This window comes from Pedobacter sp. KBW01, from assembly GCF_003852395.1.
Taxonomy (GTDB): domain Bacteria; phylum Bacteroidota; class Bacteroidia; order Sphingobacteriales; family Sphingobacteriaceae; genus Pedobacter.
In genome coordinates this window covers 57672-115342 of record NZ_QAJQ01000002.1, presented here as the reverse complement: position 1 = coordinate 115342, position 57671 = coordinate 57672, and the positions used below count along the sequence as shown (strand labels likewise).

At 39.2% G+C, this 57671-nt stretch carries 53 protein-coding genes, 2 tRNA genes and 1 riboswitch (2 of these 56 cut by a window edge); of the genes, 44 read left to right on the top strand and 11 right to left on the bottom strand.

Features of this window, described 5'->3' with window-relative positions:
- The 5 genes from DBR40_RS01605 to DBR40_RS01590 all read left to right on the top strand — a co-directional run.
- On the top strand, positions 1-2189 hold the 3' portion of the coding sequence (locus DBR40_RS01605) for a PKD domain-containing protein (RefSeq protein ID WP_124558061.1). It extends 1723 nt beyond the left edge of the window; only the last 2189 of its 3912 coding nucleotides appear in the window; its start codon lies beyond the left edge, outside the window; its stop codon occupies positions 2187-2189.
- Between the two features lie 18 nt (positions 2190-2207).
- Positions 2208-5840: a DUF6443 domain-containing protein gene (locus DBR40_RS01600; protein ID WP_124558060.1), complete on the top strand. Its 3633-nt coding sequence runs from the start codon at positions 2208-2210 to the stop codon at positions 5838-5840.
- A complete protein-coding gene (locus DBR40_RS26950) occupies positions 5824-6222 on the top strand; it encodes a hypothetical protein (RefSeq protein WP_233603774.1) in 399 nt (132 codons plus the stop codon). The genes DBR40_RS01600 and DBR40_RS26950 overlap by 17 nt, the downstream gene beginning before the upstream one ends.
- Before the next feature lie 46 nt (positions 6223-6268).
- Positions 6269-6517: a hypothetical protein gene (locus DBR40_RS01595; protein WP_124558059.1), complete on the top strand. Its 249-nt coding sequence runs from the start codon at positions 6269-6271 to the stop codon at positions 6515-6517.
- Positions 6518-6699: 182 nt separating this feature from the next.
- On the top strand, positions 6700-7047 hold the full coding sequence (locus DBR40_RS01590; protein WP_124558058.1) for a DUF4844 domain-containing protein: 348 nt from the start codon (positions 6700-6702) through the stop codon (positions 7045-7047).
- Between the two features lie 425 nt (positions 7048-7472).
- Here the strand turns inward: DBR40_RS01590 and DBR40_RS01585 are convergent.
- Positions 7473-7544, bottom strand: a tRNA-Glu gene (locus DBR40_RS01585).
- A gap of 28 nt (positions 7545-7572) precedes the next feature.
- Positions 7573-7648: transfer RNA gene (locus DBR40_RS01580), tRNA-Met, on the bottom strand.
- Between the two features lie 114 nt (positions 7649-7762).
- On the opposite strand from DBR40_RS01580, the gene era reads away from it, so the two are divergent.
- From era to DBR40_RS01560, 4 genes are all read left to right on the top strand, one after another.
- On the top strand, positions 7763-8659 hold the full coding sequence (era, locus tag DBR40_RS01575) for a GTPase Era (protein ID WP_124558057.1): 897 nt from the start codon (positions 7763-7765) through the stop codon (positions 8657-8659).
- A 15-nt stretch (positions 8660-8674) separates the two neighbouring features.
- Entirely contained in the window at positions 8675-9181 is a 507-nt protein-coding gene (locus DBR40_RS01570) for a TlpA family protein disulfide reductase (protein ID WP_124558056.1), read from the top strand.
- A 155-nt stretch (positions 9182-9336) separates the two neighbouring features.
- Complete coding sequence (der, locus tag DBR40_RS01565; protein ID WP_124558055.1) at positions 9337-10638, top strand: ribosome biogenesis GTPase Der; 1302 nt, start codon at positions 9337-9339, stop codon at positions 10636-10638.
- Between the two features lie 213 nt (positions 10639-10851).
- Positions 10852-11361 carry a GNAT family N-acetyltransferase gene (locus tag DBR40_RS01560; RefSeq protein WP_124558054.1) on the top strand — a complete coding sequence of 170 codons (510 nt, stop codon included), beginning with the start codon at positions 10852-10854 and terminating at the stop codon, positions 11359-11361.
- 3 nt (positions 11362-11364) lie between these two features.
- Here DBR40_RS01560 and DBR40_RS01555 read toward each other — a convergent pair whose 3' ends face one another.
- The 4 genes from DBR40_RS01555 to DBR40_RS01540 form a co-directional block, all read right to left on the bottom strand.
- Positions 11365-11871, bottom strand: coding sequence for a GNAT family N-acetyltransferase (locus tag DBR40_RS01555; protein WP_124558053.1), 507 nt, complete (start codon positions 11869-11871; stop codon positions 11365-11367).
- Between the two features lie 73 nt (positions 11872-11944).
- A complete protein-coding gene (locus tag DBR40_RS01550) occupies positions 11945-12541 on the bottom strand; it encodes a short chain dehydrogenase (RefSeq protein WP_124558052.1) in 597 nt (198 codons plus the stop codon).
- Positions 12542-12620: 79 nt separating this feature from the next.
- Positions 12621-13754 carry a histidine decarboxylase gene (locus DBR40_RS01545; protein WP_124558051.1) on the bottom strand — a complete coding sequence of 378 codons (1134 nt, stop codon included), beginning with the start codon at positions 13752-13754 and terminating at the stop codon, positions 12621-12623.
- 153 nt (positions 13755-13907) lie between these two features.
- On the bottom strand, positions 13908-15515 hold the full coding sequence (locus tag DBR40_RS01540; protein WP_124558050.1) for a S41 family peptidase: 1608 nt from the start codon (positions 15513-15515) through the stop codon (positions 13908-13910).
- Positions 15516-15705: 190 nt separating this feature from the next.
- Here DBR40_RS01540 and murQ point away from each other — a divergent pair, with 190 nt between their 5' ends.
- From murQ to DBR40_RS01500, 8 genes are all read left to right on the top strand, one after another.
- On the top strand, positions 15706-16512 hold the full coding sequence (gene murQ, locus DBR40_RS01535; RefSeq protein ID WP_124558049.1) for an N-acetylmuramic acid 6-phosphate etherase: 807 nt from the start codon (positions 15706-15708) through the stop codon (positions 16510-16512).
- 170 nt (positions 16513-16682) lie between these two features.
- Positions 16683-17249 carry a hypothetical protein gene (locus DBR40_RS01530; protein ID WP_124558048.1) on the top strand — a complete coding sequence of 189 codons (567 nt, stop codon included), beginning with the start codon at positions 16683-16685 and terminating at the stop codon, positions 17247-17249.
- A gap of 39 nt (positions 17250-17288) precedes the next feature.
- Entirely contained in the window at positions 17289-18044 is a 756-nt protein-coding gene (locus tag DBR40_RS01525; protein WP_124558047.1) for a Bax inhibitor-1 family protein, read from the top strand.
- A 116-nt stretch (positions 18045-18160) separates the two neighbouring features.
- A riboswitch (SAM riboswitch) is annotated at positions 18161-18264 on the top strand.
- A 163-nt stretch (positions 18265-18427) separates the two neighbouring features.
- A complete protein-coding gene (gene metH, locus DBR40_RS01520; protein ID WP_124558046.1) occupies positions 18428-22129 on the top strand; it encodes a methionine synthase in 3702 nt (1233 codons plus the stop codon).
- 157 nt (positions 22130-22286) lie between these two features.
- Complete coding sequence (metF, locus tag DBR40_RS01515; protein WP_124558045.1) at positions 22287-23240, top strand: methylenetetrahydrofolate reductase [NAD(P)H]; 954 nt, start codon at positions 22287-22289, stop codon at positions 23238-23240.
- Between the two features lie 78 nt (positions 23241-23318).
- Positions 23319-24710, top strand: coding sequence for a pyridoxal phosphate-dependent decarboxylase family protein (locus tag DBR40_RS01510; RefSeq protein ID WP_124558044.1), 1392 nt, complete (start codon positions 23319-23321; stop codon positions 24708-24710).
- Between the two features lie 45 nt (positions 24711-24755).
- Positions 24756-25058 carry a hypothetical protein gene (locus tag DBR40_RS01505; RefSeq protein WP_124558043.1) on the top strand — a complete coding sequence of 101 codons (303 nt, stop codon included), beginning with the start codon at positions 24756-24758 and terminating at the stop codon, positions 25056-25058.
- A gap of 77 nt (positions 25059-25135) precedes the next feature.
- Complete coding sequence (locus DBR40_RS01500) at positions 25136-25549, top strand: tail fiber domain-containing protein (protein ID WP_124558042.1); 414 nt, start codon at positions 25136-25138, stop codon at positions 25547-25549.
- 141 nt (positions 25550-25690) lie between these two features.
- Here DBR40_RS01500 and thrC read toward each other — a convergent pair whose 3' ends face one another.
- The 4 genes from thrC to thrA form a co-directional block, all read right to left on the bottom strand.
- Positions 25691-26998 carry a threonine synthase gene (gene thrC, locus DBR40_RS01495; protein ID WP_124558041.1) on the bottom strand — a complete coding sequence of 436 codons (1308 nt, stop codon included), beginning with the start codon at positions 26996-26998 and terminating at the stop codon, positions 25691-25693.
- A gap of 88 nt (positions 26999-27086) precedes the next feature.
- Positions 27087-28022 carry a homoserine kinase gene (locus DBR40_RS01490; protein ID WP_124558040.1) on the bottom strand — a complete coding sequence of 312 codons (936 nt, stop codon included), beginning with the start codon at positions 28020-28022 and terminating at the stop codon, positions 27087-27089.
- 22 nt (positions 28023-28044) lie between these two features.
- Entirely contained in the window at positions 28045-28497 is a 453-nt protein-coding gene (locus tag DBR40_RS01485) for a DinB family protein (RefSeq protein WP_124558039.1), read from the bottom strand.
- A gap of 4 nt (positions 28498-28501) precedes the next feature.
- Positions 28502-30955 (bottom strand): bifunctional aspartate kinase/homoserine dehydrogenase I, encoded by a 2454-nt coding sequence (gene thrA, locus DBR40_RS01480; RefSeq protein ID WP_124558038.1) that lies wholly within the window; start codon positions 30953-30955, stop codon positions 28502-28504.
- Between the two features lie 743 nt (positions 30956-31698).
- Here thrA and pckA point away from each other — a divergent pair.
- From pckA to DBR40_RS01340, 27 genes are all read left to right on the top strand, one after another.
- Positions 31699-33294, top strand: coding sequence for a phosphoenolpyruvate carboxykinase (ATP) (gene pckA / locus DBR40_RS01475; RefSeq protein WP_124558037.1), 1596 nt, complete (start codon positions 31699-31701; stop codon positions 33292-33294).
- Between the two features lie 298 nt (positions 33295-33592).
- On the top strand, positions 33593-34423 hold the full coding sequence (locus tag DBR40_RS01470; protein ID WP_124558036.1) for a MotA/TolQ/ExbB proton channel family protein: 831 nt from the start codon (positions 33593-33595) through the stop codon (positions 34421-34423).
- A gap of 77 nt (positions 34424-34500) precedes the next feature.
- Positions 34501-35115, top strand: coding sequence for a biopolymer transporter ExbD (locus tag DBR40_RS01465; RefSeq protein ID WP_124558035.1), 615 nt, complete (start codon positions 34501-34503; stop codon positions 35113-35115).
- A gap of 3 nt (positions 35116-35118) precedes the next feature.
- Positions 35119-35625, top strand: coding sequence for an ExbD/TolR family protein (locus DBR40_RS01460; RefSeq protein ID WP_124558034.1), 507 nt, complete (start codon positions 35119-35121; stop codon positions 35623-35625).
- An 18-nt stretch (positions 35626-35643) separates the two neighbouring features.
- Complete coding sequence (locus DBR40_RS01455; protein WP_124558033.1) at positions 35644-36462, top strand: energy transducer TonB; 819 nt, start codon at positions 35644-35646, stop codon at positions 36460-36462.
- Positions 36463-36703: 241 nt separating this feature from the next.
- The gene (locus DBR40_RS01445; RefSeq protein WP_124558031.1) at positions 36704-37606 is read left to right on the top strand and encodes a PstS family phosphate ABC transporter substrate-binding protein; all 903 of its coding nucleotides are present in this window, start codon (positions 36704-36706) and stop codon (positions 37604-37606) included.
- A gap of 76 nt (positions 37607-37682) precedes the next feature.
- A complete protein-coding gene (locus DBR40_RS01440) occupies positions 37683-39401 on the top strand; it encodes a tetratricopeptide repeat protein (protein WP_124558030.1) in 1719 nt (572 codons plus the stop codon).
- 82 nt (positions 39402-39483) lie between these two features.
- Positions 39484-39855, top strand: a complete 372-nt coding sequence (locus tag DBR40_RS01435; protein WP_113949920.1) for an NADH-quinone oxidoreductase subunit A — start codon at positions 39484-39486, stop codon at positions 39853-39855.
- Between the two features lie 230 nt (positions 39856-40085).
- Complete coding sequence (locus tag DBR40_RS01430) at positions 40086-40628, top strand: NADH-quinone oxidoreductase subunit B (RefSeq protein ID WP_039472971.1); 543 nt, start codon at positions 40086-40088, stop codon at positions 40626-40628.
- On the top strand, positions 40628-41128 hold the full coding sequence (locus DBR40_RS01425; RefSeq protein ID WP_039472972.1) for an NADH-quinone oxidoreductase subunit C: 501 nt from the start codon (positions 40628-40630) through the stop codon (positions 41126-41128). Before DBR40_RS01430 ends, DBR40_RS01425 begins: the two co-directional genes overlap by 1 nt.
- A 4-nt stretch (positions 41129-41132) precedes the next feature.
- A complete protein-coding gene (locus DBR40_RS01420; protein WP_124558029.1) occupies positions 41133-42347 on the top strand; it encodes an NADH-quinone oxidoreductase subunit D in 1215 nt (404 codons plus the stop codon).
- The gene (gene nuoE, locus DBR40_RS01415; RefSeq protein ID WP_124558028.1) at positions 42340-42855 is read left to right on the top strand and encodes a complex I 24 kDa subunit family protein; all 516 of its coding nucleotides are present in this window, start codon (positions 42340-42342) and stop codon (positions 42853-42855) included. Before DBR40_RS01420 ends, nuoE begins: the two co-directional genes overlap by 8 nt.
- A gap of 76 nt (positions 42856-42931) precedes the next feature.
- Complete coding sequence (nuoF, locus tag DBR40_RS01410) at positions 42932-44299, top strand: NADH-quinone oxidoreductase subunit NuoF (RefSeq protein ID WP_124558027.1); 1368 nt, start codon at positions 42932-42934, stop codon at positions 44297-44299.
- 99 nt (positions 44300-44398) lie between these two features.
- Positions 44399-45409 (top strand): 2Fe-2S iron-sulfur cluster-binding protein, encoded by a 1011-nt coding sequence (locus DBR40_RS01405; protein WP_124558026.1) that lies wholly within the window; start codon positions 44399-44401, stop codon positions 45407-45409.
- Positions 45409-46464, top strand: a complete 1056-nt coding sequence (gene nuoH, locus DBR40_RS01400) for an NADH-quinone oxidoreductase subunit NuoH (RefSeq protein WP_124558025.1) — start codon at positions 45409-45411, stop codon at positions 46462-46464. Before DBR40_RS01405 ends, nuoH begins: the two co-directional genes overlap by 1 nt.
- Before the next feature lie 2 nt (positions 46465-46466).
- Complete coding sequence (locus tag DBR40_RS01395; protein WP_124558024.1) at positions 46467-46970, top strand: NuoI/complex I 23 kDa subunit family protein; 504 nt, start codon at positions 46467-46469, stop codon at positions 46968-46970.
- A gap of 85 nt (positions 46971-47055) precedes the next feature.
- Positions 47056-47559 (top strand): NADH-quinone oxidoreductase subunit J, encoded by a 504-nt coding sequence (locus DBR40_RS01390; RefSeq protein ID WP_124558023.1) that lies wholly within the window; start codon positions 47056-47058, stop codon positions 47557-47559.
- Positions 47559-47888, top strand: a complete 330-nt coding sequence (nuoK, locus tag DBR40_RS01385; protein ID WP_039472993.1) for an NADH-quinone oxidoreductase subunit NuoK — start codon at positions 47559-47561, stop codon at positions 47886-47888. The genes DBR40_RS01390 and nuoK overlap by 1 nt, the downstream gene beginning before the upstream one ends.
- A gap of 13 nt (positions 47889-47901) precedes the next feature.
- Entirely contained in the window at positions 47902-49806 is a 1905-nt protein-coding gene (nuoL, locus tag DBR40_RS01380; protein ID WP_370526629.1) for an NADH-quinone oxidoreductase subunit L, read from the top strand.
- 20 nt (positions 49807-49826) lie between these two features.
- Positions 49827-51290, top strand: a complete 1464-nt coding sequence (locus DBR40_RS01375) for a NuoM family protein (protein WP_124558022.1) — start codon at positions 49827-49829, stop codon at positions 51288-51290.
- A 3-nt stretch (positions 51291-51293) separates the two neighbouring features.
- On the top strand, positions 51294-52667 hold the full coding sequence (locus DBR40_RS01370) for an NADH-quinone oxidoreductase subunit N (RefSeq protein WP_124558021.1): 1374 nt from the start codon (positions 51294-51296) through the stop codon (positions 52665-52667).
- A gap of 47 nt (positions 52668-52714) precedes the next feature.
- Positions 52715-53374 (top strand): DedA family protein, encoded by a 660-nt coding sequence (locus DBR40_RS01365; RefSeq protein ID WP_124558020.1) that lies wholly within the window; start codon positions 52715-52717, stop codon positions 53372-53374.
- Positions 53375-53376: 2 nt separating this feature from the next.
- Positions 53377-53928, top strand: coding sequence for an inorganic diphosphatase (locus DBR40_RS01360; protein ID WP_124558019.1), 552 nt, complete (start codon positions 53377-53379; stop codon positions 53926-53928).
- On the top strand, positions 53928-55355 hold the full coding sequence (locus DBR40_RS01355; RefSeq protein ID WP_124558018.1) for a hemolysin family protein: 1428 nt from the start codon (positions 53928-53930) through the stop codon (positions 55353-55355). Before DBR40_RS01360 ends, DBR40_RS01355 begins: the two co-directional genes overlap by 1 nt.
- 8 nt (positions 55356-55363) lie before the next feature.
- On the top strand, positions 55364-56068 hold the full coding sequence (locus tag DBR40_RS01350) for a 16S rRNA (uracil(1498)-N(3))-methyltransferase (protein ID WP_124558017.1): 705 nt from the start codon (positions 55364-55366) through the stop codon (positions 56066-56068).
- A 119-nt stretch (positions 56069-56187) separates the two neighbouring features.
- A complete protein-coding gene (locus DBR40_RS01345) occupies positions 56188-56772 on the top strand; it encodes a DUF4159 domain-containing protein (protein ID WP_233603771.1) in 585 nt (194 codons plus the stop codon).
- A gap of 2 nt (positions 56773-56774) precedes the next feature.
- The gene (locus DBR40_RS01340; protein WP_124558016.1) at positions 56775-57275 is read left to right on the top strand and encodes an acetyl-CoA carboxylase biotin carboxyl carrier protein subunit; all 501 of its coding nucleotides are present in this window, start codon (positions 56775-56777) and stop codon (positions 57273-57275) included.
- A 177-nt stretch (positions 57276-57452) separates the two neighbouring features.
- Here DBR40_RS01340 and DBR40_RS01335 read toward each other — a convergent pair whose 3' ends face one another.
- On the bottom strand, positions 57453-57671 hold the final stretch of the coding sequence (locus DBR40_RS01335; protein WP_124558015.1) for an SUMF1/EgtB/PvdO family nonheme iron enzyme. It continues 1470 nt past the right edge of the window; only the last 219 of its 1689 coding nucleotides appear in the window; the start codon falls outside the window, past its right edge; its stop codon occupies positions 57453-57455.

Below are 57671 nucleotides of genomic sequence, written 5' to 3'. Positions count from 1 at the left end.
AGGAGGATACAGGAATACTTTATAGCCACATAAGGGTTTCAAAACCTGGCGCAGGAAGCTCACTTTATGAATATCTTATTCCTGCTACTAACTGGGACAATAGCTGGGGTAGTGATTGGTCTCCAACGATTAGCAATTTTGGGCGGGCCAGTTGTGTTAGTGGCAGCTATATGACCAATGAGAAGAATACCTACCCATTTGCACCAAATACCAATTATGATTTTGAACGGGGGCTGATTAAAAAGCTTGGCCAGTACGATGAAAACGGGAACAAGGTAAGTGAATCGGTTTATACTTACGCGCGCAGCAATTCACCACTGGTTATTAATGCCTTAAGGTTTGAGGGAAATGCCGGTGCTATGGCTTATTCAAAATATACGTTGTATGCAGGAGTAGGTAATCTGATTGCACAGGAAGATAATACTGTTTTTGATGCACCTTCAGTTATCCAGGCGAACCATATCACTACCAGTTATCTCTATGGCAGCCCCCAACATAAAGAAGTGACCACTAAAACTCAGGTTAAAAGCGACGGAAGTACGGCAAGAACCTATTTTAAGTATATTAAGGATTACGGTGCCTCAACTTCATCAGATCCAATGGTGCAGTCTATTTATAATCTGGCACTTCAAGGTGTTAACATTCCTGTAGAATCTTATAGCCAGCTCGAGCGTAATGGGGTAAACCGTACGGTTTCGGCGTCGCTAATGGATTTTAAGACCTGGGGCTTTAACTATCGTCCTAGCCTGGATCTTCCTTTTCACCAGTTCAATTTTTTAAATGCTGTTGGAGTAAGCGATTTTCAACCTTCTGGTATTACCGGTGGGGTGTTTTCCAAAGATTCGCGCTATGTCGCCAGGGAAACAATACTTGATTATGATAAAAACGCCAACCCAACTACTGTACTGGCGAACGGAATCAATAAAAAGGCGGTAATTACCGATCAGCTTATCTCCAGTCCGGTAGCAATATTCGAACATGCGGGCATTAGTGAGGTTGCCTATGAGAATTTTGAACTACACTATTTGGAAACAGGATTTACATATTCGGTTAATCCTGCTATATCAAGTTTTGTAACTACGGCAAGGTCGGGAAGCCATGCGTTCAGCTTAGATGCTGGAAATACGCTTTCCAGAACAGTAACCAAATTTACAGGAAGGAAGTATTACCTCTTTTCGCTATGGATAAACACCGCTACATCCGGAAATATCAATGTGTCTACTAATGGCGTCAGCCAAACCTTGCCTTATAGTAATACTGGGGGGCAGTGGAAGTATTATCAAGCCAGGATACCTGTTGGCAGCTTCCCTGATTCTTTTGTTATTTCTTTCCAGAGCTCAACAGCTATACTGATTGACGATATTATGTTTTATCCTGCCGATGCCTTAGTGTCAACTTCGGGTTATGATGAGAATTCTTTTGTGAAAACCTCTACTACAAATACAAACGGAAGGGCGGAGTATTATATATACGATAAGTGGCTCCGGTTAAAGAATGTATTGGATGACAATAAAAATATTACCTTAAAAAAGACTTACATTTCTAAAAACGATCAGGATAATTATAAGGCTGAAATCTCGTACGATGCAAATCATGCCAATACCAATTATCCATTATATTTTTCAGATGGCGCACTTTCTAACTGGGACAGTGAAGGGCTTTCTTACACCTGGAATTTTGGAGATGGTAGCTCAACAACCAATAGCTCTGCATTATACGGGCAAATTCTGCATACTTATACTGCACCGGGAAGTTATTCTGTAACCTTAACCAAATCACTTGCCCCTTACGGAACCGTGAGCGACACTAAAACGGTTACAGTAACAAATTCTACTGAAAACGTGAGGGTTTATGGTGGTGGCATGACAATCAGCTTCTATCAGGGAACAACTTTGGCCTATGTTTTCAATGATTCCGATTTTGCCTCTGGCAATGTATTTGTCGGTTCGGGAACTTATAATATTCGCATCAGTGCTCCGGGACAGTATACCTCCAGCAATCCTTACGGCTACCGTTCAATCAGGTACCAAAGTTATACTACACCTACAACTGGTGTGGTCAATGATTGCTTGATCTCGCAGCCTGCCAATAATTATTTTTATTATTTCAATGGTGTAAACTTGTCAGGTAAGCAGCAGATCTCATTTTCCACCTCTACTGAAGAGTGTGTGGTGGAGGAAGTTCAATAACTATTTTAGCCCTCAATCATGAAAATACAATATAAATTCAGCGCCCTTATTTTAGTATTTGGTTTGTATGCAAACGCTGTCTTCGGACAGAATCGAAGTTATGTGCAAGAGGATGTGGTAAAGGTACCGGGAATAACTACAGACGTTCAGGTTTTCGCACTCCCCTTGGCAGACCGGACAACGTCACGGACTTATTTTGATGGTATGGGCAGGCCCATACAGTCTGTTGCAGTTGGAGCGAGCCCTTCAGGAAAAGATATTGTACAGCCGGTGGCCTATGACAACCTTGGAAGACAAGTAGTCGGTTACCTGCCCTATGCTTCTTCAAATGCCAATGGCGCATTCCGGACAAATGCAATATCGGAGCAATCCAGTTTTTACGCAACGAGTGGCCAGAAAACAGCAATTGATGCAAACCCCTATAGTCAGCAGCTCTTTGATAACAGTCCGATGCAACGGATCCTTCAGGCAGGGTCAGTTGGCAGTGGATTCCAGATTGGAGAGCACCAGAATGGTTTTACCTATAGGACAAATCTTTCCAGTGAAACTGTCCGGAGGTGGAACGCGGATGGTTCAGCCAATGGTAGCTTTGATGCCGGTACACTTTCGGTAAATGGCGGTACCGATGGGGAAAATAGCCAAACGGTAAGCTACACCGATAATAATGGCAGAACCATACTAAAAAAACAGCTTTTAAATCAGGGCGGGACTACCTGGGTTGAAACCTATTATGTGTATGATGATTTAGGCCAGTTGGTTTTCATTGTACCGCCGAAAGCTGCAGCCCTGATGGATAGCTATGGCAATTATAGCCTTCAACAGCCTGAAGTCCAAAAGCTGCTCTTTATTTATCTTTATGATGAAAGGGGAAGACAGGTAGAGCGGACAGTCCCTGGGGGCGGTACCACCTATCTGGTATACGATCCTTTCGATAGGGTGGTGCTGGCCCAGGATGCAAACTTACGCTCGCAACAGAAATGGAACTACATTAAATATGATAGCCGTAATACGCCCATAATACAGGGAATTTATTACAATGGCAGCTATATCAGTAGAGCTTCAATGCAGGGTTATGTAAATGGACTTAGTTATAGCAATGCCTATGAGGAACGTAACGGGAATGGGTCTTCGGGCTACTATACGAACAACTGTTTCCCAGCCAGTGATACGGAGCCTCTAGCGTATAGTTATTATGATGATTATGATCTGGACGGGAATGGTTCTGCTGATTATGCCTATCAGGGGCAGGGTATGGCAGGGGAGGCCGGTCAAGGTTCATACACCAATGGCTTACCCACCATGATGAGGAAGCGAACTGTTGGGAGTGGTCTTTCCAATATCTGGTTAACCAGTGTTATGTTTTATGATGCAAAAGGCAGGTTGATCCAGAGCCAGGGAAATAACCAGCTTAATACAGCCGTAAACAGCCTAAGTACCACTGTAGCCGATTTTACAGGCAAAGCACTCCGTAGCCGGGTTGTACAGGTGGCAACCGTAACAACGGTTGTACAAACCGAATATACTTACGACCATAGGGATAGATTAAAAACTGTAGATGAATCGTATAACGGGGGAACACCGATAAGAACGGGTGCTTACGAATACAATGAGCTTGGCCAGCTGGTAGACCGCAAACTACACAGTACCAATGGAGGGGCAAGTTACCTGCAGTCTGTAGATTACCGCTACAATATACGGGGGCAGATAACCAGCATTAATAATAGTGGCTTGAGTGTGGATGATAAAAATGACGATAATAACGATGTGTTTGGGATGGAGCTATTGTATAGCCAAAGTGATAGCGGTATTGGCAACAATGCTTATTTTAATGGAGCGCTTTCTGCGGTAAAATGGAAAGTAAATGCTCCAGGGGTGGTTACTGGCAACGAGCGGAGTTACAAGTTTACTTACGATAAATTGTTGCGGTTAAGTGCTGCTGTTTATTCCGAGCGCAGTGGCGGTGGCGGCTGGAACAATAGTGGCGCTTTCGATGAAAAAAATATCAGCTATGACCTGAACGGAAATATATTAACTTTACAGCGTAATGCCGTATTAAGTGGCAGCATTGCCGCAGTGGATGACCTGACTTATAGTTACGATGGCAACCGGCTAAGTAATGTAAGCGATGGTAACGGAGGATCTTATGGTTTATTTGGTTTTAAGAACCTGACAGGATCAGGGGCGGGCTATGACTATGATGCCTCGGGCAATATGACCAGCGATGCCAAAAAGGGAATTAACCTGGATTATAATCTACTGAACCGTACAGATAAGGTTACGGTAACTACAGCTGGTGGTAGGTACATTACCTATACTTATGATGCCGGAGGAGGACTGATTAGAAAACAGGCTTTTGATAACAGCAGCCTGGTAAAAACCACCGATTATATTGGCGGTTTTGTTTATGAAGATAATGCATTGGCTTATTTTGGTATGGCAGAAGGTCGGGTACGTAACAACAGCGGCACCCTAAAGCCCGAGTACATGATCAAAGACCAGCAGGGTAATGTTCGGGTAAGTTTTGAGGAGCAGGGCGGTGTTGCAGTGGTAAGGCAAGAGAACAGTTATTACCCTTTTGGCTTAACTATGCCCGGAAGTGTAACGCCAACAGCAGCCAACAAAAAACTGTATAATGGTGGTAGTGAATGGCAGAACGATTTTGGCGATTTACCGGATTTGCAGCAAACCTTTTACCGGATGTACGATGCGGCATTGGGACGATTTATCGCAACCGACCCATTGGCTGAGGCCAGCGAAAGTATGACGGTGTACCAGTATGCGCTGAATAGCCCGCTTATCTTTAATGATCCCCTGGGCGATAAAGCTGCTGGTCCGGTTACCGGGCAATATGCTGATTTTTGGAATACTGCACTTGCTTATACCAAAAGTTATGGGGCGTCTTGGAACGGCAGTTCTGGCTTTAGTGCATTTGGTTCTAATTTGGAGGGCTTTACCAGCGGTGCGGAGACAATGAGTAATAATGGTACCTGGGGCAAGAACGGTTGGGCACAAGATTATGCTTCTGCTTCACAGGCTTTTTATGAGGGGACAGGGATCCAAGCATTAAAATCAGATAAAGATGGTTATCTCACATATGGGGCATTCTATAGAGATGCAAATGGCAATTCTATACAAAAAAACGGAGTGAGTGGTGAGTATAGGACATTTTATGCAGGTAACTCGAAACAAACATCAACAAATAATACGTCTTGGATAGATTTTGGATCATTAATTTCTAAGGCAAGTGGAAAAATTGGCGAATGGGGTGATAAGATTTCTGTGTATCAGTCATTTCTCGCTGTTAATGGAGCTGCAGCAGAGAGGATTGTTATAGGTAGAGCTGCAACAAGCGCTGCTCGAGCGTATGTAGCTGCATTTTCAAGAAGTTTCCAAAATGTTTCTAAGGTAAACAATATACTTGGAGCGGCAGGAAAAGTTTTAGGAATTACGAGTGTAGTAACTTCTGTAGTGGAGCTCATGTCTGAAGATTTTAGTTATACCAATTTAGCTAAAGTAGGCATAAATGTAGCTTCACTATTTATAAAAAGTAATCCAATTGGACTTGGAGTTTCTTTAACATTGGGAGTTTTAAATGCAACTGGGGTAACTGAAAAAGCACTAAATTATGTGTTTAATGAAAAAACAAATTAATATGAATATTGTAAAAATAATTTTTTTTCATATATACAATTCCTATTACAATGACGGTAGTTATCGAAACGATGTTCCTCATTGGACTGCTTTTGCAATTACAGCATGCTCACTGGCTTGTCTAATTGTTACCTTCGTTTGTGTAATAGTTAATTTAGTTACGGGAGGAAGGCCAACAGCTCTTCTTTTATATCCAATTTTTCTAGTGTTGTTGATTTACTTTTTTTATAATATTTTGTTTAAAAGAAAATATCAAATAATTTATACACAGTTGATTGGTGGTAGATGGGATACCAAGATTATGAGATGTTTCAGTTGGATAATTATTTTGATCGGTTTTATTTCTGTTGGTTTATATGCATACATTTTTAACCAAAAATAAACGCGATTATAGTTATTGCTCTTTCATTTTATTAATTGATTCCAATTTGAAACTCACTTTTATTGCTTACGTTTTTATTTTATTAACTTTTGTGGGGAAAGCTAATAACAAGCGAATTTCAGTAAACAGAATGATTGAGAAAAAATGGGTTCTTGAAAGTAAATTTAATTCACCTTGGAAGGTTACTTTATTGCCAACATTTTTAGATTTTGAGAAAAAACAAAATTTTGCTCTAACTAGAAATACTGGAAATAAAAGTGAGTCTGATACTTCCTTATTAGTGGTATTTGTTTAAATATTGGATTTTAGTGACTTCTTAACAAAACTGTTTAATGCAGTTTTTATTGAAAGCGGGGTATTTAGTCTAAAATCATGATAGGGGATCATTGAAATTGGTTTATTTAGTTATTTCGAAAAAATCTAACTCTGAAGTTAATTCTAGTTTGGCTTCAGAGTTTCTTAAGAGAAAAAAACTTTATGATTGAACAAGCTAAAAAAATTAAAGAACTTGAATTACTCAAGGAACAAAGAATATTTTTTGAAGTTGAAAGTCCAGCTTTAACTGATGTCCATATTATTTCAATATTAAAAAATGGTGTAGATGAATTTCAGTATGTAATTAAGCAGAATGGTAGTGACGATATGTTTCGTGAAATAATATCTTCTACAATCAAAAAGATTGAAGAAATTGAAAATGGATTGGATACTGAAGATAAAGAAGCAGTTTGCTTGTATTTTGAGAAAATGATGGATGCCGTTGAATTAGAATCATCTGGTGGAATATTGAATACCTGGTTGTATGGATTTAATCCAGAAGACTATTAAACGATAGGGTACAAGTCCCGTCCAATCTCTAAACTAGAATTATAAAATGTTACCCCCCCCCCAAAAAAAAAAAAAAATGATATGTTTGGGGGGTAACATTTACCGTGGGGGACTAAATTAAAGAGTTAAATTACTATTCAACTGTTGTTTAAGCTTGTTGATGGAAATTACTTTTCATAATTACTTACTTAGCGTGAAACAAAAGTAAGATTGTAGGTCACCTGTATTAAGATGTTTAATTGGTAAACATGTTGATGTTCAGTTATTTATTAAGAGCTCGGTGCGTAGTGTTTTCAACTTTAAATACACACCGAATTACACACTTGTATTGTGAATTGATGCATATTTTAGGTTTTTGATATCAATAAAAAACCCTGCAAATGTTTGATTTGCAGGGTTTTGACATCATTTGATATTGATTTTCGTAGCCCGTAGGGGAATCGAACCCCTGTTTCCAGAATGAAAATCTGGCGTCCTCACCCCTAGACGAACGGGCCATTAAATGAGAGTGTCTTTCAACTCTTTTGGTAGCGGGGACACGACTCGAACGTGCGACCTTCGGGTTATGAGCCCGACGAGCTACCAACTGCTCCACCCCGCACTCTATATAATTCGTTTTTTCTTTTGAATTAAATCCTTAACCCTGTTTCCGAATTGGAATGCAAAGATATAATTCGTTTCTTTGTACTGCAAATTTTTTTTAAAAAATATTTCAATGGCGCATAAAGCAGGTTTTGTTAGTATAATAGGTAAACCCAATGTAGGTAAATCAACCTTAATGAATGTGCTTGTAGGCGAACGACTTAGTATTATTACACCTAAGGCTCAAACTACAAGGCACCGTATTTTAGGAATTGTAAATGAAGAAGAATATCAGATCGTTTTTTCTGATACCCCCGGTATAATTAAGCCAAAATACAGTTTGCAGGAAAGTATGATGAGCTTCGTTAACGGATCTTTAACAGATGCGGATGTACTTTTATTCGTAACCGATATTAATGAAGTGCATGATGAAGATGATGTGCTGGAGAAAATCCTGAACAAGGATATTCCAACAATTGTGTTGATTAATAAGATAGATCAGGCTACGCAGGAGCAGGTGGACGAGAAAATTGCTTACTGGAATGAGAAATTAAAGCCAGTTGCTATTTATGCCATTTCTGCGCTGCATAAACACAATGTGGATGGTTTGCTGGATCGCGTTTTGGAAATGCTGCCTGAACACCCACCTTATTACGATAAAGAAGATTTAACCGATCGCTCTGAGCGTTTTTTTGTTTCTGAAATCGTGCGCGAAAAAATCTTTTTAAACTATCAGAAAGAAATTCCTTACAGTACCGAGGTAATTGTAAAAAGCTTTAAAGAAGAGCCGCTTAAAAATGGCAAAGGTGAGATGATTAGAATAAGTGCTGAAATTGTGGTAGAACGCGATTCGCAAAAGAATATTTTGATTGGTACTGGTGGCAGCATGTTGAAGAAAGTTGGTACTGAAGCGCGGATTGAAATTGAGAAGTTTTTAGATGCCAAGGTTTTTCTTGAGTTGTTTGTTAAGGTTATTCCCGATTGGAGAAGTAAAAAGAACTATCTAAAAAGTTTCGGATACGATAATTAATTTCGATTTTTAAGGATGAAGAAAAGCATAACGATCTTGTTGTTGTTCGTAAGCGCGGTTGTTGCCGCCCAGGAATCGAACAATGGTAAAAAACTTTGGGCCAAATCAATCCTGAACGAAAAAGCGCCAGAGCTGGTTGTGGAAAAATGGATTTCAAAACAGCCCGATACGAAAGGTAAATTTGTGTTAATTGACTTTTGGGCAACCTGGTGTGGTCCGTGCAGGGCATACATTCCTTCGTTAAACGATATTCAGAAAAAGTACGCCGATAAAGTAGTTATTATAGGCGTTTCTGATGAATCTGCCGAAAAAGTAGAAGCTTTTAATAATCCTAAAATTAATTACTTCGAAGCAATCGATACCAAAGCTGCTGTGAAAAATCAGCTGGAGGTTAAAGGTATTCCGCATGCCATTTTAATCGATCCGAAGGGTGTTGTGCGTTGGGAAGGTTTTCCATTATTAAAGGATAATGAACTCACAGAAGAAGTGCTAAAAGGACTTTTGGAGAAGTATAAAAATTAATATTAACTGAGGTTACGAAAATTAACCGTACCTTTGCAGCCCGAAATAAATCGGTTAGTAGTTGATAGTCAATGGCTGATAGCCAAATAGTTTAAGCAGCTTGCCTAAACACCACGACCATTAACTATAAGCCATTAACTATCAAAAGAACACCCATGAGTAATATTATAGCCATCGTAGGCAGGCCAAACGTAGGCAAGAGCACCCTTTTTAACCGATTAACCGAAAGCCGTAAAGCCATTGTAGATGATATGAGCGGTGTAACCCGCGACAGACATTACGGAGTGGGAGAGTGGACCGATAAGCAATTTACCGTAATTGATACTGGTGGTTATGTAGCCAATTCAGAAGATGTTTACGAAGCTGCAATTCGCGAGCAGGTATTAATCGCCATTGAAGAGGCCAGTGTGTTAATTTTCATGGTAGATGTAACTACCGGTATTACTGATTTGGACGATGATATTGCACAGGTTTTACGCAGAAGCGATAAGCCTGTTTTTGTTGCGGCAAATAAAGTAGATAACACTGCACTTTATAACGAAATACACACTTTTTATGGTTTTGGTTTAGGCGAGGTTTACCCTTTATCGTCGATGACGGGCTCAGGAACGGGAGAATTGCTGGATGAAATTGTCAAAAAATTTGATGATATCCCTGAGGAAGAAAACCAGTTGCCGAAAATTACCATTGCTGGTCGCCCGAATGTGGGTAAATCTTCTTTGGTAAATGCTTTAATCGGTAAAGAAAGAAATATTGTTACTGCCAATGCAGGTACTACCCGCGATTCGATTAAAATTCACTACAACCAGTTTGGGCATGAGTTTATGTTAATTGATACTGCCGGACTGCGTAAAAAAACAAAGGTTAAAGAAAACCTTGAATTTTATTCGGTAATGCGTACCATCAAAGCTTTAGAAGAAGCTGATGTGGTAGTATTGATGATTGATGCACAAGAAGGAATTGAGAGCCAGGATATCAATATCTTCCATTTGGCCGAGAAGAACAAAAAAGGTATCGTAATTTTGGTAAACAAATGGGATTTGATTGAAAAGAATACCCAAACGATGAAAGCTTTCGAAGATCAGATTAAAGAACGCATTCGTCCGTTTACTGATGTGCCGATCATTTTTACTTCGGTATTAAATAAGCAACGTATTTTTAAGGCTATTGAAGCTGCTTTGGATGTTTATAAGAACCGTGGAAAGAAAATTCCTACTTCGAAGTTAAACGATGTAATGTTGCCATTGATTGAGAGTTTCCCACCACCGGCATTAAAGGGTAAACACATTAAAATCAAATACATTACGCAGATTAACGGAACATCGCCAATGTTTGCTTTCTTCTGTAATTTACCACAATACATCAAAGATCCGTATAAACGTTTTATTGAGAATAAACTGAGAGAGAATTTTGATTTCGCGGGTTCGCCGATCCAGATTTTCTTCAGACAGAAATAAGCTTAAAGGCTAAAGCTGAAAGCAAAAAGCAGTGCAGGTATTCCAACAGGAAAACAGCACTGCTTTTTTTATGCTTAATACAATGAAACATCTGTTTTCACCATATCAGTCATATCAGAACATTTAAGCTTACATTTCCTATATGGTTAAGATTTGAGGTGTTTAAATCTGTGTTCATCCTTTTTATCTGTGGTAAAAAATTAACTTTGCTTTATGCAAATCGAAGTATTAAATAGCCAGCCCACTGATATCGACATCATTTTCGATTTTTACGATATGGCTATTGCGCACCAAAAGAAAGTTTTTAACAAGCATTGGCAAGGTTTTAGCCGCGAACTGGTGCAAACCGAGATTGCTGAAAACCGTCAGTATAAAATTCTGGTAGGCGGCGAAATAGCCTGCGTTTTTGCCGTAACCTTTAACGATAAACTGATTTGGGGTGAGCGCGATCATAATGCCATTTATATCCACCGGATTGTAACCCATCCAAATTTTAGGGGCTATGCTTTTGTAAAGGAAATTATTAAGTGGGCTACGCAATACAGTTTAGGTAATGGCCTAAAATATATCAGGATGGATACCTGGGCTGATAACGAAAAGCTTTTGGAGTATTACACGGGCTGTGGTTTCGAATATGTTGGTGTGGTAACCATGCAAAAAACAGATGGCTTGCCCAAACATTACGAAGGAATTAGCTTAAGCTTATTTGAAATTGTAGTGTAAGCCTTACTTCAGCTCAATTTTCCAGCTTAACATATCGTCCACTTCACCGATATGGATAAAACCGTTTTTTTCTAATATAGAGTAAGAAGCCACAGTATCTTTGGTGGTTGCGGCAAAAACTGATCGCACTTTTGGTTGTTCTTTAGCCCATTCCAATATCCGGCCAACAGCCTCGGTCATAAAGCCCTTACCTCTAAATTCTTCATAAGTGCCATATCCGATTTCGATTTCTCCGTTTGGATCGGGCTCACCTACAAAACAAATATCACCCACCATGCGGTTGTCGGGTTTCGAAATAATAGTCCAGAGCGTGTGGTAAAGGTAATCTTTGTCTTTATCGAAAACGTTAGGTAAAATGGTTTGCTGTAATGCTTCTTGTAGTTCGGGGGCAATGTTTTTCTTAGTTGGCAGTAGGTGAAATTCTTTTTCTAGCGAGTGGTCGTCTTTAATGTATTTTAATAGTTGGTTATGTGTTAGCGGCTTTAAAATGAGGCGTGGTGTTTCTATCATATTTGAGCTGGTTAATTGGGCTCAATATAATGCTTTAGCCATTAAAATCCAGGTTTTTCAGAACAAGCTTATGTTAATAAACTTTTATTACCTGCCCGGTAACAATGCCTAATACACTTTTTTCGAAAGCCTTTACTACTTTATCCATGCTTACGGGTATTTCGCCCGGAAACGAATCGAAATAGGCCGGCGAATCTTCAACTACATTTGGACTAACGGCATTGAGGCGTACGCCGTTTTCGAGCTCGGGAGCTGCTGCAATTACAAACGAATTTAAACCACCGTTTACTGCGCTTAATGCGGCGCCGGCTGCTACAGGATGATCGGCCAATATGCCCGATGTTAGTGTAAACGAGCCTCCTTTATTAATGTAGTGCTGCCCTATGAGTACCAGGTTAACCTGGCCCAATAATTTATCCAGTAAGCCTTTTTTAAAAGTTTCGCCTGTCATTTCTTTAATGGGCGCAAAAGGGCCTTTACCAGTGGTGCTGATTAACGCATCAAAAGGTCCTGTTTTTTCGAACATGGTTTTAATCGATGCTTCGCTGGTAATATCAACCTGCACATCGCCCCTTGTATTACCTACGCGTATCACTTCATGTTTTTGGGCAAAGGCATCGCTAACTTTTTTGCCTAAAGTTCCGGTTGCACCTATAACTATTATTTTCATGCTTTTATGTTTAAAGGTTTTGTAATACTAAGTTAACGTTGTTATTAAACATTAAGGTCATTTAAAAGTTTGTATCCTGTTAATCTTGCAAAATTATTTCGGCCTTTAAATCGGTTATAAACAGATCGATATGTGCTTTGGTTACATTTGGCATACAGATGATATGTGAGTTTCCCTGTTCAGCCGCCAACTGCCATTTTTTGCAGATCGCTTGTGATGGCGCAGGAAAGTTTACGGTGATGGCATTGGTGTTGCGCCACGCCTCAATGCCCATTTCTTTAAGTTTTAATTCAGTGTATGCTGCAGTTTCTAAACTGTGCATGGCACGTTCTTTTAAGCCTTCCAGTCCCAGGCGTTTAATGGTGTGCCACAAGAATAGCGGACTGTGCCCATTTCTCGAACCTGTAATGGTGGTATCGACACTGCCAATGTAGGCCACAGAACGTGCAATACGGTCGCGGTTCGATTTTTTTGCAATTACTACACCGCATGGCATTGGCGAACCGAAAAATTTATGGCCGCTAATGGCAATACTATCTGCTCCGTCTTGAAAATCAAATGCAGGGCGTGGCTCGATCAGGGCGCTGTAGGTGCCCGAAAGTGCTGCGTCGGCATGGATATAATAATGCTGGATGGCCAGTTTTTTTAAAATTGCTTTAATTTTAGCTACATCGTCGCGGGCTTCGGTCATCGTGGTGCCAATGTTGGCCATAATAATAACGGGCATATGACGGTTCATCCGGATGGTGTACTCCAGGTCATCATAATCAATTTCGCCGCTCTCTTGTGTACGGATTACGATATTTGACATATTAAGCAAATGCAGGTTTTTTTGAACACTGTAATGGGTGGCTTCAGAATAATAAACCATACCTTTTGGATGAAGCTCACGGGCAAGGTACAAGCCATATAAATTGCCTTCCGAACCTCCGTTGGTTACATAGCCCCACCAGTTATCTTCGGGCGCACGGAAAAGGCTGGCAAAGAACTGCACTACCTCTTTCTCCAGATCACGCGATCCTACTCCATAAGTAGAAGTAACGAACGGATCGCCGAGGTTGTTCATCGGGTATTTTAAAAACTCAGCCAGTTCCTGGTAATCAAAATCCTTCGAAACCGGATAACCAAGAAATAAATCGGTTTGTCCTTTTACTTTTTCTATTAAAGCACTTAATACTTGTTGATCTTTTGCTGATAAATTGCCTGTTGCCATAATGAATTGGATATATGGGCAAAATTAGTAAAATCGAAATATAGTATCATTATTCTGTTTTAAATAAGAATATTATATTGATTTGTTGTTGTTTTTAGAAATTGTATTTTATGGTCCGTAAGTCAAATGCATCTTAGTGCAAATAAAATACGGCTATTGCATGTTGGCCAATGCCTGTTTAACCGCATTATCGGTTTGGTTTGAGGCTTTGTAGTAGCCCACATCTCCTAAGTAATAGCGGCAAAGTAGTGCTTTAAGGTCGTTTTGAATTACTGTTTTCGCATTGTACAGTTGAAAACGATCGATTGGAACATTTTTACGTTGAATAAAACCAATAAAATCTCTAAAATCATTATCGGTAATGGTAAAGATGTTAATATTCTGTTCTACAAAGTTTGCGCTATATCTGCTCGTTAATACATTAAATACATAATCAGAAAGTACTTTTTTGCTCACCAGGTTACTATAAAATTTATTGTATCCGGTAGTGTCCAGTTTTACGAAAACATCTGGTTGTATACCACCAATTGGCTTAATTTTTTTTACGGGCTGTGTATTTACGCCTTCTGCTTTCTCAATCGAATCCTGAAAAGAAGTGCGGTCGCCGGTTAATTCTCCATCCATCATGCGCTCATCCAGTTCGTGTTTGTAAGCATCATAACCTTTTTTGTAAGATTTTTGGATGCTGCGACCTGATGGTGTGTAATAGCGGGCAATGGTAAGATTTAGCGCAGAACCATCACCAAAAGCAAACTGTTCCTGTACCAGGCCTTTACCAAAAGAGCGACGGCCTACAATTATGCCCCTACCTAAGTCCTGAATCGCACCAGCTACAATTTCACTTGCGGAGGCCGTATTTTCGTTAATCAGCACCGCCAGCTTACCATTTTGAAAGGCACCGGTTCCGGTCGAAAAATAATCGGTACGTGGCTCATGCTTGCCCTGGGTATAAACAATAAGCTTATTTTCGGGCAAAAACTGATCGGCCAGGCCAGTAGCTGCAGTAAAATAGCCACCGCCGTTATCACGCAGGTCGAGGATCAGCTTTTTCATGCCTTTCGCTTTCAGGCTGTTGGCCGCTGAAGCAAAATCGTTATCGGTATTGGCACCAAACTTACTGATGCGTACGTAGCCTGTTTCGCTGTTAATCATATACGCCGCATCAATACTGCTAATATTTACCTTGCCACGGGTAACCATAATGCGGTTGCTTTGTGTTAAGCCCGGATGTAATAAAACCACGCTTAACCCAGTTCCTGCACGCCCTTTAAAGCGGCCAGTTAGCTGGTCTTTGGGTAAATTTCTTCCGCTAACTACAGCAGTATCAATGCTCAGGATTTTATCGCCCAATTTTATGCCCGCCTGGGATGCTGGTCCGTCTTTAACAACGCCCGTAACCATCATAGTGTCGTTAAGCATGTAATACTCTATGCCAACCCCCTCAAAGTTTCCCTCCAGGTTATCGCTCATATCCTGTGCATCGGTTGGCGGCAGGTAAACACTATGCGGATCTAACTGATGTAAAACACTATCAATAGGTAAATTTTGAAGCGAATCGGTATTGATATCATCAACGTAGTTGCCGTTAATGATGTGAAGAATTTCGTTTAATTTCTCGTCGCTGTTGCTGGCCAGCTGTGGACTTTTTTTAACGCCAAAGCCTTGATCTTTGATAAATTTTATGCCCAAAAACATACCTGCTATTAAGATTACAGAATAGCTTATAGCGATCAGTATATTATTACGGGTATTTTTTTTCATCAGCGTTACTGCAAATTTATGAAAATTAGCGGGTTGATATATTTTTTAACTGCATTTTCTTGTCTTTTGTTTATAATTTTTAACATAAATTAACCATAACAAAGGCTGAATTGAATTTTATGAGATATATTTTTGAATTTTTAAAGGTGTATTTAGAAAGAATTTACCGAATTTTATCAAAATTAAATTTATGAATAGAGTTACCGAGCAAGAATCTAACTACAGCCACATCGATAAGATGTCGGTGTTGGAAGTCTTGCAGGGCATTAATAACGAAGATAAGACTGTAGCTTTTGCTGTAGAAAAATCTTTGCCTCAGATCGAAAAATTAACTTCGGCAGTTGCCGAAAGAATGAAAAAAGGTGGTCGTCTTTTTTATATCGGAGCGGGTACCAGTGGGCGTTTAGGTGTGGTAGATGCATCAGAATGTCCGCCTACCTATGGTGTACCTTTTGATTGGGTTGTAGGCATTATTGCCGGTGGAGATACCGCTATCAGAAGGGCTGTAGAATTTGCAGAGGATGATGCTGAACAAGCCTGGGAAGATTTGCAGGAGTTTAATATTAACGAAAAAGACTGTCTGGTTGGCCTGGCTGCATCAGGTACTACTCCTTATGTTATTGGGGGCTTAAATACGGCACGTAAACATGGCGTTTTAACGGGTTGCATTGTTTGCAATACCGGCGGACCAATTGCTGCAGAATCTGACTTCCCTGTTGAAGTGGTGGTTGGCCCTGAGTTTATTACCGGTTCTACAAGGATGAAATCGGGAACGGCACAAAAACTGGTTTTAAATATGCTTAGTACTACGGTTATGGTACAGTTAGGGCGTGTGGTTGGTAATAAGATGGTTGATATGCAATTAACCAATCATAAGCTGGTAGATCGTGGGACACAAATGGTTGCTGATGAGCTGCACATTGGCTACGAAGAAGCTGCTGAGTTGCTGAACCGCTACGGAAGTGTACGTAAAGCTGTAGAAGCCGGACAACATTAACAAATGATTGAAGGATGGAATGACAGAATTGGAGATGGGCTTAAACATTCACTCATTCAAAATTCGTTCATTCAAAATTAAATTAATGACTGAAGGGTAGAATGATTGAATTGGAGATGGGCTAAGAACATTTACTTATTCAAAATTCGCGCATTCAATAATTAAAAACTATGCACGAGATTGAGCCTTATTACCAGTGGCGAGATGATTATATTTCGGCTGAAGATGAACGTTCACCGTTTTATAATACCGAATATTCTGAGCTTTACTTCGATAAGCAGATTTATAACTTTTTACTTCACCCACAATGGGATGAATTTGGATCGAGCACACTGTACATGAAGGTGCTGTATGCCGATTACGATCGCGGTTATGCCATAATAGAGTTTATCGGTGAATGGAACGATGCCATCAACAACGATATTATGTTGCTCAAACGGGATGTGGTAGAGTTGATGATGGATGAAGGCATTAATAAATTTATCCTCATCGGAGAAAATGTGCTCAATTTCCATGCTTCTGATGATAGCTATTACGAAGAGTGGTTTCAGGAGGTGGAAGATGGCTGGATTGTTGGTGTGAATTTTCAGGAACATGTAATTGCCGAGTTTCGCGATAACAACATCGATTATTACATTAACTTTGGCGGCGATTTCGATAATCTGCCTTGGCGTACATTAAAGCCACTGCAGTTCTTTAAAAAAGTTGAAGAATTGCTGACAAAAAGATTGAACTAAATGTTTATTTTTATATAATTTAACACGCAAAAAATTAAAATGGAACAACAAAATTATCAATATCAGGACAACAGTGTTTTTGTACAGGAAAAATCTGTGTCTAAAAAATTCTTCGCTAACGTTTTCTTATGGATGTTCGTTGCATTGAGTTTATCTACAGTAGCTGCTTATCTTTTCGGTACCAACGAGCAGTTAATGCAGTATCTTTTAAATATTAACCCTGCAACAGGCAAAGTTAGTATGTCTATATTTGGTTATATAGCCATGTTCGCTCCGCTAGGCCTGGTTTTATTAATGGGCTTTGGTTTAAGCCGGTTATCATTACCTGCTTTAATAGGCGTATTTATGCTTTACTCTGTATTAACCGGAATTAGCTTAAGCTTTATCTTGTTAACATATACTTCAGGTTCGGTAGTAAGCTGTTTTGCAGGTGCAGCCGGAATATTTGGAATTATGGCATTTATGGGGTATACAACCAATATCGATCTAAGCAAATTTGGTCCGATTCTGATGGTTGGGGTAATTGGTTTAGTAATTGCCAGTGTAATTAATATGTTTATTCAGAGCGAACAGTTCAGCTTGTTTATGGCTTTTATTGGCATTGCAATATTTACTGCATTAACAGCTTATGATGTGCAAAAGATTAAAAGAATTGGCGAAGGTATTGAGGCCAGCGGAGAACAGGTTCTCCAGATTGAATCTAAGAAAATGGCGATTGTAGCTGCGTTATCTTTATACCTGGATTTCTTAAACATCTTCCTGTTCTTACTACGCATTTTCGGAAGCAGAAAATAAACGGTTTAAACAGAACAATATTCTTAAGGCTGTGCAGTTTTGCATGGCCTTTGTAATTTTATTTGGCCACAAGGCGATAATTTTTGGAAATGATGCCGCTTTGTTGCATTTTTGTATGCTTATTAAGAAAGACGGAGGGATTAGACCCAACGAAGTCTTAGCAACCTGTGCCACACAAGGTGCTAAATTCTATTCTGCAAATAGCGGAAACAGATAAGTTTAGGATTACGATTCACGTACCAACTTTTTAGATAAGCCATTAATTTAGGAAACAAGTATGAAGTATTAAGACAATTTTGCCTTTACTTTTTGCTGCCACCTAATAAAAAGTGAGTTATCAATATTTCAACGCTTGATACTTGCTACTTGCTACAACAACAACAATGAGCATTAGAGAAGAATTAGAAAAACGTATTTTGGTGATTGATGGTGCAATGGGTACCATGATTCAGCGATATACCCTAACCGAAGAGGATTTTAGAGGGGAACGCTTTAAAGATCATCCCTGTGATGTAAAAGGCAATAACGATTTGCTTAACATTACACGCCCCGATATTATCAAAACCATACACCTCGAGTACATGGCTGCTGGTGCCGATATTATCGAAACCAATACCTTTAGTACACAGCGAATTTCGATGGCCGATTACCAAATGGAAGACCTTTCTTACGAAATGAGTTTTGAAGGAGCAAGGGTAGCCAAAGAAGCGGCCGACGAGTTTATGGCGGCTAATCCCGATCGCAAGTGTTTTGTTGCAGGTGCCATTGGCCCAACCAACCGTACCCTTTCTATGTCGCCGAATGTTAACGATCCTGGTTTTAGGGCGGTTTATTTTGATGAATTAGAAGCAGCTTATTACGAGCAGGTTCGTGGGTTGGTAGATGGTGGCTCGGATGTGTTGTTGATCGAAACCATTTTTGATACCCTAAATGCAAAAGTGGCTATTGTGGCCATTAAAAAATACGAAGAAGTAATTGGTCGTAAGCTCGAGATTATGATCTCGGGGACCATTACTGATGCTTCAGGAAGAACATTGTCGGGCCAAACGGCGGAGGCTTTCTTAAACTCGGTAATGCATGCCAAACCATTAAGTATCGGTTTTAACTGTGCATTGGGAGCTAAAGAAATGCGTCCGCATATCGAAGAGCTTGCCGCAAAAGCAGGTTGTTATGTTTCGGCTTATCCAAATGCAGGTTTACCCAACGAGTTTGGAGCTTATGATGAACAACCACACGAAACCGCTCACCTGGTTGATGATTTTATTGCATCAGGCTTTGTGAATATTGTTGGTGGTTGTTGCGGTACCACACCTGATCACATTGGTTGCATTGCTAAAAATGCCCGGAAAGCTGAGCCTAGAAAATTACCTGTGCTCGAACCTCATATGCGTTTAAGCGGACTTGAGCCTGTAACCATTACCCCAGAAAGTATTTTTGTAAATATAGGCGAAAGAACTAATATTACCGGATCGCCAAAATTCTCGAAACTGATTTTAGGTGGCGATTATGAAGCTGCTTTAGCAGTTGCATTACAGCAGGTAGAAGGTGGCGCGCAGGTTATTGACGTGAATATGGATGAGGGGATGCTTGATTCGGAAGCAGCCATGACCAAATTCCTGAACCTGATTGCTTCTGAACCTGATATTGCCAAACTACCCATTATGGTCGATTCATCAAAATGGTCCGTGATTGAGAATGGCTTAAAATGCCTGCAAGGCAAGGGGATTGTGAACTCTATTTCCTTGAAAGAAGGCGAAGATAAATTCCGCGAAAGTGCCCGTAAAATTATGCAGTATGGTGCTGCGGTTGTGGTAATGGCTTTTGATGAGCAAGGACAGGCCGATAATTACGAACGCAGAAAAGAAATTTGTAAAAGAAGTTACGATATTCTTGTAAACGAAATCGGTTTCCCGGCAGAAGATATTATTTTCGACCCGAATATTTTAACCGTGGCCACCGGCCTGGAGGAACACAACAATTACGCAGTCGATTTTATTAACGCCACCCGCTGGATCAAAGAAAATCTGCCTCATGCCAAGGTAAGCGGTGGGGTTTCGAATATTTCGTTCTCTTTCAGGGGTAACAATGTGGTTCGCGAAGCCATGCACTCTGCATTTCTTTATCACGCCATTCAGGCAGGTTTAGATATGGGGATCGTAAACGCCGGTATGTTGGAGGTTTATCAGGAAATTCCACCCGAATTATTGGAAAGGGTAGAAGATGTATTGTTAAACCGTAGGGAAGATGCCACTGAGCGTCTGGTAGAATATGCCGATACCGTAAAATCGAAAGGGAAAGAGATTGTTAAAGATGAGGAGTGGAGAAAAGGATCGGTTGAAGAAAGGTTATCACATTCATTGGTAAAAGGTATTGTAGAATATCTGGATGACGATGTAGAGGAGGCCCGCCAGAAATATGCCCGCCCGATTCAGGTAATTGAGGGGCCATTGATGGATGGGATGAATATTGTGGGAGATTTATTTGGTGCAGGTAAAATGTTCCTGCCTCAGGTAGTAAAATCGGCTAGGGTAATGAAAAAAGCCGTTGCATACCTCTTGCCTTTTATTGAGCAGGAAAAACTCGATAATCCCGATCAGGATCAGAATTCATCGGCAGGTAAGGTTTTAATGGCCACGGTAAAAGGCGATGTGCACGATATCGGAAAAAACATTGTGGGTGTGGTGCTGGCTTGTAACAACTTCGAAATTATAGATATGGGTGTGATGGTTCCTGCACAGGATATCATCAAAAAAGCCAAAGAAATAAATGCCGATATTATTGGTTTAAGTGGCTTAATCACCCCTTCCTTGGATGAAATGGTTCACTTTGCCAAAGAAATGGAGCGCGAAGGTTTTACTATACCTTTAATTATTGGTGGTGCAACTACCTCACGTATTCATGCTGCTGTAAAGGTGGCACCAAATTATTCGGGTCCGGCTATTCACGTATTGGATGCATCCAGAAGTGTTACGGTTTGCAGCACTTTGATGAATCCCGATACCAAGGATGAATATGTAGCCGGTATTAAAGCCGAATACGATAAAGCGCGTGAAGCACATTTAAACAAACGTTCGGATAAGCGCTTTAAAACACTGGAAGAAGCCCGAGAAAATAAATTTAAGATAGATTTCCAATCCAACCTACCTGTTCCTGAATTTATTGGAACGAAGGTTTTTGATAATTACCCATTAGAAGAACTGGTGCCTTATATCGACTGGACCCCGTTTTTCCATACCTGGGAACTTCGTGGCAGTTATCCCAAAATTTTTGACGATAAAAACGTTGGCGACGAAGCCAAAAAGCTTTTTGATGATGCACAAACTTTGTTAAAAAGAATCCTTGACGAGAAATTGCTAACGGCAAGAGGCGTAATCGGTTTCTGGCCAGCAAATGCAGATGGAGACGATATTCAGTTAACAGTTGGCAGTAATCAGCTGGTAAATAACTCCGAACTGAAAACTGAAAACTCCCAACTGGTAACCATACATACCCTCCGTCAGCAGGCCGAGAAAGTAGACGGACAACCTTATTATGCCTTGTCTGATTTTATTGCACCGAAAGAAAGCGGTATTCAGGATTATTTTGGTGGCTTCGCCGTAACAACGGGTATTGGTATTGATGAATTAGTAAACGAATTTGAAGCTAACCACGACGATTACAATAGCATTATGGCTAAAGCACTGGCCGATCGTTTAGCTGAAGCTTTTGCTGAGCGCATGCACGAGCGTGTACGTAAAGAGTACTGGGGTTATGCCAAAGATGAAAATCTAAGCAATCAGGAACTGATTAAAGAAGAATATGCAGGTATACGTCCGGCACCGGGTTATCCGGCTTGCCCAGAGCATACCGAAAAAGGAACTTTATTTACTTTGCTCGATGCGGAAAATAAAATCGGATTACGCTTAACCGAAAGCTATGCCATGTATCCAACGGCAGCCGTAAGCGGTTTTTATTTCGCACACCCCGATTCGAGATATTTTGGTTTAGGTAAAATTACCAAAGATCAGATTGAAGATTATGCCATCAGAAAACATATGCCTGTTGAAGAAGTGGAACGGTGGTTAAGTCCAAATTTAGCTTATTAACATTGTTGCTTTGTCATCCTGATCCGATAACTATCGGATGTAACCAAGGATCTCTTAGCAAGAACATATATTTGATTTTGCAGTTATAAAAGAATAATAACTGCTCCCATGTTAGAGATGCTTCGTTAGCGCTCAGCATAACAACAAAAAACTGGTTATGAAGATTACAGACCATATAAAAAACGCAAAGGGTAAAACCTTGTTCTCTTTCGAATTATTGCCACCAATGAAGGGGCAGAGCATCCAGTGGGTTTACGATGCCATCGATCCTTTGCTGGAATTTAACCCGCCCTTTATCGATGTAACTTCCTTACGTGAGGATTACATTTATAAAGAACAGGAAAACGGTTTATTGCAAAAGGTTTCGTACCGTAAACGCCCTGGTACCATTGCCATTTGTGCGGCTATTATTCATAAATACAAGATTGATGCTGTGCCACACTTAATTTGTGGTGGTTTTACTAAAGAAGAAACTGAAAATGCACTGATTGATTTGCAGTTTTTGGGGATTGATAATGTGCTGGCGCTACGTGGCGATGCCCGCCAGGCCGAAGCCTCCTTTATTCCAACCAAAGGCGGTCACCATTATGCTACCGATCTGATTCAGCATATTAAAGACCATAATAATGGTAAGTTTTTGCACGAAGATATCGATACCTACAAAAGTGATTTCTGTATTGGTGTAGCAGGCTATCCGGAGAAACATTTCGAAGCACCTAATTTAAATGCAGACTTTAAATATCTGAAAAAGAAAGTTGATATGGGCGCTGAGTTTATTGTTACCCAGATGTTTTTTGATAATCAGAAGTATTTCGATTTTGTTAAAAAATGCAGGGAAAATGATATCAATGTGCCGATTATTCCGGGTTTAAAACCAATCAGTACCTTAAAACAGTTAACGGTTTTACCTAAAATTTTCCACCTCGATTTGCCAAACGAATTAACCGAAGCCTTATCGTATGCTAAGAACAATGCCGAGGCTAAAGAAATTGGTACCGAGGCCATGATTAAGCAGTGTAAAGAATTGATGGATTTCGGCGCACCTGTACTGCATTTTTATACCATGGGCAGACCGGAGCAAACCAAAGAAATTGCCAGGGCGATTTTTTAACAGACTTTAAAACATCTGTTAGGTTTTAAAAACTGACAGGTTTGAATGTTTCCCAAACGACTTAAACTGTATTTGACCATGAATCATTTAAATAAAGACAAGCAAAACCTCGATAGCATCTTAACAGAAGTAAAACAACAAGGGATGGCTTATTTAAATCAAATTCATGGACGTACTACGGCCAGTAATGCTGTTGTAGAACTGATAAATAGTTTAAATGAGGAAGGCCTTGGTACTGTGGGTGCTTTAAAGCAATTTAACGAGCGGTTCGAACCTATTATCGTGGCATCATCAGGTCCGCGTTATTGGGGTTTTGTAACTGGAGGCACAACGCCTGCTGCTATTGCCGGCGATTGGCTGGCTACCGTTTACGATCAAAATACCCAGTCGGCAAAAGGCAATGGCGATGTTTCTGCTGTGATCGAGCTCGAAACCATTCAACTTTTATTGTCTCTTTTTAATTTACCACCTCAGTTTTTTGGAGGTTTTGTTACCGGTGCAACCTTATCTAATTTTACCTGTTTGGCAGTTGCACGACAATGGATAGGTAAACAACAGGATAAAGATTTTGCACGGGAAGGGATTACGGGTAAGGTAAATGTTTTATCGGCTACTCCGCATTCATCGGCTGTTAAATCGCTGGCCATGCTGGGTTTGGGGAGTAACAATATTACGGCCGTTAAGGTAATGCAAGGTAACCGCGAAGCTTTGGATGTTGCCGATTTAGAACTGAAAATACAGGCTTTAAATGACGAGCCTTTTATCTTAATCTCAAGTGCCGGCACGGTAACTACAGTCGATTTTGATGATTTTGAAGCCATTAGTCAATTAAAGCAAAAATATAATTTCTGGTGGCATATCGATGCGGCTTTTGGTGGTTTTGCAGCTTGTTCGCCCCAATACAGCCATTTGGTAAAAGGCTGGGAAAATGCAGATAGCATTACGGTCGATTGCCACAAATGGTTAAATGTGCCATACGAAAGTGCTGTTTTTCTGGTTAAGGAAGCCCACCAGTTGTTGCAGGTCAAATCGTTTCAGAATTCAAATGCCGCTTACCTGGGCAATCCGATGGAGAATTTTAGTTATTTAAATTTTCTACCCGAAAACTCTCGCAGGTTAAAAGCTTTGCCAGCCTGGTTTACCTTAACAAGTTATGGAAAACAGGGCTATCAGGAAATTGTAGAAAGTAATGTGGAAATGGCCTTGTCATTTGCGGATTTTATTAACGAAAATCCGGCTTTCGAATTGCTGGCCCCTGTACGCTTAAATACGGTCTGCTTTACTTTAACCGATGAAAAGCGTGTTCCGGAGTTTCTAAATAAATTGAATGCAAGCGGAAAAGTGTTCATGACTCCAACTTTCTACAACAATAAAAAAGGAATCCGTGCAGCCTTTGTTAACTGGCGAACAACAACAACAGATGTTGAACTGGCCACTTTAGCCATGTGCGAAATTCTTACAGAACTTTAACCATAAATTTATTGTTTTAAAAGCATAGCACTTATATTTGCAACCATGAAGTTTTATGCTTTTAAATACGTACTGATTACCTGCATTGCGCTAACTTTTTTTATAAAAGTAAGTCATGTGGTTTCGTATTTAAGCTATTCTACCGATAACATTGAGGCTTTATCAACGCATGATGATGCAACCGAAAAAGAAGAAAAAAAGGTAGAAACCGAATATGCAATTGAACAAGTTGCCTTTCATGGCCAAACTTATTTCCCGGTGCTAACGGCTAAAAAGCTAATTATTTCCAATCATTCTTTTTCCCTGGCATACTTCCCTGAGGTTTTAACGCCACCCCCTTCCGTTTAACTGCATTTTTGCATTTACCTGGTTTTACATTATTGTGAAACCTTTAGTCTATTTTAAAAATTATTAAATCATCAGATATGAAACGAGCAATTTCATTGGCAGTGTTTTTAATCGCTGCATCTTTAAAAATCAGTGCACAGGAAGTTGTGCAGAACAACGTTAAACCTATAGAAAATGCATTAAATCAGGTTACAAAACTGCAGCCTGTAAGCTTTAATTACGATAAGGTCTGGGCCGAGAAACTTCGCTTATCAGCCAATCCTCAAATTGGGTTTGTAGGTTCTGATGCTAAAAAAGCTGTTCCGGATATTGTTTCTGTACAGGCAAAAGATTACTCTTCGGGTAAAAACGCCTTCAAAACTGCAACTATTACCAAGGTCGACTACGAAAGTTTAGTGCCACTTTTGGTCGGCAGTATTAAAGAGCAGCAACAGCAGATCGAGGAACTAAAACGCGAAATTAAAGCTTTAAGGGGCCAGCGTTCTAAATAGTTATGCAGGCAGGTACGTAATCCTATTAAGGAGATCGTCACCCTAAATTTATTTCAAGGTCTCTCTGTAAATTAATTAAAATAATAAAGGGATTCAGGCCTAAAGCCCGAATCCCTTTATATGCTCATTATTATAATAACTTTATCCTTTCAGCAAATAAGCCTTAAACCCTTCAAAATCTACTCCTAACTGATCAGCCTGTTTAGGCTTGCTTTCTAAATCGGTAACCTGCTCTGGAATTTCGATTTTTGAGGCAATCTCATCCGGGAAGATGTCTGGAAACTTGCAGGCATGCGCTGTAGATAAAAATACTGCCGCGCTTTCATCTGCCGGATTTTCGTTTCTGTATTTTTCTATTGCTAAATAAGCGATTGCCGTATGCGGACAGGCTACATAATTAAATTTATTATCAATCGCTTTAATTCCTGTAAGTGTCTCTTGATCAGTAAAACGATAAGCTGTAACCACTTTCTTCAAAGCATCTACATCCTGGTTAAACAAGTCCATAATCCTAACCCAATTACTAGGCGCACCAACATCCATCGCGTTCGAATAGGTTTGTGTAGAAGGTTTAGTCTCATAATTGCCAGTCGCTAAAAAGCGTGGAACAGTATCATTCACATTCGTTGCTGCAATAAACTGTTTTACAGGTAAGCCAAGTTTGTAAGCCAGTAAACCAGCACCAATATTACCGAAGTTTCCGCTAGGTACTGAGAAAATTACGTCGCTATGTCCTTGTTTTTTTAACTGAGCATAAGTGTTGAAGTAATAAAACGTTTGCGGAATTAACCTCGAAATATTGATCGAGTTAGCTGAAGTTAAGCGAAATTTATTATTCAGATCAGCATCTGCAAAAGCTTGTTTAACCAGGGCCTGGCAATCATCAAAAGTTCCTTTTACCTCGATAGCACGTATATTTTGCCCATTGGTGGTTAATTGTAACTCTTGTATCGGGCTAACCTTGCCTTCAGGATATAAAATGGTAACACGTGTATTCGGTACACCTAAAAAGCCAAGGGCTACCGCGCCGCCGGTATCACCAGAGGTAGCTACCAGTACATCCAAAAGCTGTTCTCCGTCTTTTAAGAAATATGCCATCACACGGCTCATAAAACGAGCTCCAAAATCTTTAAAAGCCAAAGATGGTCCGTGGAACAACTCGAGTACAAAAGTTTTTTCATCTAGTTTCACTGCAGGCGCCTCAAAGTTAATGGCATCTTCAATCAATGCTTTTAAGTCATCAGCCGGAATTTCATCTTTCAATAGGGCCGAAGCTACCTGGTAAGCAATTTCGGGTAAGGTGTATTGCTCTATATTTTCTACAAACGCAGCATCCAGCTGTGGAATTTTTACAGGCATGTATAAGCCTTTATCTTGTGGCATGCTGTTAAAAACGGCTTCTTTAAAAGAAACACGTAAATCTTTATTGTTGGTTGAGTATAGTTTCATTTTTTAATGGGTTGGAGGGTTGAAAGGTTGAAGGTTGGAAGGTTTTGGATGTTTAGCCCTCCACCTTTAAGCCCTCAGCCTTCCAGCCTTAAGAAATTACCTTTGGTCCTTCGGCGTTAACGGGAGAAACAAAAGCTTTGCTGTTAATATTTATTTTATGCAGATGTTGCTGCTGCGATTTGGTTATTTTTCGTGCGGTTTCTTCATCTCGGGTTAAAGCGAAAACCGATGGGCCTGATCCTGAGATGCCAAAACCGATGGCGCCATTTTCCATCGCCAGCGCTCTCATTTCTTCAAAACCGGGGATTAAAATTGAACGCGTTGGCTCTACCAGTACGTCTTTCATGCTTCTTCCAATCAAATCAAAATCATTCATAAACAAACCGCTCACTAATCCGGCTACATTTCCCCATTGGGTAACGGCGTCTTTTAGCGATACTTTACTGCGGATCATTTGGCGCGCGTCTTTAGTCGGCACATCTACCTCAGGGTAAACAATAGCTGCATACATGCCTGCCGGAGTTGGCAAAGAAATCACATCTAGTGGTTCGTAGCTTCTTACTAAAACAAATCCACCTAGTAGGGCAGGAGCAACATTATCGGCATGACCGTAACCGCAGGCCAGTTCTTCGCCTTTCATGGCAAAAGGAACCAATTCTTTGGTGCTTAGCAAATCGCCCATTAATTTGTTTATGGCAAATAAACCAGCTACTGTACTTGCCGAACTCGATCCTAAACCACTGCCAATGGGCATTTTTTTGTGCAATTCAATCTCTACACCTACATCTAAGCGGTTTATATGTTTCAGATAGTGCTGTACGCTTGCGCTAACCGTATTTTTTGCAGCATCTAAAGGTAAGCGACCATCATCGCCGGTAATCTTTTTAATCACTACGCCTGGCGTATCGGTTAAGCGCATTTCAACTTCATCGCCAGGTTCATTAACGGCAAATCCCAAAACGTCGAAACCACAAACTACATTGGCAACAGTGGCGGGGGCGAAAACTTTTATACTTTTTTTCATTATTAATAGGCTTAGCGCTTGGTTAAGCAGTTATTTGATTTAAATGATATTTTAAATGCACAAGGTAATCTTCAATATAAAAAGAAAGGCTGTGCAGCTCGGTCTTTCCTTTTCCTGTATCGCAGGTGTTTTGAAGTTTTTCTTCGGGAATATTTTCAATAACCCGGCTAATCTGGTAATTCAAAAGTTTCCAGAGGCTTTTTACTTCAGCAATATTTACAGACTGATAATTTTGATAGGCTACCCATTCATCCTGATGATAAATGATTTTAACCTCCTGTTCGTATTGGCTAACAATTAAGCGGCGAATATTATTGGATGCACTATCAATCAAATGGCCCAATAATTCCTTTTTCGACCATTTATGTGGCTGTGGCTTATCATTCCAGGCTGCTTCGGTTATGTTTTCAAAATCGATCATTGCCTGGTTAACCAGAAGAAGGATCTCATCTTTTATGGCTAAAACTGAATTCATAACACTAATTGCTCAAGCTGCCCACATTAATAATGTCGGCAAAAACACCCGCTGCTGTAACTTCTGCTCCTGCACCAGGGCCTTTTACCACTAATGGGCGCGATTTGTAACGATCGGTTGTGAAAGAAATGATGTTGTCACTTCCCGATAGCATATAAAAAGGATGGCTGTCATCAACCATTTGCAGGCTGATTTCTACATTTCCATTTTCCAGTTTACCGATGTAGCGTAAAACCTTACCATCTTTGGCTGCGTTATTTTTCAAATCTTCAAAATAGGCAGCGTTGGCCTGTAATTCTGAATAGAAATCTTCAACTGACGTTGCATTTAAACAAGCTTCTGGTAAAATGTTGTCGATTTTTACATCGCTGGCTTCTAAAGGATAACCCGCATCACGTGCCAGGATCAGCATTTTACGCATAAAATCTTTTCCGTTTAAATCATCACGTGGATCGGGTTCAGTGTAGCCAAGTTCCTGCGCTTCTTTTACTGTTTCGTAAAAACCTGCTTCGCCTTTAAAGTTATTGAAGATGTAAGAAATGGTTCCCGATAAAATGGCTTCAATACGTGCAACTTTATCGCCACTCATCATTAATTCTTTCAACGTACGGATAATTGGTAAACCGGCCCCTACGTTGGTTTCATAGTAAAAATCGACCCCGAATTTACGTGCGGTATCTTTAAACGATTTGTATTGTGCAAAATCGGCCGAGTTACCTTTTTTGTTACAGGTTACCACCGATATGCTGCTTTCGAATATACCCTGGTAAAATTCAATTGGCGATTCGGCCGCTGTATTATCTACAAAAACACAATTTGGCAAATTCATGGCTTTCATTTTGGCCACAAATTCGGCCAGATTAGCTTGTTCGCCTTTATCATTTAATTCCGATTCCCAGTTATCGAGCGATAAACCATCAGCGTTAAATGTCATTTTCCGTGTATTGCTTATTCCGGTAACTTTCACCTGCAGGTCGTTATTGGCTGCAAGGAATGGCATTTGCTCTTTTAATTGATTGAACAAGGTTTTACCAATGTTTCCGGTTCCCAAACAAAAAATATTTAATGTTCTTTTCAGGTCGGTAAAGAAAGCATCGTGTACCGCATTTACAGCTTTCGATAAATCAGCTGCACTGATGATAACTGAAATATTGTATTCTGATGAACCTTGGGCAATTGCCCTTACGTTAATACCGTTGCGGCCCAGCGCACTGAATAAACGCCCGCTCATACCTGGTGTATGTTTCATATTTTCGCCTACAATGGCCAAAACAGCAAGGTTGTTTTCAACTTCTGGTAGTTCGAGCTTTTTGGCATCAAGCTCCAGTTCAAATTCTTTTTTGATTAAAGCGATAGCTTGTGCAGCGTCAGTTGGTTTAACGGCAAAAGTAATGCTGTGCTCCGAAGAAGATTGGGTAATCAAAACTACATTGATCTGCTCGCGCGATAGCAAAGAGAATAACCTACCACTAAAACCAGCTTTACCTACCATACCACTACCGCTAAGGTTGATGATACTGATGTGATCGATAGATGAAATTCCTTTTATTGGTAAATTAGATGATTTAACATCGCTTTTAATATATGTTCCGGCAAAATCAGGTTCGAAGGTGTTTTTGATCACAATCGGGATTTTTTTCATAAATGCCGGGATCATGGTTGGTGGATAAATTACTTTGGCACCAAAATAACTCAGCTCCATGGCTTCGGTGTAGCTCAGTTCAGGTAAAGAGAAAGCTTTTTTCACCATCCGGGGATCGGCAGTCATCATGCCGTTTACATCTGTCCAGATTTCTATTTCTTCGGCATTTAAGGCTGCGCCCCAAACGGCAGCAGTATAATCAGAACCACCACGACCCAGGGTAGTTACACGTCCTGCTGCATTGCTGGCAATAAAGCCGGTAACAAAGAGCACTTTGCTTTTATTTTCCTGGTAAAAATTGTTGATTAGCATTTCGGTTAGTTCGGTATCTACTTTCGCTTGGCCGAAATTGCTGTCGGTTTTAATAAAATCAGCGCCGTTTACATAAAGGGCATCTCCAAAATTTTGTGAGGCAATATGGCTGATCATGAAAGTGGAGCAGCGTTCGCCATAGCTCAAAATCTGATCTTTGGTTTGCAAGCTCAGTTCTTTTAGGTTGCTTACCGCCTGTAATAAGTCTTCCAGCTCGTTGAAAAAGATTTTTAACCTAGTAAATACAGGATTTTGTGCTGCTGCTGGCAAAAGCGAGCGGATCACTGCAAAGTGTTTCGCTTCAATTGCTTTTAAATGAGTATCGTAATCTTCACCACGCTCAGCCATTTCGGCCATATCAGTAAGCAAATTGGTTACACCACTCATTGCCGATAATACAACTACCGGGCTGTTCTTCTGTTTTTCTTCGCCAACAAGGCGTAAGAGGGTTTTAATGTTCTCGGCCGAACCTACGGATGTGCCGCCGAATTTAAGTACTTTCATTAGTATGGGGTTTTTATGGTAATGAAACCTGCACAATAGCTTGCTAAGTTATTATTTGGACTTATTGTGACAGTTTTCAATGGTTTTAGCTTAAAAAAAAAGCGTCCCGACTTTTGTCGGGACGCTCTCTGTGTTTTATATTTTTTCAATTTACAACAAATTAGCCCCGCTGGTTTATACCGGTGGTAATAATAATTGTTGTAATAATTGAAGTGTTAAATTTCATCTTGTCTTGGTGTACTTTGTACACCGTAAAGTAGAAGATTATTTTTTTAAAATGCAAATGTTTTTTAATTTTTATTTCGAAATTTTTATTAAAACGTTTAAGTCTATGTAATAGCCGTATTTTTTGAATACGAATTAGATCGGTACTAAATTAGTATAATAATTATATGCGATTGTTCATTTGCGGTGATGCGGCCAATTTAAATTCTTCTTTCTGATAGTACAATATAGTATACATTTTAGCCGGATGTTTTGTAGAGGGGCTGGTCTTCTGGCCAGCGATTGCACTTGGATTTGACGAAAGAACGGTTTGGAAGAGCAGGTGCATAATTGTTGTTTAACGTTTTACTTAGTGTAATTTTAATATTTTTTTTGTCTTGTAAAACATGATGTAAATATCTGTAAATAAAATATTTACATAATAGTGTATTTGCTACAATATGTAAAAAATTAGCAATTAAAACTAGTTTTTGTGAGAGATAAGTATTTACCTTTGCTGTACTAACTTACTTATTGTTATGAGCAAAGAGAAACTGCAAACGCCAGATTTAAGCTATTTAAATCTAGGCGACAACGTTGCTGTAAAGTACCAATTATCTCCATCGGAATTAATTGAAGATGCATTATTGAATCAGGAAGGTACGCTGGCCTCATCAGGAGCACTGGCGGTTGATACCGGAAAGTTTACCGGACGTTCTCCTAAAGACCGGTTTATTGTTTGCGACAGCGTTACCGAAGACCAGGTATGGTGGGGAGATGTAAACATTAAAATCAGCCCGGAGAAGTTCGATCAGTTATTTTATAAGCTAACGGCTTATCTGGCTGATAAAACCATCTATGTTCGCGATTCTTCGGCATGCGCCAATCCAGATTATGATATTTCTATCCGGGTTATTACCGAAACAGCCTATCAGAATCTTTTTGCTCATCATTTATTTATCCGCCCTGAAGCACATCAGCTGGGAATCACACCCGAGTGGACCATTATTGCTGCGCCAGGTTTTCAGGCCGATCCTTCAATTGATGGTACACGTCAGGAAAATTTCTCTATTCTTAATTTTACGAAGAAAATGATCCTGATTGGCGGTACAGGTTATACCGGTGAAATTAAAAAAGGTATTTTCTCTGTACTGAATTTTATCCTGCCTGTATATAAGAATACACTTTCTATGCACTGTTCTGCCAATGTAGGCAAGGGTGGCGATACAGCTATATTCTTTGGTTTATCGGGTACTGGTAAAACAACACTTTCTGCCGATCCAGAAAGAGGTTTAATTGGTGATGACGAACATGGATGGGGTGCCAGTTCTGTATTTAATTTCGAAGGCGGCTGTTATGCTAAATGTGTAGATTTAACGCAAGAGAAAGAACCTCAGATATATAATGCTATAAGAACAGGGGCATTATTAGAAAATACCAACTTTTTTCCGGGAACAAAGGATGTAGATTACACCAATATCAATAAAACTGAAAATACCCGAGTAGCTTATCCAATTAATTACATTGATAATGCAATATTGCCATCAATAGCTGAAGTACCTAAAAATATTTTCTTTTTAACGGCTGATGCATTTGGGGTATTGCCTCCAATCTCTAAATTAAATGTAGAACAGGCCATGTTCCACTTTATGAGTGGGTACACAGCTAAAGTTGCGGGTACCGAAACCGGGGTGACTGAGCCTCAGTTAACATTCTCTGCCTGTTTTGGCAAGGCCTTCCTACCACTGCATCCTTCCAGATATGCAGCGTTATTAGGCGAAAAGATGGAAAAACACCAGGTAAATGTATGGCTGGTAAATACAGGGTGGACTGGCGGCGCTTATGGAATTGGTAAAAGAATGAAATTAAGCTATACACGCGCAATGATTACAGCGGCCTTAAACGGAGATTTAGACCATAATAAATATAAGCAGCATCACGTATTTAAATTGATGATGCCGCTAAGTTGTCCGGGGGTGCCAAACGAAATTTTAGATCCGTCTAAAACGTGGGACGACCAGGAAGAATACTTTTTAAAGGCCTTTGAGCTGGCCAATGCATTTACCGAAAATTTTAAGCAGTTTGAAGTGCCCAAAGTAGCAAAAAGGCACGACGAAGCGTTAAAATTATGTTAAATGTGCTTTAAAATGCATTTTTTGAGCAAAAAATTTGCAATTCGATTTTTTTTTAGTTTTTATTGTGAAAGAATTGCCTCCGGCTGAGGCAATTTTTTTGTTATATGCCCAACTGAGTTACCGTAAACTAAATGTTAAGTAACGATTTGATTGTTTATTGATTTATTAATTTGTAATTTAAAATCAATTTATAAATTTGTTTTTCGCAACAAAATCAGATAAGACACGTTGTGTGTATTACAAAAGAAATAATAGCTAAAAATTAAAAACAAGAACTAAAACTAAAATTCAAAAAAAAATGGCAAACGCACCAAAACCAACAACTGTTAAAAAAGAGAGCTCTTCTAGTGCTTCAAATGTATTTGCAACATTCGTTATTCCAATCTGTATCGTAATTGGATTCTGCGTTTGGAGATTCGTGTTCGGAGAAGGAACTAACTTTATTGATGGTGACAGAGAGAAATTACCTCTACCTGGAAACTACCTTGGAACAGCATACAAAGGAGGTCCTATCGTAGCGATCTTAGTTGGATTACTATTGGTAGTAATTGTATTCTCAATCGAGCGTCTAATCGTTATTGGTAAAGCAAGTGGAAAAACAAGCTTAGATAATTTCATCCGCAAAGTACAAGGCTTATTAAGCGCAGGAAACATCGAAGCTGCAAAAGCAGAGTGTGATAAACAACAAGGATCGGTTGCTAACGTAATCAAATCTGGTTTGAAAAAATATAGTGAAGTTGAAGCTGATACCAACATGGATGTTGAGCAATCAATCGTTGCTATCCAAAAAGATGTTGAAGAAGCTACAGCTTTAGAAATGCCAATGTTAGAGCAAAACTTAACTGTAATTGCAACTTTGGTATCAATTGGTACGTTAGTAGGTTTATTGGGTACTGTAACAGGTATGATCCGTGCATTCGCCGGTTTAGCAAACTCTGGTGCTCCAGATCAGTCAGCATTAGCGGTAGGTATCTCTGAGGCACTTATCAACACTGCAACAGGTATCTTGGTATCTACTGTAGCAATTATCATGTACAACGTATTAACTTCTAAAATTGATAAGTTAACTTACGCAATCGATGAAGCTGGTTTCAGCATCGTTCAAACATACGCTAGTTCGCATAAATAAGAATTTTGAAAAAATTTTTACCGGCTTTATGGAAAACCGGAAAAAAGATCATCATTATTAAAAACTAGTAAAATATTATGCCTAGAATTAAAGTTAAAAGAACAAGTACAGTAACAGATATGACTGCCATGTGTGATGTGGCATCATTGTTACTTACTTTCTTCATCTTAACTGCTACAGCAAGGCAACCAGAACCATTAGCCGTTTCTACTCCCTCATCTACGTATGAGTTTAAAGTGCCGGCTGAAAACAATGCGATTTTAACAATCGGACAAGGTAAGGTATTCTTCGAAGTAGCAGGTAATAAAGTAAGAGCAAGAACATTAGAACTAATGGGCGAACAGTACAGCGTAAAGTTTACACCTGAAGAAATTCAACGTTTCTCAGTAATCTCAACTTTCGGTGTGCCATTTGCCAGCTTAAAAGGATTTATCGCAATGGGCGGTTCTGATCGTATGAAACCAGGAGTACAAACTGGTATCCCTACAGATTCTACCGATAATCAGTTAAATTCATGGGTTCTAAATGCGCGTAAAGCAACTAAAGAAATCAATAATGCGGATATGCGTCTAAGTATCAAAGGTGATGCTAAAGAAGAATATCCGGTGGTTAAAAAGGTAGTTGACGTGCTTCAGAAGCAAGGAGTAAACAAATTTTTATTGGTTACTAACTCTGAAGCTAAAAAGAAATAAGAAATGGCAGAATTAAATACAGGCGGGAAGAAAGCCACACCAAGGGTTGATATGACTCCGATGGTGGATCTAATGTTTCTTTTGGTAACATTCTTTATCTTAACTACTTCAATATCTACGCCACAAGCAATGGATATTGCAAAACCAGATAAGAACGAGAAGTTACCTGAAAACAGATTAGAACTGAAAGCAAGTAAAACCATGACTATTTTATTGGGTAAAAAAGATAAAGTAGCCTGGTACATGGGAGTAGCTGGAGAAAGCGCACCAACAATTGAATCTGTAGATCAAGTAGGCGATGCTATTATAAAAAATAGAAAAACTGCTGATGCATCAGGAGTTGCAGGCGACTTTGTTGTATTGGTAAAACCAACAGCAGGTTCTACTTTCAAGAACTTTGTTGATATCATGGACGAATTGGAAATTCTTAAAGTTAAGGTCCGTCAAATCGATGACGATAACATTCTTGACAATGAGAAGCAAGCCATGAGAGATCAAGGAATTTTATAATCAATAAAACCAGTAGTTATGTCGAAGTTAGATATATTCAGAAAAGAATGGCTTGAGGTGGTTTTTGCGGATAAAAACAAAAACTATGGTGCATACCAATTGCGTAAAACCAATGGTGCTAACACCACAAAAGCTTTATTTATAGGCTCTGTAATATTTCTAGTGTTATTTTTCTCACCTAAAATCTATAGCCTTATTAAAGGTTCTATGGATCACCAGGACGAGCAGTTAAAAGCACAAGAAGTAATTTTAGCGCCACCACCACCAGTGGATCCAAAAACACCACCTCCACCACCGGTAGAGCCACCGCCACCGAAGGTAGATCAGGTGAAAATGCCACCTCCAATTGTAAAACCGGATATTGAGGTTCGTGATGAACCACCTACGGTTGAAAAGTTGAAAGAAGCTGATCCGGGTCAGAGAGATATTAAAGGTGATCCTACCGCTGATATCGTTATCGCTGAACCAGTAGGTGAAGGACCGAAAAGAGAAGCTGCTGTTGCAGTTGATGATAATAAAGTTTATGACTTTGTTAGTATCGAGAAACAACCAGAATATCCGGGAGGTATTGCGAAATTCTATAAATATTTGAGTGGAGCAATTAAATACCCGCCAATGGCACAAGAAAACAACGTACAAGGTAAAGTATTCTTATCTTTCGTTGTTGAGAAAGATGGTAAATTAACAGATATTCAGGTTACCCGCGGTTTGGGTAGCGGAACTGACGAAGAAGCCATCCGTGTATTGAAAGCTAGTCCACGTTGGAACCCAGGTATCCAAAATGGTAAGCCGGTAAGGGTAAAATACAACATCAACGTTAACTTTACATTGAACTAGTAGTAAATGTTAAATTTTGATATTTTTAAGCAAAAATCGCCTAAACAGCGGTTTTTGCTCATTTTAGGCCTAATCATGTTTGTTTTTTACCTGATTTTAGGCATTGCATTTATCTTTTATGAACCAATTGCACTTCGTTTAAATACTATTCCAACCTGGGGTAGGATTGCAATTGGTATCTTTTTGATTATTTATGCTTTTGTAAGATTATTAAGCCTTGGTAGGCGCGACTAAATCATTAATGAGAAACTTCCTTTTTATATTATTGGTACTTGCACTGGTATCTTGCAAGCGTAAGGGTAAAACCGAAGCAGTTAAGGAAACCCGTACAAGCGGTACACTTAAAATGCTGGTTGATGAAAGTGTTGGCCCGATTGTGCAAGATCAGATTGATATTTTTAGTCTGGATTATCCACAGGCAAAAATCGTGACTGTAGTTAAACCAGAAGAGAAACTTTTGCCAGCATTCCTGAATGATAGTGTAAGGGTAATTGTTCTGCCAAGATTATTAACCAAAGCAGAGGAGAAATATTATAACCAGCGGAATATCAAAATTAACACTTCACGGTTTGCAGTGGATGGTATTGCATTAATTACAAATCAAGGCAATATCGACAGTACAATTAACGTTAAAGATGTAATTGATATACTACAGGGGAAGAATTCAGATAAGAAATTGGTTTTTGATAACGCTTATTCAAGTACCTTTCAATATTTTAAAGAGCTGGCCAAAATCAGCCAGTTTCCGGCTACAGGAGTTTATTCTAAAAATTCAAGTAAAGAAGTAATTAAACTTATTGCAGAAGATAAGAAATTTATTGGTATTTTGGGCGTGAATTGGGTTACGGATCGAAATACAGAAGCGAGTGAATACCTTTCGCAAGTAAAGGTTTTAGGCGTGAAAAACCTAAAAGGGAAAATTGGCGACGATAAGTTTTATAAACCAACCCAGGATAATTTAATCAATGGTGTTTATCCTTTTTTAAGAAATATAAATATCATTGATTGTGAGGGTAGAAATGGTTTAGGCACAGGATTTGCAACATGGTTAAGAAGCCAAAGAGGACAGTTGATTGTACTTAAATCCGGACTTGGCCCACATAAACTAATGCCAAGAGAAATTAACCTGATAAAAGGAAATTAAATTAAAAATTATAAATTGAACCACGAAGTAATCTAAACCAGATACTTCATTTTTATTAAAAAAAACAGAATATCCGATGAAAATTTTAAAGAAAGCAATAACCTTAAATGTAGGTTTGGTGTTGATGGGTTCTGCAGTTTTTGCTCAAAATTTAAATGACGCGAAAAAAGCCATTGACGCGGAACAGTATCAAAAAGCATCATCAATGCTTAAGTCATTGGTGAGCTCAAAAGCATCAGATGGTGAAAATTATTACAATCTGGGTTTGGTTTATCTAAAAACTGGTTATATCGACTCTGCAAGAGCTGTATTTACCAAAGGCATTACTGCCGATCCTAAAAACAATTTAAACTTAATTGGTTTAGGTGAAGCTGATATGTTATCTAATGATCCAACTTCTGCTAAAACTAATTTTGATAAAGCAGTAGCTTTATCTCCGAAAGATTACAAAACTTATTTGTATATCGGAAAGGCCTATTTAGCGCAGGATAAACCAAGTGACGATGTATCTAAACCTGATTTTACCAATGCATTGGCTAACATTACCAAAGCAGATGAGTTAGATTCGAAAGATAAAGATGCTGAAGTATTTTTAGCACAAGGTGATGCCTATGCTCTACAAAAGAAAAACTCTGAAGCTTTAGGCCCATATTTTCGTGTAAACGATATTGATCCCACTAATAGAAGGGCTAAAACGCAGATTGGTAAAATGTACAAAGAGTCAAGAGCGTTTCCTGAAGGTGAAAAAGAATTACAAGACGTAATTGCTGCTGACGCAAATTATGGTCCGGCTTACCGCGAGTTAGGTGAGTTATACTTACAGTGGAGTAGCTTTGGCGTTGATAAGGAAAAAGCAGCTAAAGGTATTGAGAACTACAAAAAATATCTTGATTTAACTGATAAATCTTTAGAATCTCAGTTGCGTTACGCGCAGTTCTTGTTTTATGCTAAAGACTACAAAACGTTAGAGCAAGTAGCTACTTCATTACAAGTACCTGCAAATGATCCTAAAAGTACAGTAGTATCTAGGATGAAAGGTTGGGCTGCCTATGAAAATGGTAACTATCCTCAGGCTTTAACAAGCTTAACAGAGTTTTTTGCCAAAGAAAAAGATAAATCAAAAATTTTAGGTAACGATTATCTTTATTTAGGTAAAGCACAGTTAAAGTCAGGTCAAGATAGTTTAGCTGTACTTAATATTATTGAAGCAGCTAAAAAAGATTCTACAAATGCTGATGCTTTAGCAGAGGCAGCTAAAAGTTTATACGATGCTAAGAAGTTTGCTAAATCAGCAGATGTTTATGAATTAGCCTCGAAATATAATCCAAACGGTAAGGGATCTTTATATAACTATTTGTATATAGGAATAAATAGATTTATGGAATCTTATACTTTAAAGCGTGATAAGAAACCAATGAACTTGCAAGGTTTAATCAAAGGTGATTCTGCACTTAGTCATTTGTCTCAAGTATATCCAGATTTAGCACAGTCGTATCTTTTTAGAGCACGAATTAATGATTACATTGATCAAATTCAGAACAGTGGATCTCCTAAAGGTTTAATGATTCCATTTTACGAAAAGTATATTGTTTCAGTAAAACCTGAAGAACAAGCCGCTGCTAAAAACAATTTGGTTGAGTCTTACAGATTGCTAGGTTCTTGGTATGCTGATAAAGACAAAGCTAAAGCAATTGATTACTTAAATAAATGTCTTGCTTTAGATCCTACTGATAGTTATGCAACAACTAAATTAAAAGAGTTGACTGGTGCAGCAGCTAAGCCAAAAGGCAAATAATTTTAAAGTTAAATAATTTAGAAAAGGCAGAGTTTGGTTACTCTGCCTTTTTCTTTTACTTTTGCATCACAAAATAAAAATTATGCAAGCGCAAAGTTCCTCTATAGATTTTTTACCAATTATATTTCAAGTAATTGTTGCTTTAGGTTTTGTGGTAACCACCCTGGTTGCTACCCATTTATTAGGCCCAAAACGTAAAACAGCCGATAAATTAGAAACCTTCGAAGCGGGTATTAAAAGTGTGGGTAACGCACGTCAGCCTTTCTCTATTAAATATTTCGTAGTAGCTATACTGTTCGTTTTGTTCGATGTAGAGGTTATTTTTATGTATCCATGGGCTGTTAATTTCCGCGCGTTAAAAATGGATGGTATGATAGAGATGTTCATTTTTATGGGCACTTTATTGCTTGGGTTTATTTATGTGATCAAGAAAAAAGTATTAGACTGGAACTAATCAGTTAACAGTTTTCAATTCACAATTAGCAGTTAATAACTTACGATTTTATTAACTGTAAACTGAAAGTTACCAACCGCAAACCAGACGTGTATCACTTACACTATGTACAACTCCTTTTTAGTTATTTAGAAAGGTTCTAAATCTGGTAAAGCTAGTTCAATTGCCTTTTAAATATTGTAAATTTGTTGCTCATTCTGCAAAGGGATGAGCATTTTTTGTTTATAAACATGAGTGAAATTAATATAGTTGATGCGCCTCCAGGAACCGAAGGGCCTGGCTATTTTGCCACCTCTTTAGATAAAGTGATTGGTTTGGCCCGCTCAAATTCATTATGGCCATTGCCATTCGCAACTTCGTGCTGTGGAATCGAATTTATGGCTACAATGGGTTCTCACTACGATTTAGGTCGTTTCGGTGCAGAGCGCTTAAGTTTTTCTCCCCGTCAGGCCGATGTTTTAATGGTTATGGGTACCATCGCAAAAAAGATGGCTCCGGTATTAAAGCAAGTATATATCCAGATGGCAGAGCCACGTTGGGTAATGGCTGTTGGTGCCTGTGCAAGTAGCGGTGGTATTTTTGATACCTATTCTGTTTTGCAGGGTATTGATGAGGTGATTCCGGTGGATGTTTACGTTCCGGGCTGTCCGCCAAGACCAGAAGCCATTTTGGATGGTTTTCAGCGCATTCAGGATTTGGTTAAAAACGAATCGGGCAGAAGAAGAAATTCTGATTATTACAAAGAACTTTTAGGTCAATACGGTATTAAATAATGGAAGAAACGACACTAAATAATACTATCCTGGCAAAACTTAGCGAAAAGTTTGGCGAAAAAGTAACTGCGGTTGCTGAGCCTTATGGTTTGCTCACTTTTGCAACAACAAAAGATGTAATCATCAACGTATTGTCGTTCCTTAAAAACGATTTAAAATTTAACTTCTTAACTGATATTACAGCGGTTCATTATCCGGGTAAAGATCATGGCATTGCAGTGGTTTACCATTTGCACAACATGGTGGAGAAAGTTAGGATCAGGGTTAAAGTTTTTATTTCAGAGCAAAATCCAACCATTCCTACTGCGACAACGGTATGGAAAGGTGCTAACTGGATGGAGCGCGAAACTTATGATTTGTTTGGGGTTAAGTTTGAAGGACACCCTGATTTACGCCGTATTTTAAATATGGACGATTTAGGCGTTCACCCAATGTTGAAACAATATCCATTGGAAGACCCGAACAGAGTAGATAAAAAAGACGAATTTTTTGGAAGGTAATTTTATGAATCATAACCATCCGGTATTTACAGATAACGACCCGCAAAGTGAGCTGGTAACCTTAAACTTAGGTCCAACACACCCTGCAACCCACGGCGTTTTTCAGAACGTTTTGCAATTAGATGGCGAACGTATTGTAAGCGGCGTTTCAACTATTGGGTATATTCACCGTGCTTTCGAAAAGATTGCCGAACACCGCCCATTTTATCAGATTACTCCACTTACCGACCGTTTAAACTATTGTTCTTCGCCTATTAACAATATGGGCTGGCACATGACGGTTGAAAAGTTGTTGAATATCCAGATGCCAAAACGTGTAGATTACCTGCGCGTAATTGTAATGGAGCTTTCGCGTATTGCCGATCACATTATCTGTAACACGATTATTGGTCAGGATACCGGAGCAACAACTACTTTCCTTTATCTTTTCCAGTTCCGTGAGCACATTTACGAAATTTTTGAAGAGGTTTGCGGAGCGCGTTTAACAACAAACATTGGCCGTATTGGTGGTTTTGAAAGAGATTTCAATGATATCGCCTTTGCCAAAATCAATAAGTTTTTAAAGGAGTTTCCCGTAGCTTTAAGAGAGTTCGAAAATCTGTTAACCCGTAACCGCATCTTTATTGATAGGACTGCCGGTGTTGCAGAGGTAACCAAAGAAACTGCATTGGAGTATAGCTGGACTGGACCGCTTTTACGTGCTACTGGTGTAGATTATGATGTTCGTGTAAGCGATCCATATTCTTCTTATCAGGATTTCGATTTCGAAGTTCCGGTAGGTACAAGTGGCGATATTTACGACAGGTATTTGGTTCGTAACGAAGAAATGTGGCAAAGTGTGCGCATTATTGAGCAGGCTTTAGAAAAATTGAAATCAGAAGAAAAAGGTATTTTCCATGCTGATGTTCCTGATTTCTATCTTCCTCCAAAACAAGAAGTATACAACAATATGGAAGCATTAATCTATCACTTTAAAATTGTGATGGGCGAAATTGATGCACCAAAAGCAGAGGTTTATCATGCTGTAGAAGGTGGTAACGGCGAATTAGGTTTCTATCTGATCAATGATGGAGGACGTACCCCGTACCGTTTACACTTCCGCAGACCAAGTTTTATAAATTACCAGATGTTTGCGCCAATGAGCGAGGGCATGTTATTGTCTGATGCCATCATCAACATGAGTAGTATGAACATTATTGCAGGAGAATTAGATGCTTAAAGTAGAAGAACAAACACCTGTAACGTTTTCATCAGAATTGCTGGCCAAATTTGATGAAATAAAAAGCCGTTATCCGGAAGGAAAACAAAAATCAGCTTTGCTACCATTATTACACCTGGTGCAGGCCGAATTTCTTTGGGTTCCAACGTCGGCGATGGATCAAGTTGCTGCGTATTTAAATATTCAGCCAATTGAAGTGTACGAGGTAGCAACATTTTATACCATGTACTTTTTAAAACCACAAGGTAAATACGCTTTGGAGGTTTGCCGTACAGGACCTTGCTGCCTGGTAGGTGCAGAAAAAATATTAAGCCACTTAGAAGATAAGTTAGGCGTAAAAGAAGGAGAAGTAACCGCCGATGGCCTTTTCAGCTTTAGAGGAGTTGAATGTTTGGCAGCCTGCGGTTTCGGTCCGGTGTTACAAATTAGCCCGGAATATACTTTCTACGAAAACCTAACTACCGAAAGTGTAGATAAACTGATTGAAGATTTGAAAAATAAGTCCTAAGTCGCAAGTCTTAAGTCGGGAGTCAATTTAGACTCAAGACTATGGATTATTGACTACAGACTATAGACTAATTAAAATGTCTCGAAAACTGTTACTTGAGCATATAAACGTACCAGGCATCAACACACTTGAAGTCTATCGCCAAAAAGGTGGGTACCGTGCCGTAGAAAAAGCCCTTAAAACTTTAACACCTGAAGAGATTGTTGAAGAAGTTAAGAAATCAGGCTTACGCGGTCGTGGTGGTGCAGGTTTCCCAACGGGAATGAAATGGAGCTTTTTGGCTAAGCCAGAAGGTGTTGCACGTTATCTGGTGTGTAATGCTGATGAGTCTGAGCCGGGAACTTTTAAAGACCGTTATCTGATGAATTACATTCCGCATGCTTTGATTGAAGGAATGATTGTTTCGAGTTTTGCTTTAGGCGCTAAGGTTTCATACATCTACGTTCGTGGAGAGATGATGCCTCAGATCCGTATACTAGAAAAAGCAATTGCTGAGGCAAAAGCTGCAGGATGGTTAGGTAAAAACATTTTAGGAACCGGTTACGATTTAGAATTATATGTTCAGCCTGGTGGTGGTGCTTACATTTGTGGTGAAGAAACCGCTTTGTTAGAATCTCTTGAAGGCAAAAGGGGGAACCCACGTATTAAACCACCTTTCCCTGCAATTGCTGGTTTATATGGCTGCCCTACGGTGGTTAATAACGTAGAATCGATAGCAGCTGTAGTGCCAATTATCAATGATGGAGGTGATGAATATGCTAAAATTGGCATTGGCAGAAGTACAGGTACCAAATTAATATCAGCATCAGGTAATTTAGTAAAACCTGGTGTTTACGAAATTGAATTAGGTTTGCCTGTAGAAGAATTTATCTATTCTGACGAGTATTGCGGTGGTATCGCCAATGGAAAACGCCTGAAAGCAACAGTCGCAGGTGGTTCGTCGGTGCCAATCTTACCGGCTAATTTAACTTTAAAATACGCCAACGGCGAGCCTCGTTTAATGAGTTACGAATCATTATCAGAAGGTGGATTTGCTACTGGAACAATGTTGGGGTCGGGCGGCTTTATAGCTTTTGATGAAGATCAGTGTATTGTTCGCAATACCTGGAATTTCTCGCGTTTCTATCACCACGAAAGTTGCGGACAATGTTCGCCATGCCGTGAAGGTACTGGCTGGATGGAAAAAATCCTTCACAAAATCGAACATGGACATGGAAGCATGGAAGATGTTGATTTATTGTGGGATGTTCAACGTAAAATTGAAGGAAACACGATTTGCCCGTTAGGTGATGCAGCTGCATGGCCTGTAGCAAGTGCTATTCGTCATTTCAGAGATGAATTTGAATGGCACATTAAAGAGCCGGTTAAAAGCCAGAGCCAAAATTATGGTATTGCAAATTATGCAACGCCGATTGAAAAGGCTCCTGTAACAGAAGAAAAATAAAATCGCACAGGTTCGTATCTTCACGAAACGAAAGCTAAATAAATACAATTGGTTTGTGTTGACACAAGCCAAGAAGAAAATAAAAGATTATCATTAACCATGAGTGAAAAAGTTAAGGTTACGATAGACGGGATAACTGTAGAGGTTGATAACGGAACCACCATCCTGAATGCTGCAAGGCAAATTGGAGGTGACATTGTTCCGCCTGCCATGTGCTATTATTCTAAGTTGCAAGGCAGTGGTGGTAAATGCCGTACCTGTATTGTTAAGGTAACAAAAGGTTCGGAGAAAGATCCACGCCCAATGCCAAAATTGGTTGCTTCTTGCCGTACAACTGTAATGGATGGGATGGAAGTGCTTAATATTACTTCGCCGGAGGTTTTAGAAGCACGAGCCGGTGTTGTAGAGATCTTATTGATTAACCACCCATTAGATTGTCCTGTTTGCGATCAGGCAGGAGAGTGCGATTTACAGAATTTAGGTTACGAGCACGGTTTGCAAAAAACACGTTATGAGTTTGAGCGCCGTACTTTCGAACGTATTGATATTGGCGATAAAATTCAGCTGCACATGAACCGTTGTATTCTGTGCTATCGTTGTGTTTTCACCGCCGATCAGATTACGAATAAACGTGTTCACGGTATTTTAAACCGTGGCGACCATTCAGAAATTTCTACCTATATCCAGCAAGCGGTTGATAACGATTTCTCGGGAAACGTAATTGATGTTTGCCCTGTTGGTGCTTTAACTGATAAAACTTTCCGTTTCAAAAACCGTGTTTGGTTTACCAAACCAGTTGATGCACACCGCAATTGCGATCATGAAAAATGCAACGGTAAAGTAACACTTTGGTATAAAGGAGAAGATGTGATTCGTGTTACTGCACGTAAAGATCAGTTTGGTGAAGTGGAAGAATTTATCTGCAATACCTGCCGTTTCGATAAAAAAGCTACATCCGATTGGACAATCGAACATCCAACACATATTGATGATACTTCGGTAATTGCATCTAACCACTACGAAACATTAAAACCATTGCCGGTAATTAAGCCAAATGCAGCATTACAGGCAGCGAATGAAATTGAATTACATAAAACAGTTAAATACTAATGGATACAGGTTTTATCATAGAAAAATTTATTCTGGTAGCGGTAATTTTCGGTATCAGTTTGGTAATTGCCATGTATTCTACCTATGCTGAACGTAAGGTTGCTGCATTTTTGCAAGATCGTTTAGGCCCGGATAGAGCTGGTCCCTTTGGTATTTTACAACCTTTGGCTGATGGTGTGAAGATGTTTATGAAAGAGGAGATTATCCCAACTTCATCAAACCGTTTCTTATTTATTGCCGGGCCGGGTTTAGCTTTACTTTGTGCCTGTATTGGTACAGCAGTAATTCCATGGGGCAATCCAATTGAAATTGGTGGCAAAATCATTCCATTACAGGTTACAGATATCAACGTAGGTGTTTTATATATCTTCGGTGTGGTTTCTTTAGGTGTTTATGGTGTGATGATTGGTGGATGGGCATCTAATAACAAATACTCTTTGTTAAGTGCAATTCGTGCAGCGTCACAAAATATCAGCTACGAGATCGCAATGGGATTATCGATCATTGCTTTGTTACTTGTAACAAACTCTCTAAGTTTAAAAGAAATTGTAAGTAAACAACATGGTTTTTGGGAAAATGGCTGGTTTACCTGGTATTTCTTTAAACAACCACTAGGGTTTCTCATTTTCATGGTATGTTCTTTTGCCGAGACCAACCGTGCACCATTCGATTTACCAGAATGTGAAACGGAGTTGATTGGTGGTTATCACACGGAATATTCGTCAATGAAATTAGGGTTCTACCTCTTTGCAGAGTACATCAACATGTTTGTATCATCTGCAGTAATGGCGACACTATATTTTGGTGGTTTTAACTATCCGTTTATGGATCTGGCAGCGACTCATTGGGGAGCGAATTGGGCGTCCATCATCGGTGTGATCATTTTCTTTGGAAAAATATGCGGATTCATTTTCTTCTTCATGTGGGTGCGCTGGACTATCCCGCGTTTCCGTTACGATCAATTGATGAATTTAGGCTGGAAAGGATTAATTCCTTTAGCCATTGCCAACATTATAATAACTGGAATTGTGATTGCGATTATTGAGAAGTTTTAATTATGGAATCATTAAGTAATAAGAAAAAAGTACTGGAACAAAAGCCACTGAACTTTATGGAGCGGATGTACCTTCCGGCAATCGTAAAGGGAATGGGCATCACCATTAGCCACTTATTCAAAAAAGAGGCTACAGTAAGATATCCGGAAGTAGAACGTGAATTCTCAACCAACTTTAGGGGGATGCACTCGCTAAAGCGTGATGAAAACGGTAAAGAGCGTTGTACTGCCTGCGGTTTGTGTGCTTTATCTTGCCCGGCCGAAGCAATTACTATGATTGCTGCAGAACGTAAGCCAGAAGAAAAACATTTATACCGTGAAGAAAAGTATGCTGCAACTTATGAAATTAACATGTTGCGTTGCATTTTCTGTGGATTATGTGAAGAAGCTTGCCCGAAAGAGGCTATTTATTTAGACGGACCGATTGTGCCTGCTGATTATTTACGTAAAGATTTTATTTACGGGAAAGACAAACTGGTAGAGGCTCCGTTGGAAATGAAAAAATAATACCTCGGTTCGTGTCTTCACGAATCGAAATATAAATACTGGTTTGTGATGACACAAACTATGGACATAAACAAAAAACAAATTAATGAGTACACAAGTATTCTATTTCGTAGCCACATTAAGTATCCTCTTTTCGCTGTTGGTGATTTTTGCAAAAAATCCAATCCACAGTGTGTTGTACTTAATCTTAACCTTTTTCACATTTACGGTGCATTATGTACTGTTGAATGCTCAATTCCTGGCGGTTGTAAACTTCATTGTTTACATGGGGGCCATCATGGTATTATTCCTCTTCGTACTGATGTTGCTCAACCTGAATAAGGAAACAGAGCCATCAAAATCGCCGCTAATTAAAATTGTTGGTGTAATTGCTGGCTGTTGCTTAATTGTAACCTTAATTGGTTCGTTAAAAGCAGCAAGTATAAGCAGCCCGTTAATTTTAAAAAATCCGGGATTAGGTTTGGTAGAAAACTTAGGTAAAGAGCTTTTCGGACCATTCTTGTTACCGTTTGAATTATCATCTCTGTTACTGTTGGCAGCAATGGTTGGAGCCGTTTTATTATCTAAAAGAGATGAGGTAGAAGCATAATGGAAAATTTAACTACACAAATGGCAGGCGTTCCGCTAAATCACTACATCTATTTAAGTGCAATTATTTTCACTATTGGTGTAATTGGCGTGTTAACCCGCAGAAATGCAATCGTAATTTTCATGTCAGTAGAGTTGATGTTAAATGCAGTTAACCTGCTTTTAACCGCTTTCTCGGTGCACAGCAATGATCCTTCCGGACAGGTTTTCGTATTCTTTATTATGGCTTTGGCCGCTGCAGAAGTTGCAGTAGGTTTGGCCATCATCGTAATGGTGTACAGAAATACGAAATCGATAGATATTAATGTTTTAAATCGCCTTAAGTGGTAAATATATAATAAGAATGACAATAGAACAATTGATTTGGTTGGTTCCGTTACTTCCTTTTTTAGGTTTTGTAATTAACGGACTAGGCAGAAAATCTTTATCTAAAGGACTTGTTGGGATCATCGGAAGCGGCGTAATTTTAGCTTCTTTTATCATCAGCGTAGTTATTTTCTTTAGTTTACAAGGCGATACCCAAAAATCTCACGAAGTATTTTTATTCGACTGGATTAGCGCTGGCGCATTACACATTCCTTTATCATTTTTGGTCGATCCGTTAAGCTCGATCATGCTTTTGATTATCACTGGAATTGGTTTCTTAATCCACTTATATTCTACCAGCTACATGCACGATGACGAAGGATTCGGTAAATTTTTCAGTTACCTTAACCTGTTTGTATTCTTCATGCTATTATTGGTATTGGGTTCTAACTATATCGTGATGTTTATCGGTTGGGAAGGTGTTGGTTTATGCTCGTACCTGCTAATCGGTTTCTGGTATACCAACAGTGCTTATGCATCAGCAGCCAAAAAGGCTTTCGTAATGAACCGTATTGGTGATTTAGGCTTTTTGCTAGGTGTATTCCTAATATTCAATTTCTTCGGAAGTGTTGAATTCTCTAAAATTTTCCCTCAGGCAGCTAATATGTTACCTGGCAACAACATTTTGGTTTTAATTACCATTTTATTGTTTATAGGTGCCTGCGGTAAATCGGCGCAATTGCCATTGTTTACCTGGTTACCAGATGCGATGGCCGGACCAACTCCAGTTTCGGCCCTAATCCACGCAGCAACGATGGTAACGGCAGGTATTTACATGATTGCCCGTTCGAGCGTATTGTTTGATCTGGCTCCGCTAACCCAGCACATCATTGCAATTGTTGGTGCTGCAACCGCTTTAGTCGCTGCAATTATTGCCTTAACACAAACTGATATTAAAAAGGTATTGGCATATTCAACCGTATCTCAGTTGGGCTATATGTTTTTAGGTTTGGGCGTTGGTGCTTACACCGGGTCGTTCTTTCACGTATTAACCCATGCATTCTTCAAAGCTTTATTGTTCTTGGGCGCTGGTTCGGTTATCCATGCGATGCACCACGAGCAAGATATGCGCCACATGGGTGGATTAAGAGGTAAGCTGAAAACTACTTTTGCCACCATGATGATCGGTACCATTGCTATTGCAGGTTTACCGCCATTCTCTGGTTTCTTCTCAAAAGACGAAATTTTAGCCCATGCATTTCAAGCCAGTCCTATACTTTGGGGAATTGGCGTATTAACGGCATTCTTAACCGCATTTTATATGTTCAGGATGATGTTTCTTACTTTCTCTGGAAAGTACCGCGGAACACATCACGCTGAAAGCCATATTCATGAGTCGCCAGCTGCAATGACATTGCCTTTAATCATTTTAGCTATACTTGCTGCAATTGGTGGAGCAATCAACTGGCCACACATTTTTGGCGGTAACGAATGGTTGGCACACTGGTTAACAGGGGCAGGTGTTGCCCAGCACGAATTGGATTTAAGTCATTCTACCGAGCTCGCTTTAATGGGTACTTCGGTTGCAGCAGCAGTTATTGCTTTATTGTATGCTTATACTAAATATGTAAAAGGTGCGCATGTTCCGGTTGCTGATGAGGCACCGCGTTCAGCATTGGCCAAATTATCATACAACAAATTTTATTTAGATGAGATTTACGATTTCATCATTACAAAACCTTTAGATGTCCTTTCGAAATTCTTTTACAGGATTATCGATAACAAGTTTATTGATGGGATTGTAAACGGATTGGGATGGAGTACAAATGAAGCCAGTAAAGGCCTTCGCTTGTTGCAGAGCGGAAACGTTGGTTTCTACCTGTTTATGATGGTATTCGGTATCATCGCGTTATTGATCTATACATTTAGTTACATATTATAAAAAGGGTTCAAAAATAAATAATGGAACAACTTTTACTACTTATATTTCTTCCGCTTGCGGGTGCTATTATTACAGCATTTGCAGGTAAGTCGGCTAAAATAGTTTCGACCGTATTTTCGGTGGTTTCTTTAGGGCTGACTTTGTTTATCGCCTGTAACTTCATTCCGAATGCAAGTACACAGTTTGAAGCAAATTTACCCTGGATTGCTGATCTGGGCATTAATTTCCACGCAGGTATTGATGGTATTAGCATGTTGGTGGTATTACTTACCAACTTATTAATCCCGATTATCATCCTGTCGAGCTATAAACACGACTACAAAAATCCAGCTGCTTTTTACGCGTTGATTTTATTTATGCAAACCGGCTTGTTATTGGTGTTTACAGCATTAGATGCTTTCCTTTTCTATATTGGCTGGGAAGCCGCACTAATTCCGATTTATTTTATTTGCGCATTCTGGGGTGGAAAAGACCGTATTCGCATTAACATGAAGTTTTTTGTGTATACCATTGCGGGTTCGTTATTTATGCTAATGGGTATTATTTACCTGTACTTACAAAATCCGGTACATAACTTTGATATCCAGGCTTTTTATGCTTTAAATTTAGATTCAGCACAGCAAGGATGGATTTTCTGGGCTTTCTTTATTGCTTTTGCGATTAAGATGCCAATTTTTCCTTTCCATACCTGGCAGCCAGATACCTATACCGCGGCACCTACCCAAGGTACCATGCTATTATCGGGTATTATGTTAAAAATGGGTATTTATGGTGTAATCAGATGGCTATTGCCAATAGTACCTGCAGGTGTTCATGATTGGTCTTGTTTGGCTATCGGCCTATCTATTATCGGTATCGTTTATGCTTCTTTAATTGCCTTTACACAAAAAGACGCCAAACGTTTAGTAGCTTATTCATCAATTGCTCACGTAGGTTTAATTTCGGCGGGTATTTTTGCACTAAACCAGCAAGGTATGCAAGGTGCAATGGTTCAGATGTTGAGTCACGGTATTAACGTGGTTGGTTTATTCTTTGTTTTGGATATTATTTTCTCTCGTGTAAAAACCCTTAAAATTGAAGAATTAGGAGGAATTGCAAAAGTAGCACCACAATTAGCTGTCAAGTTTTTAATCATCGTTTTAGGAACAGTAGCTTTGCCAGGAACGAACGGCTTTATTGGTGAATTTTTATTGTTGATAGGCGTTTATAATTACGGTATTTGGGCAGCTGCTATTGCAGGCTTAACCATCATTTTCGGTGCTGTATACATGTTGCGTATGTATCAGAATGTAATGCTGGGTAAAACCAATGAATTAACGGTTACTTTCCGCGATATCGAAGGATCGGAGAAATTTGTCCTTTATTTGATCTGTGCTTTAATTATCGTTTTGGGTGTTTATCCAAAACCATTATTGCACTTAACAGAGGCATCTGTACAACATTTATTAGAACAGGTAAATCAAAAATTAACATCAGTAAAATAAGCAATGAATATTATAATAACCATTAGTATAACAGCTTTTATTGTACTTTACGCAGGTTTGTTTAAAGCAAATAAAGCATTATTGCCGCTTACCGTTGTTGGCTTACTTACGGCCTTAGGCTTTACTTTTTGCGCCTGGGGTGGCAATGCTGTTCAATTCGGAATGATGCAGACTGATAATTTCGCCCTTGCATTTTCTGGCGTTTGTATAGTAGGTACACTTTTGATTTTCTTATTAACCCAAAACTATTTTCACTCCAAAAGCGATAACGTTGCCGAATACTATACCCTAATCCTTTTCGCCCTTGCGGGGATGATTATGATGGTGTCGTATAAAAATATGGCGATGCTTTTTGTTGGTCTGGAAATCATGTCGGTAAGTTTATATATCCTTGCTGGTATCCGTAAAACAGATTTTGCTTCAAACGAAGCTTCGTTAAAGTATTTCTTAATGGGGGCTTTTTCAACAGGCTTCCTATTGTTCGGTATTACTTTAATTTATGGAGCAACCGGTTCTTTCGATTTAGATAAAATTCAGGCTTACCTGGTAAATAACAGTGCTGCAGTTTCACCAATCTTTTATCCCGGTGTAATCCTGATGATGATTGGTTTGTGTTTTAAAATCGGTGCAGCGCCTTTCCACTTCTGGACTCCGGATGTTTACGAAGGTGCACCATCTTTAATTACCACCTTTATGAGTACGGTAGTTAAAACTGCTGGTTTTGCTGCATTCTTACGTTTGTTCGCAGGTGCTTTGGCTCCATTACACGAGTTTTGGGTTATGCCATTAATCGTTATCGTTTGCCTTACTTTGTTTATTGGTAACGTAACGGCCTTGTTCCAAAAGAACTTTAAGCGTATGCTGGCTTATTCAAGTATCTCACACGCCGGCTATTTGTTGTTTTCGCTTGTTGTATTGACTAAAAACTCAGGCAACAATGTTTTAGTATACGCTGCTGCCTATACTTTTGCATCGATTATCGCCTTTGCTGTATTAATTCTGGTAAAACAGAAAACGGGTAGCGACAGCTTCGAAAGTTTTAACGGTTTAGGAAAGAAAAATCCTTTAGTGGCTTTATGTTTAACCGTTGCGATGTTATCATTAGCAGGTATTCCGTTAACAGCTGGTTTCATCGGTAAATACCTGATGTTCCTGAATGTAATGACCGAATATAAAACCTTATTGGTAGCCTTTGCAATTTTAAACGCATTGGTTGGTTTCTATTACTATTTCAGGGTTATTGTAGCCATGTGGTTTAAAGATGGCGCAGATACAACGCTTACAACTCCGGTACAATACAAAGTGGTACTATTGGTTTCAGTAGTAATTACGCTTGTTTTAGGTATCTGTCCAGCAATAATTTTAAACCTGATATAGGTATGCTGTTGTTTAATAATTATTTGTAGTTTTACGAATAATTGAATATGCACGATTTTTGGAATAACCTGCATCAGCTAATTGATCCCGAGAAATTATTGAGGGAGGGCGGTTTCTATCTTGTTGTATTCGTAATCTATGCAGAAACCGGCCTGTTCTTTGGGTTCTTTCTCCCAGGCGATTATTTACTGTTCTTGGCTGGCATGTTTGTTGCTACCGGTAAACTGGATGTAAATATTGCTGTGCTTTTAGCCGGTTTATGTGTTGCGGCAATTTCAGGTAATTTTACAGGTTATTGGTTCGGGCGTAAAACCGGTCCGGTATTGTACACCAGAAAAGATAGCTTCTTTTTTAAGAAACGTTATTTAAAAGCAGCAGAAGACTATTACCACAAACAGGGCGCGTTTGCACTAATTATGGGTAGGTTTGTTCCGATTGTAAGAACTTTTGCACCTATTTTTGCGGGAGTTGTAAAGCTCGATTTTAAAAAATTTGCACTTTATAATGTAGTTGGTGGAACACTTTGGATCTGTTCTCTAACTTTATTGGGCTATTTTTTAGGTCGCCGCTTCGAAAAAGAAATAAACGATTATTTATTATATATTATTATTGGCTTTATCCTTATAACAACTATACCATTATTAATTACCTTTGTAAAAAGTAAAGTAGTGAAAGGTCCTGAAGAGGATAAAACAGATTTAAATTAGAAATGGTAAAAGACGATCATCACGCGTGGCATAGCGTATCTCCTGGAAACAATGTTCCAGAAATTGTAAACGCAATTATTGAAATTCCAAAAGGTTCAAAAGCAAAATACGAAATAGATAAAGAATCAGGTCTGATTAAATTGGATAGGGTTCTTTTTTCATCAGTTATGTATCCGGCTAACTATGGCTTTATTCCGCAAACTTATTGCGATGATAAAGATCCTTTAGATATTCTGGTTCTTTGTTCAGTTGATGTTTATCCAATGACATTAATTGAAGCTAAAGTAGTAGGTGTTATGCACATGGTTGATAACGGTGAGCAGGACGATAAAATTATTGCTGTTGCAGCACACGACATGTCAGTAAACTACATCAACGATTTAGACCAGTTACCTCCACACCAAATGAAAGAAATTGTTCGCTTCTTTCAGGATTATAAAGCATTAGAAGATAAAAATGTAACCATCGAGCATTTATTAGGTGTTCGTTATGCACATAAAGTAATTAAAGAAAGCATAGAACTTTATAACACAACATTTAGAGAATTAGCTTAATGGATTTACCCACGGTCTGTTTGTTTTTAAATTCAGCGTTAAGTACAATACTGCCAACCCCAAATGTAGTTCTTGTAGCCTTACAGGAGCCCGATACCGGATCAGTTGGCTGGCGTTTGTTTTTTGCCTTGTTTTTGGTGCTTTTAAATGGATTTTTTGTGGCAGCAGAATTTGCCATTGTAAAAGTCCGGGCATCACAAATAGAAATTAAAGCCAAATCAGGCAGTCGTGTAGGTAAAATGGCTAAAGGCATTATCCATAACCTGGATGGTTATTTGGCCGCCACACAGCTAGGTATAACGCTTGCATCACTAGGCTTAGGTTGGGTTGGTGAAGGCGTTATGCATACTATCTTTAAAAATCTTTTCGATAGTTTAGAATGGGGGCTTAGCGATGCTTCCATCCATACTGCCTCAACAATTGTGGCTTTTTCGTTAATTACGATCATGCACATTGTTTTTGGTGAGCTTGCGCCAAAATCGTTTGCTATCCAAAGACCTGTAGCTACAACATTATTTGTTTCGCTGCCATTGCAGTTGTTTTATGTTGTATTTAAGCCTTTTATCTGGACTTTAAACAGCTTAGCCGCCGTTATTCTAAAACCATTTGGTATTGATACCTCTGGTGGGCACGAATCGCTGCACAGTACTGAAGAACTTCAATATTTACTCGATCAGGGTAAAGAAAGTGGTGCCCTTGATAACAATGAGCACGAACTAATAAAAAATGTATTCGATTTTAACGAGCGTGTTGTAAAAAACATCATGGTGCCCCGAACTAAAATTTCGGGTATAGAACTTACTTCAGATAAAGAAGAAGTAATTGACACGATTATCAAAGAAGGCTATTCGCGTTTACCGGTTTACGATGATATCATGGATAAAATCGTTGGTATTATCCACGCAAAAGATATTTTGCCCTTGGTAGCAGCTGGTAACCAGCACTGGACTTTAAACGACATTATCAGAAAACCATATTTTGTAACAGAGACCAAAAAAATTAACGACCTGATGAGCGAGCTGCAAAGCAACCGCATTCAGATTGCCATTGTTTTGGATGAGTTTGGCGGAACTGCAGGTATGGTAACCCTAGAAGATATTGTAGAAGAACTGGTTGGTGAAATCCAGGATGAATACGACGAAGAAAAACCATTGGTAGAAAAAGTATCAGACAATGAGTTTATTGTTAATGCATCTGCAACCGTTTACGATGTAAATGAGCATTTACCTCACGATCTGCCTGAAGATGAAGATTTTGATACGATAGGTGGCTTGGTTTCGCACATTTTTGAGCGTATTCCGGAGGTTGGTGAGAGCAACGAATCTTATGGTTATTTGTTTACAATCCTCAAAAAAACAGAACAGAATATCGAAACCATTAAGTTAGAACTGGTTATTAATAAGGCAGATATGGTTGATAATCATTAATTTCAGCCATGCATATTTTTTATACGCCAGATATAACCCAAAATACCTACACCCTTAACGAAGAAGAAAGCAAACATTGTGTTAGGGTACTTCGCTTAACTGTTGGTGCTATTGTTAATCTGGTAGATGGTAAAGGTGGTTTTTATACTGCCGAAATTACTTCCGATAATCCTAAAAAAGTTTCGTTATCCATACTAAAAGTAGAAACGGAATATCATAAACGGAACCATTACCTACATATTGCCGTAGCACCTACCAAGAATATCGATCGCATAGAGTGGTTTTTGGAGAAAGCTACCGAATTAGGTATTGATGAAATTACCCCACTTATTACCGATCGCTCTGAGCGTAGGGTAGTAAAAGAAGATCGCTTGAATAAAGTAATCACCTCTGCGGTAAAACAATCTATAAAGGCATACCACCCCAAACTGAACGATGCCATTTCGTTCGATACTTTTTTGAAACAACCTTTTGAAGGTGAAAAACTAATGGCACATTGTATTGATGAAGGAGAGAAACTGTATATTTCACAGCTTGTTGCACCACATCAAAAATATCTGATCCTGATCGGTCCCGAAGGAGATTTCACACCTGAAGAAGTGAATTTAGCTTTGAACAAAGGCTTTAAAGCATTAACTTTAGGTGATAACAGGTTGCGCACCGAAACTGCTGCGCTGGCTGTTTGTTTTGAAATCAATTACCTTAACCGATAACCAATTTGAAGTTTTCAGTTTTTAATTTTCAGTTTCCGAAGTGGCGAACAGTAGCTTTTGCTGGTGCGCTTTTAGCTTTCTGCTTTAGTCTTTCCGCTTTTATTCCACCAACTTACCGCATGGCTAAGCTGAAATATAACGGGGGTGGCGATTGGTATGCAGACCGCACCGCACTTCCAAACCTGATTGCTTTTTGCAACACCAACCTTAAAACTAATTTTTACACCGAAGAAAGCATTGTCGAAGTTGGATCGAAGGAACTGTTTAATTATCCCTTTGTTTATATGACAGGGCATGGCAATGTGGTTTTTAGCGATCAGGACGTTAAAAATTTGCGACAGTATCTTATTGGTGGTGGCTTCCTGCATATCGATGATAACTACGGCCTGGATAAGTTTATCAGGCCCCAAATGAAAAAGGTATTTCCGGAATTGAGTTTTGTAGAATTGCCTGCCAGCCACGCTATTTACAATCAGAAATTTAAATTTCCGGGTGGTTTGCCCAAAATACACGAGCATGATAATAAACGCCCGCAGGGATTTGCACTGATATATAAAGGTAGAGTAGTATGTTATTATACCTACGAATGCGATTTAGGCAACGGCTGGGAGGATTTTGGTACTTACCCTGAGGATACGCAGGAAACCCGCACTAAAGCGCTTAAAATGGGTGCAAATCTGATTCAATATGCTTTAACCCAATAAACATGTATAAAGTAAAAGTCAACGATCAGTTTTTATTTGAGATAGAAAATAGGGATTCGGCATTTTTAGTAAATGGTGATCCTGTTCAATTTGATTTAAGCGAAGTAAACGGCTCCCGTGCACATGTTTTATATCAGCATAAATCTTTCCGTACAGAAATTGTTGAGGTAAATAAGGCGGGTAAAACTTGTACTATTAAAGTGAATGGAAATACTTATCAAATTAGTATAGAAGATCAGTTTGATGAACTGCTGAAGCAACTGGGACTCGATAACCTGGCGGCAAATAAAGTATCAGAAATTAAAGCGCCTATGCCAGGTTTGGTGTTAAAGGTTTTGGTAGCAGAAAACACCGAAGTTAAAAAAGGCGATAACCTGCTCATTTTAGAAGCAATGAAAATGGAGAACATCCTGAAGTCTTCTACCGATGGTACCGTTAAAAAGGTTATGGTAGTGCAGGGCGATAAAGTAGAAAAGAACCAGGTGTTGGTTCAGTTTAAATAAGTCTTGCTGGCGTATCACGGCATTTCGAGCGGCCTTTAGGGCCCCACACTTAAAAAAGAGATGCTGAAATAAATTCAGCATGATGTGTACTGATTGATAACATATTAAAGATAAGCGTATATAAATATCTTGACGCATAAAAAAGTCCCGGCTGTTTAAAACCGGGACTTTTCTTTTTTATTTACCTCTGCTTACCCTGTAAGGTTTTTGCGGAGGGTTTTTAAAACTTCTTTTTCCTGCAGTGCTAATTTCTGGTGCACCTAGCATAGTCATGGCACAACGGAAACCAACTTCTGCTGATGATTCATCCTGCTGCATGAAACGACGTGTTGCCGGGTTTAACCAGTAAGCCATATCATTCCAGGAACCACCTTTATATACTCTCGATTTATCGTT

Coding starts and splice junctions, on each gene's coding strand:
- DBR40_RS01600 (WP_124558060.1), top strand. CDS start 2,208: ATGAAAATACAATATAAATTCAGCGCCCTTATTTTAGTATTTGGTTTG.
- DBR40_RS26950 (WP_233603774.1), top strand. CDS start 5,824: ATGAAAAAACAAATTAATATGAATATTGTAAAAATAATTTTTTTTCAT.
- DBR40_RS01590 (WP_124558058.1), top strand. CDS start 6,700: ATGATTGAACAAGCTAAAAAAATTAAAGAACTTGAATTACTCAAGGAA.
- era (WP_124558057.1), top strand. CDS start 7,763: ATGGCGCATAAAGCAGGTTTTGTTAGTATAATAGGTAAACCCAATGTA.
- DBR40_RS01570 (WP_124558056.1), top strand. CDS start 8,675: ATGAAGAAAAGCATAACGATCTTGTTGTTGTTCGTAAGCGCGGTTGTT.
- der (WP_124558055.1), top strand. CDS start 9,337: ATGAGTAATATTATAGCCATCGTAGGCAGGCCAAACGTAGGCAAGAGC.
- DBR40_RS01560 (WP_124558054.1), top strand. CDS start 10,852: ATGCAAATCGAAGTATTAAATAGCCAGCCCACTGATATCGACATCATT.
- DBR40_RS01555 (WP_124558053.1), bottom strand. CDS start 11,871: ATGATAGAAACACCACGCCTCATTTTAAAGCCGCTAACACATAACCAA.
- DBR40_RS01550 (WP_124558052.1), bottom strand. CDS start 12,541: ATGAAAATAATAGTTATAGGTGCAACCGGAACTTTAGGCAAAAAAGTT.
- DBR40_RS01545 (WP_124558051.1), bottom strand. CDS start 13,754: ATGGCAACAGGCAATTTATCAGCAAAAGATCAACAAGTATTAAGTGCT.
- DBR40_RS01540 (WP_124558050.1), bottom strand. CDS start 15,515: ATGAAAAAAAATACCCGTAATAATATACTGATCGCTATAAGCTATTCT.
- murQ (WP_124558049.1), top strand. CDS start 15,706: ATGAATAGAGTTACCGAGCAAGAATCTAACTACAGCCACATCGATAAG.
- DBR40_RS01530 (WP_124558048.1), top strand. CDS start 16,683: ATGCACGAGATTGAGCCTTATTACCAGTGGCGAGATGATTATATTTCG.
- DBR40_RS01525 (WP_124558047.1), top strand. CDS start 17,289: ATGGAACAACAAAATTATCAATATCAGGACAACAGTGTTTTTGTACAG.
- metH (WP_124558046.1), top strand. CDS start 18,428: ATGAGCATTAGAGAAGAATTAGAAAAACGTATTTTGGTGATTGATGGT.
- metF (WP_124558045.1), top strand. CDS start 22,287: ATGAAGATTACAGACCATATAAAAAACGCAAAGGGTAAAACCTTGTTC.
- DBR40_RS01510 (WP_124558044.1), top strand. CDS start 23,319: ATGAATCATTTAAATAAAGACAAGCAAAACCTCGATAGCATCTTAACA.
- DBR40_RS01505 (WP_124558043.1), top strand. CDS start 24,756: ATGAAGTTTTATGCTTTTAAATACGTACTGATTACCTGCATTGCGCTA.
- DBR40_RS01500 (WP_124558042.1), top strand. CDS start 25,136: ATGAAACGAGCAATTTCATTGGCAGTGTTTTTAATCGCTGCATCTTTA.
- thrC (WP_124558041.1), bottom strand. CDS start 26,998: ATGAAACTATACTCAACCAACAATAAAGATTTACGTGTTTCTTTTAAA.
- DBR40_RS01490 (WP_124558040.1), bottom strand. CDS start 28,022: ATGAAAAAAAGTATAAAAGTTTTCGCCCCCGCCACTGTTGCCAATGTA.
- DBR40_RS01485 (WP_124558039.1), bottom strand. CDS start 28,497: ATGAATTCAGTTTTAGCCATAAAAGATGAGATCCTTCTTCTGGTTAAC.
- thrA (WP_124558038.1), bottom strand. CDS start 30,955: ATGAAAGTACTTAAATTCGGCGGCACATCCGTAGGTTCGGCCGAGAAC.
- pckA (WP_124558037.1), top strand. CDS start 31,699: ATGAGCAAAGAGAAACTGCAAACGCCAGATTTAAGCTATTTAAATCTA.
- DBR40_RS01470 (WP_124558036.1), top strand. CDS start 33,593: ATGGCAAACGCACCAAAACCAACAACTGTTAAAAAAGAGAGCTCTTCT.
- DBR40_RS01465 (WP_124558035.1), top strand. CDS start 34,501: ATGCCTAGAATTAAAGTTAAAAGAACAAGTACAGTAACAGATATGACT.
- DBR40_RS01460 (WP_124558034.1), top strand. CDS start 35,119: ATGGCAGAATTAAATACAGGCGGGAAGAAAGCCACACCAAGGGTTGAT.
- DBR40_RS01455 (WP_124558033.1), top strand. CDS start 35,644: ATGTCGAAGTTAGATATATTCAGAAAAGAATGGCTTGAGGTGGTTTTT.
- DBR40_RS01445 (WP_124558031.1), top strand. CDS start 36,704: ATGAGAAACTTCCTTTTTATATTATTGGTACTTGCACTGGTATCTTGC.
- DBR40_RS01440 (WP_124558030.1), top strand. CDS start 37,683: ATGAAAATTTTAAAGAAAGCAATAACCTTAAATGTAGGTTTGGTGTTG.
- DBR40_RS01435 (WP_113949920.1), top strand. CDS start 39,484: ATGCAAGCGCAAAGTTCCTCTATAGATTTTTTACCAATTATATTTCAA.
- DBR40_RS01430 (WP_039472971.1), top strand. CDS start 40,086: ATGAGTGAAATTAATATAGTTGATGCGCCTCCAGGAACCGAAGGGCCT.
- DBR40_RS01425 (WP_039472972.1), top strand. CDS start 40,628: ATGGAAGAAACGACACTAAATAATACTATCCTGGCAAAACTTAGCGAA.
- DBR40_RS01420 (WP_124558029.1), top strand. CDS start 41,133: ATGAATCATAACCATCCGGTATTTACAGATAACGACCCGCAAAGTGAG.
- nuoE (WP_124558028.1), top strand. CDS start 42,340: ATGCTTAAAGTAGAAGAACAAACACCTGTAACGTTTTCATCAGAATTG.
- nuoF (WP_124558027.1), top strand. CDS start 42,932: ATGTCTCGAAAACTGTTACTTGAGCATATAAACGTACCAGGCATCAAC.
- DBR40_RS01405 (WP_124558026.1), top strand. CDS start 44,399: ATGAGTGAAAAAGTTAAGGTTACGATAGACGGGATAACTGTAGAGGTT.
- nuoH (WP_124558025.1), top strand. CDS start 45,409: ATGGATACAGGTTTTATCATAGAAAAATTTATTCTGGTAGCGGTAATT.
- DBR40_RS01395 (WP_124558024.1), top strand. CDS start 46,467: ATGGAATCATTAAGTAATAAGAAAAAAGTACTGGAACAAAAGCCACTG.
- DBR40_RS01390 (WP_124558023.1), top strand. CDS start 47,056: ATGAGTACACAAGTATTCTATTTCGTAGCCACATTAAGTATCCTCTTT.
- nuoK (WP_039472993.1), top strand. CDS start 47,559: ATGGAAAATTTAACTACACAAATGGCAGGCGTTCCGCTAAATCACTAC.
- nuoL (WP_370526629.1), top strand. CDS start 47,902: ATGACAATAGAACAATTGATTTGGTTGGTTCCGTTACTTCCTTTTTTA.
- DBR40_RS01375 (WP_124558022.1), top strand. CDS start 49,827: ATGGAACAACTTTTACTACTTATATTTCTTCCGCTTGCGGGTGCTATT.
- DBR40_RS01370 (WP_124558021.1), top strand. CDS start 51,294: ATGAATATTATAATAACCATTAGTATAACAGCTTTTATTGTACTTTAC.
- DBR40_RS01365 (WP_124558020.1), top strand. CDS start 52,715: ATGCACGATTTTTGGAATAACCTGCATCAGCTAATTGATCCCGAGAAA.
- DBR40_RS01360 (WP_124558019.1), top strand. CDS start 53,377: ATGGTAAAAGACGATCATCACGCGTGGCATAGCGTATCTCCTGGAAAC.
- DBR40_RS01355 (WP_124558018.1), top strand. CDS start 53,928: ATGGATTTACCCACGGTCTGTTTGTTTTTAAATTCAGCGTTAAGTACA.
- DBR40_RS01350 (WP_124558017.1), top strand. CDS start 55,364: ATGCATATTTTTTATACGCCAGATATAACCCAAAATACCTACACCCTT.
- DBR40_RS01345 (WP_233603771.1), top strand. CDS start 56,188: ATGGCTAAGCTGAAATATAACGGGGGTGGCGATTGGTATGCAGACCGC.
- DBR40_RS01340 (WP_124558016.1), top strand. CDS start 56,775: ATGTATAAAGTAAAAGTCAACGATCAGTTTTTATTTGAGATAGAAAAT.